Here is a 55304-nt window from a genome sequence, read left to right as displayed (position 1 = left end):
GCCCGCGGCGGGCGGTGTCGCCGATCGCCGCGGCCAGGGCCGCCAGGCCCGCACCGGAGTCCATCACCATCTTGCGCCCCAGCAGATCCAGGCCGTGGATGCCGTGGGCGCCCTCGTGGATCAGGTTCAGCCGGTTGTCGCGGTAGAACTGCTCCACATCGAACTCGCGGGTGTATCCGTAGCCGCCGTGCACCTGGATCGCCAGGCTGTTGGCCTCCAGGCACCACTGACTCGGCCAGCTCTTGGCGATCGGGGTGAGCACCTCCAGCAGCAGGTGGGCGTGGTCGCGGTCGGCCTGTTCGGGGGCGGTCAGCTCCTCGTCGACCAACCGGGAGGCGTACAGGCCCAGTGCCAGTGCGCCCTCGGCGTACGACTTCTGGGCCAGCAACATCCGCTTGACGTCGGCGTGCGCGATGATCGGCACCGGCGGGGTGTTCGGGTCCTTGCTGTCCACGGGCCGGCCCTGCTCGCGGGTCTTGGCGTACTCCACCGACTGCAGATAGCCCGCATAGCCCAGGGCGGTGGCCAGGAAGCCCACCCCGATGCGTGCCTCGTTCATCATGTTGAACATGTAGCGCAGCCCCTGGTGCTCCTGGCCGACCAGGTAGCCGACCGCGCCGGCCGGCCGATCCGGCACCGCGAAGGTGCCGTCGCCGAGGTTCAGCAGGGTGTTGGTGGTGCCGCGGTTGCCCATCTTGTGGTTGAGGCCCACCAGGGCGACGTCGTTGCGGGTGCCGTCGGGCAGCACCTTCGGGACGATGAACAAGGAGATACCCTTGACGCCCGGGCCGCCGCCGGGCACCTTCGCCAGCACCAGGTGCACGATGTTCTCGGTGATCTCGTGGTCGCCGGCCGAGATCCACATCTTGGTGCCGGTGATCGCATAGGTGCCGTCGCCGTTGTCGACCGCGCGCGTGGTGATATCGGCCAGGGACGAGCCGGCCTGCGGCTCCGACAGGCACATGGTGCCCGCGTAGCGCCCGGCCAGCATCGGCCGCACCCAGGTGTCGATCTGCTCGTCGGTGCCGTACTTGGCCAGCAGGTTCGCGTTGCCGACGGTCAGGAAGCCGTACGACGACGTCGCGGCGTTGGCGGCCTGGAAGTTGACCATGGAGGCGCGGGCGACGGTGTGGGGCAGCGCCATCCCGCCCAGTTCCTCATCGAAGGTGCCCGCATTGAGGCCGGCCTCGCCGAAGGCGCGCACGGCGGTGGTGATCGCCTCGAGCAGGACCACCTTGCCGTCGTCACCGATATACGGCTCGCTCTGGTCGGATTCCTTATTGTGCGGAGCGAAGAGCTTGGCCGCCATATCGTGGCTCAGGTCCAGAACCGAGTCGAAGGTCTCGCGGGAGTGCTCGGCGTACCGCGGCCGCTGGGTCAGCGCGGTGACGTCCAGCCAGTCGTGCAGCAGGAAGTCGAGGTCTTTGCGGGACATGAAATCGGCCATACCCCGAGCATAACCGAACGCTCACTCGGGAGTGTTAGATGCCGGAACGGCGGATCAGATCTCCGGCCAGCCGCGGGGAGAACTCGGCGATCGTGCGCAGCACCACCGCATACCGCGGATAGATCTCGGCCCGCCCGGTCTGCGCTGCGCGCACGATCCAGCTCGCGGCATCGCCGGGCGAGAGTGCGGGGGCATCGTCGTAGTCGGCCGTCGGGGCGATCATCGGGGTGCGCACCAGCGGGAAACCGATGTTGCTCACCGTGACGCCGGTGCCGCGGCATTCGTCGTCCAGACTCCGGCCGAAGGCGGCCAGGGCTGCCTTGGAAGCGTGATAGGCGCTGAACTTGGGCATCGATCCGGCCGCCACACCCCAGGTGACGACATTGACGATGCGACCGCTGCCGCGGGCGATCATCGCCGGCAGCAGCCCGGTGGTCAGGGCGACCGCCCCGAAGTAGTTCAGTGCCATCGTGCGCTCGAAGTCGTGGAAGCGGTCGACGGTGTCGAGGACCGAGCGGCGGATGGACCGGCCGGCGTTGTTCACCAGCACGTCCGGGGTGCCGAAATCGGCCAGGACGGTCTCGGCCAGCGCGGCGGCGGCGGAGGCATCGGACAGGTCGGCGGTCAGCGCGTGGGCCGTGCCGCCGTCCACGGCGATCGACTCGGCGACGGCGGTCAACCGCTCGAGATCGCGGGCGACCACGATCACGTGGGCACCGCGGGCGGCGAACATCTTCGCGGCGGTCTCGCCGATGCCGGAGGAGGCGCCGGTGACCACGATCAGGCTGCCGGTCAGGTCGTCGTGCTGGGACCCGAAGAACTCGGTCAGACCGGACAGGGTGCGTGCGGGTGCCAGCGCCAGCTGGGTCACCTTCCGGACGCCGGGGATCACTTGTACTTCTTGATGATCTTCATCGCCTCGTCGCCGTCGACGTTCTTGGCGACCAACTTTCCGTTCTTGACCTTCCGGATGGTGAAGAGCTTCGGTTTTTTGGCATCGGCGACATGAAGGCCCACGCCCTTGGCTTTCTTGTTCAGGTCTTCCAGCACGACTGGATGGTAACCCGTCAAGGTGAACGAAGAGCACGGGATGGGAGGTGCTGTGCGCCACGGCATCGTGGCGCCGGTGATCAGCAGATCTCCACGCCTACCGGGGTCGTATCGTCGAGCCGCCGGGCGTAGGTCTCACCGCCGATGCGGTTGCGGGTGGCGCAGGTCTGCGCCAGGTCGGCGCCCTCGTAGTACACGGCGTAGATCGGGTTGCCGTCGAGCGACTGACGCAGCGACTGGCAGGACTGATCGGTGCGCAGGTACGACGATCCCGGGTGCGCCGCCAGCGCCGCGGCGACCTCCTGCGCGTAGGCGCCCGGGGTGGTCGCGTTGTAGACGAAGGCGACGGTGCGGCCGTCACACGGGGGAGCCGAGATCGGCGTCGACAGGCCCAGATCGCCGGGCCCGCGCGTGGAGGCCGGCGGTGCGGAGGCGGCCGGCCGATCCGACGGTGTGAGCGGTGATTCGGCGGCGCCGGAGGAGTCGGCCCGGCTCGGCGGTGTTCCGCTCGAGCGTTCCTGCGCCGCCTCGGAGAGCGGGGCGGGATTCTGGGTGACGGTGGTGATCGCGGACTGCTGGGCGGTGGCGTCGTCGCCGGAGGTCTGCCAGAACACGACACCACCGATCACCGCCAGCAGCACGACGACCGCGGCCGCGGCGGCGATCAGAGGGGTATTGGACTTGTGCGGCGCCGGTGCACCCGCGCCGACCGGATACGGGCCCGACTGGGCGTACTGCGTCGGCGGGTACTGGGCCGGCGGCTGCTGGGCCGGCGGGTACCGGGTCGATTGGTGCGGGTCGTACATGCCGGCCGCGGCCACGCGGGTCGCGGCGCGGTCCTGCGGGGCGGCGGTGGCCGCAGCGGCCAGCTCACCGGCGGTCCGGAAGCGCTGGCCCGGATCCTTGGCGGTGGCGCGGGCGATGACGCCGTCGTACGCGGTCCCGGTGGGCGGCAGTGCCCGGTGCAGCTGACCGGCGATGATCTGCTCCATACTCGCCGTGCCGAACGGCCTGCTGCCGGTGAGCGACTCGTACAGAACGCAGCCCAGGGCGTAGATGTCGGTGGCCGGCCCGACCGGGGCGCCGGTGCCGAAACGTTCGGGCGCCATGTAGTTGAACGAGCCGATCGCCAGTCCCGTCGAGGTGAGGCCGGCCTGCCCGGCCGACTGCACCAGCCCGAAGTCGACCAGGTAGGCGAAACCCTTCCGGTCGATCAGGATGTTCTCCGGCTTCACATCGCGGTGCGTCAGGCCGGCCTGGTGGGCGGTGTCCAGGGCGCCGGCGATCTGGCCGACGATGTCCACGGCCTGTTCCGGTGTCAGCGTGCCCTGTTCGATCAGACTGCGCAGGTCCTGGCCGTCGACGATCCGCATGTCCAGGAACAGCTGGCCGTCGATCTCGCCGAAGTCGTGGATCGGGATCACGTGCGGATCGTTGAGTCTGGCGACGGTCTGCGACTCGTTGAGGAAACGGGTGCGGAAATCGTCGTCGTGCGCCAGGTTCTCCGGCAGCAGCTTCAGCGCGACGGTGCGGTCCTTGCGCGTATCGACGGCCTCGTACACCTCGCCCATCCCGCCGCGGCCCACGCGCCGGACCAGGCGGTACGGGCCGAGCTGAGTGCCTGAACGATCCCCGGGAGCAGTCATGGCCTGAGGTTACCCAAGAGTCGGGTGAGGAGTGATCCGCGCCGGTTCAACAGTCCTATGCTGTGAGATGGCTTACTGATAGCTGTCCGCTGTGAGGTGGGCGATCCGTGCTCGACCCGAGAGCCCTCGCCCCGAGAAACAAAGGTGAAACCCGATGAAGTTGAGAAGACTCGCGGTGGTCGCGGCGATCGCCGCGGTGACCGCCGGACTCGCGGTGGCGGTGCCCGCCCCGGCCCAGGCCGCAGTGATCAACGGTGTGGACTGGCTCTGTCACACCGAAATGAAGAACGATCCGTGCGATCTGAAGAACGATCGCACTGACATGCTGACCGGCAAGAAGACGCCGGCCACGCCGGTCGCCGACGCCGATAAGCAGATCGACTGCTTCTACCTGTATCCGACGGTGACCGACAACCTGGGTCTGCACGCACCGGGGCACCAGGTGCCGGCGACCGAGTCGATCGCCCGCTTCCAGGCGGCGCCGTTCAACGGCCAGTGCCGCGTCTTCGCCCCCAACTACCGGCAGATGACCCTGTTCGGTCTGACTCCGGCCGCGATCGCCGCGATGGTCGGCAACCATGATCTGCCGGCCGTCGCCTACGGCGATGTGCTGCGGGCCTGGAAGAGCTACCTGCGCAACGACAACCAGGGCCGCGGCGTGGTCATCATCGGTCACTCGCAGGGCACCATGATGGCGCGCAAGCTGATCCGCGAGCAGATCGACCCCGATCCGCAGCTGCGCAAGCGCTTCGTCGGCGGCATCCTGATGGGCGGCAACGTCACCACCCGGGAGGGCCGGACCACCGGCGGGGACTTCCGGAACATCCCGGTCTGCACCCAGCGCGGCCAGGCCGGCTGTGTCACCGCCTATTCGACCGAGCTGATCGGGCTGCCGTCGCTGTTCGGCAACAGCTGGCTCGATGCGCTCAGTATCGCGATGGGCCTGCCTATGGGCCCCGGCTTCCAGGTGGCCTGCACCGATCCGGCCAAGCTCAGCGGGATCACCCGTCCGGTCGGGGCCACGACCCCGTCCAAACCCTTCGCCGACGGCATCATCAGCCTGCTGATGGCCTACACCACCTTCCCGGAGGCACTGCCGTCGACGTCGTCGACCTGGACCACCGGTAAGGGCCGCTACACCAGCTCGTGCGTGAACACCGCCGGCTTCCACCGGCTGCGGGTGCATCCGGTGATTCCCCAGCAGGTCAACGAGATCCCGCTGTTCGACACCCACCTGCTCGACGTCAACTTCGGCGTCGAACGCCTGGTGAAGATCGTGGAATTGCAGAAGCAGACCCACCTGGCGACGGCCTGACCGCCGCTGACCACCGGATTCGCCGGTCACGGGGCCTGCCGCTCACTCGAGCGGCAGGCCCCGTTCCAGTAGGTCGATCGCCGCGAGCAACTCGTCGAGCGTCTCCTGATTCGGTACGGCGGCCCGCTCGGCGATGTGCATCATCACCCCCGACAGGGCAGCGGCGAAGACCCGCAGCGACAGAGCCTGCGGGTCCGTGCCGGTGTAGTCGGCGATGAACTCTATGCCCTCCTGGATCACCCGGTCGGCCTCGAGCTGATGCGCCATCCGCAGGACCGGCTCGGTCCGCACCAGGTGCAGCCGCTGCGGATCGGAGGTGAACGGGTCGTCGCGGGCCAGCGAGAAGATTCCGGTCACGATCCGCCGCGCCAGGTCGAAATGGTCCAGGCCCGGCGGGATCTGCTCGAGCATCGCCCGGCGGGCATCGTCGAGGCCGTCGCCGATCAGCACCTGCTCCTTGGACTGGAAGTACCGGAACAAGGTGGTGTGCGAGACGTGGGCGGCCTCGGCGATCTGCGCCACGGTGGTGGCGTGATAGCCCTGCCGGGAGATCAGATCCAGCGCGGCCTGCCGGATCGCCGCGCGGGTGCGCGCCTTGTGGGCGGCGCGGCGTCCGGGGCCGGTCACGGTGCCGACGTTCCCAGTTCCACCGGCTCCTCGGCGGTGGTGCTCACGCCCCGGTTGCGCACCGAGCTGCCCTCGACGTCGAAGTTGAGGACCAGCTTGTCCAGCCAGCGCGGCAGCCCCCAGGCCTTGTCGCCGAGCATCGAGATCACCGCCGGCACGACGATCATCCGGATGATGAAGGCGTCGAAGAACACCGCGACGGCCAGGGCGAAACCGAGCATCTTGTTGGTCGTCTCCGGCGACAGCATGAAGGCGGCGAAGACACTGATCATGATGACCGCCGCGGAGGTGACCACGCGGGAGCCGTGCCGGTAGCCGGCCACGATCGCATCCTTGGCCGACAGGCCGTGCAGGAACTCCTCGCGCATCCGGGTGACCAGGAAGACCTGGTAGTCCATCGCGAGGCCGAAGACCACGCCGACCAGGAAGATCGGCAGGAACGACAGGATCGGCTGGGTGTTGGAGATCAGACCGAGCCAGCCGTCGGTGAACACCAAGGTGGTGATACCGAAGGTCGCCAGCACCGAGAAGACGAAGCCGAGCGTGCCGATCAGCGGCACCCACAGCGACCGGAACACGCCGATCATGATCAGGAACGCCAGCCCGACGACGACGGCGATGTAGGGGATCAGGGCCTTGTCGAGTTTGACCGACAGATCGGACATGATCGCGGTCTGTCCGCCCACGTGGATCTCGGCGCCGACGGCCTCGACCTGTGGGGAGAGCGCGCGGATCGACTCCATCAGGTCATGGGTCTGGCTCGACGACGGTGCGCTGTTCGGGGTCACCACGATCAACGCGGTATCGGCGCCCGGATTCGGGTTGGCAGGATCGTCGCCGTTGCCCATCCAGACCACACTCTGCGGTTGGTAGACGTCGTCGAGTCCCTTGATACCGGCGACCGCGCGATCGGCGGCCGGAGCCACCTCACCGTCGTCACCGGCATGGACGACGACGAACAGCTGTCCGTTGATGCCCTCGCCGAAGCCCTCGGCAACCAGCTCCTGCGCGGCGATCTCGTCGTCGGCGGTCATGTCCAGGCCCAGTGCCATACCCCGGGCCGGGATCGCGGCGGCGACCAGGATCGCCAGTCCGACCACGATGAAGGGGATCGGCTTGGCCACGATCATCCGGCCGAACCGGGTGCCCAGGGTGTCGTGGTTCTCGTCGGCTTCGGCATGGCGGATCCACGGGATGCGCGGGGAGAACGCGAACCGGCCAAAGGCGCCCAGCAGCGCCGGGATCAGTGTCAGCGAGGCCAGCACCGCCACCGCCACGGCCAGCGCCGCACCCATACCCATCTGGGTGATCAGCGGGATCCCGATCACCATCAGGGCGACCACCGCCACGATGACGGTCAGACCGGCGAAGACCACTGCGGTCCCCGCGGTGCCGGTCGCCCGGCCGGCGGCGTCCGCGGGGTCGCCGCCGCGGCCGCGTTCGGTGCGATAGCGGGAGACGATGAACAGGGCGTAGTCGATGGACACCGCGATACCGAGCATCAGCACGATGCCGGTCGCGGTCTGGTTGACGGTCATGAACTCGGTGCTGACCATCAGCAGGAGCATCGTCATACCCACCCCGACGATGCCGGTGATCAACGGGATGAAGGCGGCGATCAGGGCGCCGAAGGCCACGATCATCACCACGAACGCCACACCCAGACCCAGCGCCTCGGCGGCACCGCCCTGGTCGCGGGCCTGCATGATGCCGCTGGTCGCGGCGATGTCCAGACCGTCTCCGCGATGCTCGTCGAGCACCTGGAGCAGCGCCTTCTTGCCGTCGAGCGGCAGGTCGAGCAGGTCCAGATCCTGGCTGACGGTGATCAGGCCGATCTTGCCGTCGTCGGAGAGGACCTGAGAGGCCAGCGCCGGCTCCGCGGCAGCCAGTGCCACCGGGTCGACGATCTTCTCCGGTTCGATCACATCGTCGAGCTTGGTCAGATCGGCGGCGAGCGCGGTGATCTGCTCGGTGTGCTTGTCCAGACCGTCCTGAGCGGAGACCACCACGGTGGTGTGCGGTTTGCGCTGCTGCTCGGACAGGGCCGGGAACTTCTCCCGCATCTGATCCATCGCGATCCCGGCGTCGGTGCCGGGCAACTCGAAATCGTCGGCGAACTTCGGGTTGAGGCCGACGACCAAGCCGATCAGCACGGCCAGTACCGCGGCCCAGGAGCCGAGGACCCACCATTTGTGGCGGAAGGAGAAGCGGCCGAGGTAGTAGAGAACCGAAGACATGCCAACAAGTGTTACTGACTAACACTTTGAACTGCAACGTGATTCTCCGTGAGCCGCCCCACAGGCCGCCGGAGCGCCGGACCTGCCGTGCCGTGCCTAGCCGGTCTTGGGGGTGAAGGGTTTGGATTCGACCGCGATGATCGGGGTGCCCACCGGGGAGAGTCCCTCGGCCACGCCGGTCACCGACAGGAACTTCTTGGTGTTCATCACCACCACCGGCGTCACCGGGGAGTAGCCGGCCGCCTCGATCTTCTCCCGATCGAAGGTCACCAGGGCGGTGCCGGCCCGCACCTTCTGTCCGGCTTCGACATGCACCGTGAAGCCCTCGCCGGCCATCTGCACCGTGTCGATACCGATGTGGATGAGCAGTTCGATACCGCCGTCGAGCACCATGCCGACCGCATGCCCGGTGGGCTGCATGGCCACCACGGTCGCGTTGGCGGGAGCGAAGACGGTGTCGCCGGTGGGATCGATCGCCACACCGTGCCCGACGCTGCCTGCGGCGAACGCCGGATCCGGGACCTCCTCCAACGGCAGCACGATGCCCGACACCGGCGAGCAGATCTCCGAGATCGGCCCGCGTGCGGGAGCTTCCACCTCGGCGACGGCCACCGCTCCGGCCGCGGCACCCGCACCGGGCTGGGCCGGTGCGGCAGCCACGGTCACCTCCGCGACCTCCTCGGCCGGTGCGGCGGCATCCGGAGCCTCCTCGGCCACCGCGGCGGCGGCCTCGTCGGCGGCGCGGATCGCCTCGAAATCGGCCTGCTGCTCGGGACTGCGGAAACCGGAGACGATGATCAGGAACATCGCGGTGAAGAACGCCGCGGCCACCGCGATCATGTACAGGTACATGTTGCTGAACGCGGGAATGGTCAGCAGCGAGGTGAATACGAAGGCGGTGGTCTTGACGCCGCCGCCGATACCGATGATCAGGCCGCCGACGAAACAGCCCACCAGCATCCGTGGATAGATCCGTTTGAAGCGCAGATGGATGCCGTACAGCGACGGCTCGGAGATGCCGCCGAGCAGACCGGCGGTCAGGGCACCGGTCGCCGTCTGGCGCATCTGGATGTCCCGTTGACGCCAGGCCAGGACCAGCACGCCGGCGGTGGCGCCGAAGCAGGCGAAGTTCCACGCGCCCATCGGTCCCTGGATGAAGTCGTAGCCCAGGGTCTTGATGTTGACCAGCATGATCGCGTTGATCGGCCAGTGCAGCCCCAGCGGCACCATGAACGGATACGCCAGCGGAATCACGATCGCGAAGATCAGCGGCGAGAAGTCGTTGATCGACTTGAGCGCACTGCCCAGTCCGGCACCGGCGTACACGCCGATCGGACCGATCAGGAAGGCGGTCAGCGGGATCATGATCAGCATCGCCAGGAACGGGACGAAGACCAGGTGCACGTTCGCCGGGATCAGCTTCTTGAGCAGCTTGTACAGCGGACCCAGCAGCGCCGCCATCAGCAGCGGCGGGAACACCTGTGAACCGTAGTCGTTAATTGTCAACGGCAGCCCGAACACGTCGATGGTCTTGATGTCGAAGCCGAACAGCGTCCGTTCGGTCGCCTCGTCGCCTAAGGCCATGTAACCGGGCAGCATCAACACCGCCATCACCGCGAAACCCACCCACGGATCGGCGCCGACCTTCTGCGCGGCGTTGTAGGCGATCATCAGCGGCAGGAAGACGAACACACACTGCCAGGCGAGGTTGACGAAGCTCCACGACGGCGACAGCGCCGGTGCGGTCGGATCATTCCAGGCGGGGATCACCTCCAGCGTCGCCATCAGCGCCATGAAGGTGATGAACAACGACGCACCCAGCAGGGCGCCGAGCACCGGCCGGAACGAATCGGAGAGGAACTCGAAGAGGCTGTCGATCCAGGCGACCTTGCCGCGCGGACCCTGCGCGCGGGCGGCGGCTTTGACCGCGTCCGCGTCGCTGCCGCCGGCGTCCTTCATCGCCGGCAACGCCATGATGTCGTTGAAGACATCCTGCACGCCGCCGCCGATGACCACCTGATAGTGCGTGGCGCCCTGCGGGACCGCGCCCAGGACCACTGGGATCGCCTCGACGGTGTCCTTGTCGATCCCGGCGGTGTCGTGCACTTCGAAACGCAGCCGCGTGGCGCAATGGGTCAGGTGGGTGATGTTGCCTGGTCCGCCGAGAGCATCGACGATCGCCTGTGCATCTTTCTCCGACATGGAGAAAGCCTAAGCCTCAAGTGAGGTTCGTCACAGCCGTTGCGGAAGAAAGGAATTCGCGGATCTTGCCGTGGTCCTTCACTCCGGGCGAGGATTCGACGCCGCTGGACACGTCCACACCCCACGGCCGCGCCTGCGCGATTGCGCGGGCGACGTTGTCCGGGCGCAGTCCGCCGGCCAGAATCCAGTCGCCCGACGGGGCCGTGTCGGCCAGGGCGCCCAGGTCCCACTGCCGGCCCGATCCGGGCTGCGGGGCATCCAGGAGCAGTACCTGCTCGCCGTAGGCGCCGACCGTCAGGTCCGGATCGTGCGCCAGCGAGGTGGCCCGCCACAGCCGCGGGAACAGCGCGCGGGCGGCAGCGAAGTCGGCGGCGGTGTAGGCGCCGTGCAGCTGCAGGACCGTCGCGCCGATCCGGCCGGCGAGCCGGGCCGCGTCCTCGGCGGGCATGTCGTTGACCACCAGCACCGTTTCGACTGCCCCGTCGGCCGCGGCGATGATCGACCGGGCCAGGTCCGGGGTCACCGCACGCGGGCTGGTGCGGTTGATCACTACGCCGATCGCGTCGGCGCCGGCCTCGACCGCCACGGCGACATCGTCGACCGTGGTCAGACCGCACACCTTGACGAACATGCCGCCGAGTCTAATCGGGCGACGGGGCCGGGCGGCCGGACGGGGCGCGACCGGGCGCCGGACCGGTGCGATTCGCGCTGGACACCGGCCCGTCGCCCGTGAACTCGTTCTCGCCCCCTCGGCTGAGGGCGCGAGAACGGACTGGGGGTGCCGGGCACCCCAAGTCAGGGTGCCCGAGCAGACCGGAGCGCCGGGCGGGCAAGGAGTCGAGATCCTAGGAGTCGCGATCCTAGGAGTCGAGGTCCGAGGAGGGGAGTGCCGAGGAAGAACGGTGCCGCAGGGCGAGCGCACGGCCCAAGGCCAGGGCCAGTGCCACGCACGCGGCCGCCACCGCGATCGTCGCGATCCAGGTGGCCTCGTCGTGGGAGAAGTCGTAGAGGGAGGCGACGCCGACACCGGCAGCGACGGCGACCAGGGCCCCGATCGGCAGCAGCCATGCCAGGACGACGACCGTGCGCCGGGCCAGCGAATCGTGCACGGCTCGCAGCACCACATAGACCGCGCCCAGCGACAGCCCGTACGAGAGCAACCCGCAGGCGGCGTAGATCGCCAGGATGCCGGCGACACCGGGGTCGGCGGACAGGCCGCCGAACGCCACACCGACTGCGATCGCCGGCCCGACGGCCGCGGCCAGCAGACCCGCCGAGATGGTCGGCACCATCCGGTTTCCGGCCGGTCCGGTCATCGTGAACCCGGCCGCCAGCGCCGCCGTCCCGATCACCGCACCGATCAGCAGTCCCGTCAGCGGCGCGACCACGAATGGATCGACGGTGTCGGCGGGACCGGAGGACAGGGTGGAGAACACCATCACCTGCTGTGAAGAACCGGCCTGCGTCAACGCAGTGGCCAACAGTGCCGTGAATGCTCCGACCAACGCGAATCCCAGAATCTGCCGCACCGGACCATTCTTGCTCATGGGCAGGTGCGCACCGGGCGTGCGGGCCGGTGCGCCGTACGGTGACAGCATGGAGATTCCGGCCGGGCTGGCGGCTCAGCGCAGACTGGGTCCGGACTGGGCGTCCTGGCTGGACCTGCTGCCGTCACGCTGCACCGCACTGCTGGTCGAATGGGAACTGGAACCCTCCGGAGAGCCGATGCACGGCCACTCCTCGCTGGTGCTCCCGGTGCACACCGCCGACGGCCGGCAGGCGGTGCTCAAGGTGGGTTTCGACGGCTCGGAGCAGACCGCCGACGAACATCTGGCACTGCAGGTCTGGGCCGGTGGCGGGGCGGTGCGGATGTTCCGGGCCGACCCGGTGCGCCGGGCTCTGCTGCTGGAGCGGCTGAGTACCCGGGATCTGTCCGGCGAATGGGATGTGCAAGCCTGCCAGGTCATCGCCGGATTGTATGAACGGCTGCATGTGCCGGCGTCGCCGCGCTTCGCCCGCCTGCCTCAGCTGCTCGAGGGCTGGCTGCAGGCGCTGGACGCCGACGCCCGCAACGTGCCGGTCCCACCGAGACTGATCGATCAGGCGCTGGTGCGCGGCCGCGAGTTCGTCGCCGACCCCGATTCGGCCGGGGTCCTGGTGCACGGCGACCTGCACTACGAGAACGTCCTGGCCGCCGACCGGGCGCCGTGGCTGGCGATCGATCCGCAGCCGATGTCGGGGGACCGGCATTACGAGGTGGCGCCGCTGCTGTGGAATCGCTGGGACGAGATGGCCGGCTATCTGCGCCCATCGATTCAGCAGCGCTTCTTCACCGTGGTGGAGGCTGCGGGCCTGGACGAGGACCGGGCTCGCGACTGGGTGCTGGTGCGCATGGTGCTCAACGCGCATTGGGCGGTGTCCGATGCGGTGCAGGCGGGCCGGGCGCTCGACGCCGCCGAACGAGACTGGATCACCCGCTGCATTGCGGTGGCCAAAGCGACACAGCCCTGACCGGTAACGCTGGTCCGACCGCAGGCACCCCTCCCGCCCCGTTCGGCGGGCCGCTCGCAACCAGATGCGGCCCGGCCAGAGGGAGGGAATCGCGCCTGCCCGGCTTTCCCCAAGCTGACCGCGTCGAGGTGCGGCACCGGGCGTTCGAGTTGCCCTGGGCATCGATTCGGGGCCGTTCTTCGTCGTCGACGGTCGCTATCGTCTCTCCGGGGTTCACAGGCCACCGAGCTGTTCTCCCGTGCGCAGCAGCAGGCCTGGCAGGACGGGTTAGGGTCGGAAGACCAGGCCCAATAGTTCGGGTCGGGCCCAGCAGAGGAGATTCATGTCGAACCCCGTGTCCCCGCAGGCGATCGAACTGCCGGTCCTCCGCGAACGCATCGAGATCCCAGGTTCGGCCGATACGCCGCTGGTCGCGCTGATCGACCGCCCCGATGGTCCGGTGCGCGGCCACGCCCTGCTGGCGCACTGTTTCACCTGCTCCAAGGACACGATCGCCGCGGCGCGGATCGCCCGGGCGCTGGCGGCAGCGCAGATCGCGGTGACGCGGGTCGACTTCACCGGACTGGGCGAGTCCGCCGGCGACTTCGCCGACACCACCTTCAGCTCCAATATTGAAGACCTGGTGCTCACCGCCGACGCGCTGAGGGAACGCGGAATGGCTCCGGAGCTGCTGGTCGGCCACTCCCTGGGCGGCGCCGCCGTGATGGCGGCCGCCGAGTTCATCCCCGAGGTCCGCGCGGTGGCCACGATCGCCGCACCCGAGGAACCGGTCGCGGTGGAACGGCACCTGGTCGAGGGCCTGGAGCAGATGGCGCGCGAGGGCGAGGCGGTGGTGATGCTGGCCGGACGGCCCATGCGGATCCGCCAGAGCTTCGTCGACGATCTCGCCGAGCACAGCCTCGCCGACCGGGTCGCCGCCCTCGGGGTGCCGCTGCTGCTGATGCATTCTCCCGACGACGAGCAGCTCGGGTTCGACGCCGCCGAGCGGCTGTATGCCCATGCGCGCCAACCCAAGTCGTTGATCGCCCTGGACGGCGCCGACCATCTGCTCACCGCCGACGGCGCCGCCGAACGAGCCGGCCGGCTGATCGCGACCTGGGCCGACCAGTACCTGCCGACAGCGCAGGAACCGTCGTCGTCGTTGCCGGCCGGGGCGGTGTCGGTGCGGCCGAACGGGCTGGGCGCCTTCGGTCAGGACATCGCGGCCGGGCGCCACCGCTGGCTCGCCGACGAGCCGACGACGGTGCGCGGCGCGCTCGACACCGGGCCCAATCCGTACGACATGCTGCTGGCGGCGTTGGGGGCGTGCACGTCGATGACGATGCGGATGTACGCCGACCACAAGGGATTCGAAGTCGACGATCTGCAGGTGGTGCTCTCGCAGGAGCGCGTGCACGCCGACGACTGTGCCGACTGCGAGACCTCGGACGGGCACGTGACCCGGATCGAGCGATCCATCTCGATCTCGGGCGATCTGACGCCGGAGCAGCGGGCCGGACTGATGCGGATCGCCGACAAGTGCCCGGTGCACCGGACCCTGAGGGAACCGATCGTCATCGTGACCCGCGAGGCCGACGCGGCGGAGTAGAGCGCCGCTCAGGGAGCTGCGGCTCAGTAGGTCGCGGCGTCCAGGGCATCGACGGCGAGCTGGCGGCCGGCGGAGATCACCTCTTCGGCGAGGTGGAAGTCACGGGTCCGGCACACGGTCCGGGGCACTTCGATCACCAGATCCGGTGGATAGGCGGCCAGGATGTGCCGGTCCAGTGCCGCCTGCGTGATGTCGATGCTGCGGTCCACCACGCGCAGCCCACTGAAGTCGGGCAGCGGATCGCCGGTGACCGGCTCCAGAGTGCTGAGACGGACTGCGATGGTGATATCGGCGTCGACCGAGGCCAGCGGCGCCATCGGCGTGGGATCCAGGATTCCGCCGTCGCCGAGGAGGCGCTCCTCGATCACGTGCGGGGTGATCAGACCGGGAATGGCGATCGAGGCGCGGATGGCGGCGGCGACCGGGCCGCGCTGCAGCCAGACCGAGGTGCCCGCGACCAGGTCGGTGGCCACCGCGGTGAAGGCCATCTCGAGGTCTTCGATGCAGACCGGGCCGAGGATCTCTTCGACCTGGTTCAGGATCTTCTCGGCGCGCAGCATCCCTGCGGCCCTGAGTGTGGGGTCGATCAGCCGCAGGATCGCCCGTTGATCCAGGCTCTGCGCCCACTCGCTGAACTCGGCGAGCTTCCCGGCGGCCAGCACCCCGCCGACCAGCGCACCCATCGACGATCCGGATACCCCGACGATCTGGTGTCCGCGGGACTCCAGCTCCTGGATCACCCCGATGTGGGCGTAGCCGCGTGCGCCGCCGCTCCCTAGCGCGAGTGCCACCTGCATGGCTTCGAGTATGGCAGTGCGCGGCGACGTCGTTCCGGCGGCAGCAGCGAAGGTGTCCCGTCGTGCCGGCGCCGGTGTTCTCTGGTGCCCCCAGTCGGGCTCGAACCGACACTGGGCGGATTTTAAGTCCGCTGCCTCTGCCAATTGGGCTATGGGGGCGGTGCGTCGATCTTGCCAGGTAGGCGGTCATGGTTCCATGGAGGGGTGACGCACACTCCGATGACCGTTGAGATCTGGTCCGATATCAACTGCCCGTTCTGCTACCTGGGCGTGCACCAGTTCCTGGAGGGACTGGGCGGCTTCGATCACCGAGACGATGTCGAGGTGATCCACCGTTCGTTCGAACTCGATCCGACGCAGATGCGCGGGGCCTCCGGCGACGTGGTGGCGCATCTGGCCGACAAATACGGTTTCACCCTCGAACAGGCCGCCGAGGGGGAGCGTCAGCTGGCGGAGAAGGCCGCCGAGTTCGGTCTGCCCTACATCAGTTCCGGACGCGACTACGGCGACTCCTTCGATATGCATCGCCTGGTGCACTTCGCCGCCGAGACCGGTCGATCCGAAGACATGCTGTTGGCGCTGCTGCACGCGAACTTCGGTGACGAGCGCCCCCTGTTCGGCAATCCCGAGCGGCTGGTGCAGGTCGCCGTCGACGAGGGCTTCGACGAGGCGGCCGTGCGCGAGGTCCTCGCCGACCCCGACCGCTATGCCGAGCAGGTCCGCACCGATGAGAACCTGGCCCGCGAGCTGAAGTGCCAGGGTGTGCCGTACTTCGTCCTGGACCGGCACTTCGTGATCTCTGGCGCCCAGCCGGCCGAGGTCTACGCCGATGCGCTGCGGCAGGGCTGGGAACACCACACCGGTACCGAGTCGGGCGACTGACGACTCTTCGGTCCACTCTTCCGCCACGGATCCGGCGGTGCTAACTTAACGGCGATAACTTAACCGTCGTCGAATGGATTCGCATGCTGGAACGGTTGACTCGCCGGGTGATCGCGGCACCCCGGGTGGTGCTGTCGGTGGCCGTAGTGCTGCTGGTGGCCTTGGGACTGTACGGCTTCGGCGCGGCCGGAAAGATGCTGGCCGGCGGCTACGAGGACCCGGGCAGCGAGTCCACCCGCGCCCAGCAGGCCGTCGACCGGGTCTTCGGGCAGGGCGGCGTCCAACTGGTCGTGAAGCTCGACGGGCCGGCCGGCACCGATATGGCGACCGACCCGGTGGCGCGCACCGTCGGCGACGAGGTGGTCGAACAACTCACCGCCACCGGCTATGTCCAGCAGCCGATCGCCACGGTCTGGAACTCCCCGCAGCTGGCCTCGGAACTGCTGAGCCGGGACAAGACCTCCACGCAGATCGTCGCCGGAATCGAGGGCGACGAGGCGCAGGCCGCCGATCGGGCCCGGGAACTCGAATCCCAGATCCCGGGGCTGCGGCAGGGCATCGAGATCAAGGTCGGCGGCCCGGCGCTGGTCTACACGCAGGTCAACGATCAGACGTCGAAGGATCTGCTGATCGCCGAGTCGATCGCCATCCCGATCAGCTTCCTGCTGCTGATCGTGATCTTCGGCGGCGCCGTGGCCGCCGCGCTGCCGGTGCTGGTGGGCATCGTCTCGATCATCGGTGCCATGGCGCTGTTGCGGCTGATCACCGAGTTCGCCGATGTGTCGATCTTCGCGCTGAACCTGGCCACGGCGATGGGCCTGGCCCTGGCGATCGACTACACGCTGCTGATCGTCACCCGCTACCGCGAGGAGGTCGAGCGCGGCAATCCGCGCCCCGAAGCGATCGTGACGACCATCAACACCGCCGGCCGCACGGTGATCTTCTCCGGGATCACCGTCGCCCTGTCGATGGCGGCGCTGGTGATCTTCCCGATGTACTTCCTGCGCTCGTTCGCCTACGCCGGCGTCGGGGTGGTGATCGTGGCAGTCCTGGCCGCCGTGGTGCTGACCCCGGCGCTGCTGGCGGTGCTTGGCGATCGCGTCGACGCGCTGGATCTGCGCAAGACGGCGCGGCGAGTCCTGCGCCGCCCGCCGCGGCAGCCCGTGCCGCTGGAGCAGAGCTTCTGGTACCGCAGCGCCCAATGGGTGCTGCGCCGGGCCGTGCCGGTGGCGGTGCTGATCACCGCGCTGCTGGTGGTGCTGGGGCTGCCGTTCACCGGCATCAAGTTCGGGTTCCCGGATGACCGGGTGCTGCCGACCTCGGCCAGCGCCCACGCGATCCAGCAGGAGATCCGCGACCAGTACGCCGAGAACCCGTCGTCGAACGTGACCGGGGTGATCGAGGGACTGGTCGGCAGTCCGGCGATGACCGCCTACGTCGAAGACCTCTCGCGGGTAGAGCACGTGAGCTTGGTCTCCAGTGCGGTCGGTGTCTTCCGGGACGGTCAGCCGATCGCACCCCCGCCGCCGGGCATGGTGGTCGGTGAGGTGGCGCTGCTGAGCATCACCGGCGACGTCGAACCGATGCAGTCCGACGGTCAGGAGCAGCTCGCGGCACTGCGTGCGGTGCCCGCCCCGCCGGGCGCGCGGGTCAGCTTCGCCGGACTGGCCGCGGCCAACGCCGACACCGTCGACGCGATCTACCGCTACCTGCCGTGGGTTCTGCTGATCATCGCCGTGGCCACCTATGTGCTGCTGTTCCTGTTCACCGGCAGCGTCGTCCTGCCGCTCAAGGCGCTGGTGATGAACGTGCTGTCGTTGACGGCGACCTTCGGGGCGATGGTGTGGATCTTCCAGGAGGGTCACCTGGGCGGTCTGGGCACCACTCCGATCGGTCTGCTGGTGGCGACCATGCCGGTGCTGATGTTCTGCATCGCCTTCGGCCTGTCGATGGACTACGAGGTGTTCCTGCTCGGACGGATCCGCGAGGAGTGGCTCAAATCGGGGCAGGGGCGCGACGACAACGATCGCGCGGTGGCCATCGGCCTGGCCCGCACCGGCCGCGTGGTGACCGCCGCCGCACTGCTGATGGCCATTGTTTTCGCCGGGATCGCCGCCTCGCAGGTGTCGTTCATGCGAATGTTCGGGGTAGGCCTGGCACTGGCGGTGCTGATGGATGCGACATTGATCCGGATGATGCTGGTACCGGCGTTCATGCGGTTGGCCGGACGCTGGAACTGGTGGGCGCCGGCACCGTTGCGCCGGCTGCACGACCGTATCGGGCTGACCGAAGAGTGATCCGATGACAGGGATCCGATGACCCGGAGGTGTCGAGTGCGCAAACGATCACCGCGCGGCTCGGGCGGCCTGCTGGGCGACGAGATCCTCGACGCGGCCACCGAACTGCTGATCGCCGGTGATGGCGGCGCCGGGGTCTCCATCCGGGCCGTGGCCGCCCGGGTCGGGGTCACGCCGCCGTCGATCTACCTGCACTTCGCCGACAAAGAGGAGTTGCTGGATGCGGTCTGTGCGCGGTTCTTCGAGCAGTTCGACGACGTCATGGTCGCTGCTGCCGACGGTATCGACGATCTGACCGAACGCGGTGTCGCCCAGGGACTGGCCTATGTGCGGTTCGCCATCGACAACCCGGTGATCTTCCGCGAGGCCTTCGCCCGTCCGACCACCGAACCCACCCAGACCGACCAGGTGCTCATGGCCTCGGCGTTCCAGCGCATGCGGGCCACGGTGGCCGAGGCGATGGAAGCGGGGGTGCTGCCGCGCGGTGAGGTGACCGCGATGGTGCTGCGACTGTGGTCGATCGCGCACGGCGTCGCCGACTTGATGACGGCCAAACCGGGGCTACCCTGGGGGCAGGATCTGACGCTGGCCGAAGATGTTCTTCGGGCCGCCTTGACGGGATTTGGTCAAGAATCGGTAAAGTCGGAACTACTGCGGCGCGATGAGCGTTGAACCGGTGAGAGTGCCGCCCATCCACCCTTGAAGGAGAACCCGAGTGCGCGATAGCAGCAACCCGGTCATGCGCGGAGTGGTCCGCGACAATCAGCCTGCCCCCTACGCAGGCTTCAACCAGGCCATTCCCGGCGCCCAGCAGGCAGCATGGCAGGCCGGGCAGCAGAACAATCCCTACCTGAGCGAGCAGGGCTTCGCCCCGGCACCGACCACCGGCCGGCAGATCACGGTCGACGACGTCGTCGTCAAGACCGGCATCACCCTGGGTGTGCTGATCGCTGTGGCGATCGCCACCTATGCCGCGATCGCGACCCGGGCGACCGAGGCCGCGCAGTCGTCGTTGGCCATGCCGCTGCTCGCGGTCGGTGCCATCGGCGGTCTGGTACTGGTGCTGGTCGCCAGCTTCGGCCGCAAGCAGGACAACCCCGCCATCGTGCTGAGCTACGCCGCCTTCGAGGGGCTGTTCGTCGGCGCGATCTCGTTCGTCTTCGCTAACTTCGTCGTCGCCGACGGGGTGACCGCCGGGGCCATGATCGGTCAGGCGGTGATCGGCACGCTCGGCGTCTTCGTCGGCATGCTCGTGGTCTACAAGGTCGGCGCGATCCGCGTCACCCCGCGCTTCACCCGCATGCTGATGGCCGGCCTGTTCGGTGTGCTGGGACTGATGCTGGTGAACCTGGTGCTGGGCCTGTTCGGTGTCGACACCGGCCTGCGCAGCGGCGGCCCGATCGCCATCATCTTCTCGCTGGTGTGCATCGCGCTGGCAGCGTTCAGCTTCCTGATCGACTTCGACGCCGCCGACAAGCTGGTCAAGGCCGGCGCACCGGAGAAGGCCGCCTGGGGCGTCGCCCTGGGGCTGACCGTCACCCTGGTCTGGCTGTACGTCGAAATTCTGCGCCTGCTGAGCTACCTCAACAGCGACTAGCAGCGGACCTGCACGACCGCCGAGGCCCCCGAGGTTCGCTTTCGAACCCGGGGGCCTCGTGCTGTCGTGGATTGTGCGGTCGCTGGGCGGGGCGGTCTTCCGAGGCGTGTGACCCCGGCGCGGTCACGAATCTCGGAGAACCAGCCGTCGGGCCAACAGCAGCTGGCTGGTGACTCAGTCAGCCGTCGAAGGCGTTGCGCAGCCGCAGCAGATCGGGTGACTGCATCTGGGTGCTCTTGACGAAGCCATCGAGGATGCCGGTCTGTTCGCGTTTACAGGACGGGTCGTTTCCTCCGGTGCGGCCGAGTGACCGGATCTCCTGATCGACCGCCTCCGGCTGGGTGAGCGCGAGCGGCTCGAGGACCACCGGATCGCCGGACTCCGGAATCAGCTTCAGCGATACGGCGACCACGATCGCCTTGCCGTTGCCGGACTCCTCGGGCCCGATGGTCACCACCATCCGATCGCCGGACTTCGGCTTCACGGTGAAGTCGACGTCGCTGGAGACGGTGTCGCTGGACAACTCCATCGTCCACGGGTTGTACGGAATCTTCACCGAATAGAACGCGGAGACGACCATGCCGCCGCCCTGGCGGTTGCAGCTGACGGTCTTGGCCTCGAGCACCGTGGTCTCGATGCGGACGATCTTGATCGGTGTATCACCGTTGTTCCGCAGGGTGATATCCACCGGGGTCGCCTGCGTGGTCATCGGCGACGTGCTCGTCTTGTCCGAGGTCATGAACGTGACCGCGTCGATCGATGACGGATCATCGAAACTCAGCTTCTCCACCTCCAGGGTCCTGGCGATCTGGGCCGAGCCTTGCGAACCGTTCGGCCAGAAGACGGTGAGCAGGACCGCGGCCACGGTCACCAGCGTGGCGACCGTGATCCAGATCGGGTGCATGAGCGCCTGGACGGTCGTCCCGAGAAACGACGACCCGCCGGCCGCCCGCGGTGCAGGTCGGGTCTGCTGAACACGCAGCTGCGGACGTGGGCCGAGTGGCGGCCGGGGTGCTGGAGCGGGCACATCGTCGACCCAGAGTCTCCACCCGCGGGGCGGTGGACCCCACCGTGGATCCGGTTGCCAGCCGGGCGGCGGCTGCCAGCCGGGATCGGGCGGCGGCGGCCAATTCGGGGGAGGGTTGTAGCGCATGGGCTGAGTGTAGGTAGCGACCACGGGGCGCGGAAGAATCCCTTCAGCCGAACTGTGCTGCCGTCGCGGCTACTGCTGTCCGGATCTTCCGAGGCCCGTGACGCGTATCGGGTCACGCGCCTCGGAGGACGGATCGTCGTGGCGTGAACGACGAGCAGGATGCGCGACGGGCGGCTCCGGAAGTGATCCGGAGCCGCCCGTCGTCGGTGGCGTCTGGCCTCGACTGAGGTCTAGCCGAAGCCGACCGTCAGCTGAGGCGCTCGATGATCATCGCCATGCCCTGGCCGCCGCCGACGCACATGGTCTCCAGACCGAAGGTCTTGTCGTGCGTCTGCAGGTTGTTCAGCAGGGTGGTGGTGATGCGAGCACCGGTCATACCGAACGGGTGGCCCAGGGCGATCGCGCCGCCGGAGACGTTCAGGCGATCGTGGTCCATACCCAGGACGTCGGCCGAGCCGAGCACTTGGACGGCGAAGGCCTCGTTGATCTCGTACAGATCGATGTCCGACAGTGACATGTCGGCCACGCGCAGCACCTTGCGGACCGCCTCGATCGGGCCCAGGCCCATGATCTCCGGCGACAGGCCGGTGGCGGCGGTGGCCACGACGCGTGCGAGCGGCGTCAGGCCCAGGGCCTTGGCCTTGGTGTCGCTCATGATCACCAGGGCGGCGGCGCCGTCGTTCAGCGGGCACGCGTTGCCGGCGGTGATGGTGCCGTCGGGGCGGAAGACCGGCTGCAGCTGGCTGATCTTCTCGTAGGTGGTGCCCGCGCGCGGGCCGTCGTCGGCGGTCACCTTGGTGCCGTCGGCCAGGGTGATCGGGTCGATCTCACGGGCGTAGAAGCCGTTGTTGATGGCCTCCTCGGCGCGGTTCTGGCTGCGCACGGCCCAGCGGTCCTGGTCCTCGCGGGAGATCCCGGTGTAGGTGGCGACGTTCTCGGCGGTCTGGCCCATCGGGATGTAGACGTCGGGGAGCAGGTCGTCCTCGCGGGGGTCGTGCCACTTGCCGGCACCGCCCTGAGCGGTGAGGACGGTCCGGGCCTCGGCCTCGTCGAACATCGGATTCTTGGAGTTGGGCAGACCGTCGGCCGCGCCGGAGGTGCCGAAGCTCGAGACGCTCTCGACGCCACCGGAGATGAAGACATCGCCCTCACCGGCCTTGATGGCGTGCAGCGCCATGCGGGTGGTCTGCAACGACGACGAGCAGTAGCGGTTGACGGTCACGCCCGGCACGTGGTCCAGGCCGAGTTCCACCGCCACCACGCGCGCGATGTTGTAGCCACCGGCGCCACCGGGCTGCCCGATGCCCAGGTGGATGTCTTCGATGTCGGCGACGTCGAGTTCGGGCACCTTGGCGATCGCCGTAGCGATCATCTGGCGAGCGAGTTCGTCGGGGCGGACGTCCTTGAGGGACCCCTTCCCGGCGCGGCCGATCGGGGAGCGGGCAGTGGCAACGATGACAGCTTCTGGCATGGGGCCAGCCTAACGCAGGCACGGTCGTGGGACTATGGACTCATGCGCATCGCCAATCACGTCGTCGACCTGGTCGGAAACACGCCGCTGGTCAAGCTCAACTCGGTGGTCAAGCCGGGCTCGGGTCTGGTCGCCGCGAAGATCGAATATCTGAATCCGGGTGGCAGTTCCAAGGACCGTATCGCCAGCCGCATGATCGACGCGGCCGAAGCCTCCGGTGAGCTGAAGCCGGGCGGCACCATCGTCGAACCGACCTCGGGTAACACCGGTGTGGGGCTGGCTCTGGTGGCTCAGCAGCGTGGCTACAAGTGCATCTTCGTGTGCCCGGACAAGGTGGCCAAGGATAAGCTCGACGTGCTGCGGGCCTACGGCGCGCAGGTCGTGGTGTGCCCGACCGCGGTGCCGCCGGAGCACCCGGACAGCTACTACAAGGTCTCTGATCGTCTGGTCAGCGAGATCGACGGCGCCTGGAAGCCGAACCAGTACCAGAACCAGGCCGGACCGCGGAGTCACTACGAGACTACCGGCCCGGAGATCTGGGCGGACACCGACGGCAAGGTGACACACTTCGTCGCCGGCGTCGGTACCGGCGGCACCATCACCGGAACCGGGCGCTACCTCAAGGAGGTCTCCGAGGGTCGGGTGAAGGTGGTCGGCGTGGACCCGGAGGGCTCGGTGTATTCCGGCGGCTCGGGTCGGCCGTACCTGGTCGAGGGTGTCGGCGAGGACTTCTGGCCGGGTGCCTACGACCCGACCGTGCCCGACGAGATCATCGCGGTCTCCGATGCGGACTCGTTCGAGATGACGCGCCGGCTGGCGCGCGAGGAAGGGCTGCTGGTCGGTGGCTCGTGCGGCATGGCCGTGGTGGCCGCGCTGCAGGTCGCCGAACGCGAGGGCCCGGACTCGCTGGTCGTCGTGCTGCTGCCCGACGGCGGCCGCGGTTACCTGTCGAAGATCTTCAACGACGAGTGGATGAGCAGCTACGGCTTCCTGCGGACTCCGCTGGAAGGCGAGCGCCCCGAGGCCACCGTCGGCGAGGTGCTGCGCGGTAAGACAGGTCTGCTGCCGGACCTGGTGCACACCCATCCGCAGGAGACGCTGCGCGATGCGATCGAGATCCTGCGCGAGTTCGGGGTCTCGCAGATGCCGGTGGTCGGGGCCGAACCGCCGGTGATGGCCGGCGAGGTCGCCGGTTCGGTGAACGAGCGCGACCTGCTCTCGGCGGTCTTCGAAGGCCGCGCCACCCTGGCAGATCCGGTGTCGGCGCACATGGGCCAGGCGTTCCCGCTGATCGGTGCCGGAGAGCCCGTATCGGCGGCGATGGAATTGTTGGGTGACACCGATGCGTTGATGGTGGTAGAGGACGGTAAGCCCGCCGGTGTGATCACCCGGCACGACCTCCTCGCCTATGCGAGCATTCATCCGCTCCCGACTCGTGAGGACAAGCAGTGACCGATCAGGGTTTCGCCGATTCAGGATTCTCCACCAAGGCCATCCATGCGGGCTATGAGCCGGATCCGCAGACCGGTGCGGTCAACGTGCCGATCTATGCCAGCTCCACCTTCGCGCAGGACGGCGTCGGCGGGATGCGTGACGGCTTCGAGTACGCACGCACCGGCAACCCGACGCGGCGGGTCCTGGAGGCCAATCTGGCTGCCATCGAGAACGGCACGTACGGCCGCGGATTCAGCTCCGGTATGGCTGCCACCGATGCGATTCTGCGCGCCGCGCTGCGCCCCGGCGACCATCTGGTGATTCCGAACGACGCCTACGGCGGCACCTTCCGGCTGATCGACAAGGTCTTCTCGCAGTGGGGGATCGAGTACTCGGTGGCTCCGGTGAACGACGTCGCCGCGATCGCGAACGCCATGACGCCCAAGACCAAGCTGGTCTGGACCGAGACTCCGACCAACCCGCTGCTCAATGTCGGCGACATCTCCGCGATCGCCGAAGTCGCCCACGATAACGGTGCGAAGCTGGTGGTGGACAACACCTTCGCCACCCCGTACCTGCAGCGGCCGCTGGACGCCGGCGCCGACATCGTCGTGCATTCGACCACCAAATACCTCGGCGGCCACTCCGACGTGGTCGGCGGCGCGATCATCACCAACGACGAGCAGTTCGACGCCGATATCGCGTTTCTGCAGAACGGTGCCGGTGCGGTGCCCGGACCGTTCGACGCCTATCTGACGATGCGCGGTATCAAGACGCTCGCTGTCCGGATGGACCGGCACTGCGACAACGCCGAGAGACTGGTCGAGGCGCTTTCGGCGCACCCGAAGATCACCCAGGTTCTGTACCCGGGCCTGGCCGATCATCCGGGTCACGAGGCCGCCGCGAAACAGATGAAGCGCTTCGGTGGAATGATCTCGGTGCGGGTCGCCGGCGGCGAAGCGGCCGCACAGGAGTTCTGCGCCCGGACGAAGGTGTTCACGCTCGCGGAGTCACTCGGCGGTGTGGAATCGCTGATCGAGCATCCCGGTGCGATGACGCACGCCTCCACTGCCGGTTCGTTGCTGGAGGTGCCGGCCGATCTGGTCCGGCTGTCCGTCGGGATCGAAGACGTTACCGACCTGATCGCCGACGTGGAGCAGGCACTCGGCTGATTCTTCGGGGGCGCGACCGGCTCCGTCACGCTCGTCGTGTCGTCCGAACGCGTGAATGAACGGTCGTATTTCGGATTTCCGGGAACCTTCCGCGGCTGAGGCGCGTCTAACTCTTACAACAGACGAATCTGCCGTCGGGGGGCGGCGGATGTCTGTTCAGGGGGACCGCGGGTGGAAGTCGGCAACTGGGGGAGCCGGCTTCCACCCGCCCTCGCCCAAGATCTCGTTCAAAGAATCTTTGAAAACGATGGAACCGGATCAGCATTCGGTGCGTCTAATTCATAGACGGTTGCATCCGCCACCCGGGGGATGGCGGATTCGACCGGACGAAGGGAAGTGTGGCGATAGCCGGCATCGGGGGAGTCGGCACTCACCACGCTTCGGGGGAACGGTGTTGGGTGCCGGTATCGGGGGAGCCGGCCCCAACACCACCTCGGAAACCCGAACCGAACGGACGACGCGGAGGTTCCTATGCCGGAAGTGATGTCGATCTCGACTGTGTGGCTGAATCGGGCTCGTGAGGCTGAGAACGCGGCGAGGGAGTTGGAGAGACTAGTTTCTTCCGCGGGAACAGTTTTGTCTCAAAACCGGTTTGGAGTCGACTGTGTTGAGGGGCGTGCGCTCTTTGTGAATCTCAACCATGCGGTTGAACTATGGAGATCTAGTATCTCAGCTATTGCCGAAGACTTGGCTACGACTGCTCTGCACTGTCGAACTGCTGCAGCCCATTATGAGTTGGTAGATAGTTTGTCAGCCAGTGAGATCGGCGACTGAAGTGCCTATGCCTGACCTGCTCGCCCCCGTACTGGGGTTTGTGGTGTTGATGTCCGCAGCGGCCTGCACGTCGGTAAATGAACAAGCAGCTGGCTCTAGACAGACTGCGATTCAAGGGACGCCCTCGACTGGACCGCAAGTCCCGGATGCGTCCTCGCTGCCTTTTGACTCGTTCTTTACTCGACGATGGAACACGGGTAACGATGGAACGACTTATGAACCGTGCCTAGCGATCAGAGGCTCAGCGCTGGAAGCGCTCGGAATCTCGGCCGGAACGGTGAGTGACGCTGCCGGTAGTGATGGGCAGACCGCGCGCGGCTGTTATTGGGAATATCATCCTACAGATGAGGGACTTTGGGCGGTTTCTCAAACAGTCGGGAATTCAGATAACCTCGTTGACTACAAGGACAAGTACCAAGACAGGTATTGGTTGGATGATATTCGCATCGACGGTCGCGTCGTTGGTATCTCGCAATCAAAGCACCTGATTGAATGTCTTACATACGTTCAATCAGGTCGAGCTGGAGTTACGACTACAGTCATCCATCATCGCTCCCCCCGCACGTCGATCACCGAAGTTTGTGATCGAGCGATCGCCTTCACCGAAGCCACCATCACCAAAATGCCCCGCTGACGCAGGCGAGTCGGCGTCAGCGGACGTCCGGCGCCCGGATGCTGTGCGCTGCAGCGGAGCCGGCAGGACGCCGTTGGCGCCCAGCCATGGATTCGAACATACGAACTTGTCGTACCCCGATGTCATCATAGTTGCACGGGCTCGGATGGCCGCCGGTGAGATGTATCGGCCATCGGCGGCGAGCCCGGAACGTGCCGGGCGCGGTGTTCGGTGGCGATGTGTTTTTTGAGAATTTCATATTGGGCCCGCGGGGTGCGCGGTGGTCAGGCGCTCAGTGATCGCAGCTGACGGCGTGGCATGGGCGCTTGGGCGAGGCGAGCTTCGCGGTGTCGGCATTGCCGAAATCCGTTGCGCGTCAACGGTTTAGAGTGCACAACATGGTGGGCAGACAATCTGGTGTGGATTGACCAGATTGGATGAGTGGCCGAAAGCGAGCGTGGATCCCTTGCTTGGGACACCTATGCGTACTCGTTCGCACACCGGTTGCTGATCATTCGGAAGAAGCGGGGCTACTCGCAGGAGGAGCTGGCAGAACGTTGCGGACTGCACCGCAACGCGGTCTCGAATCTGGAGCGTGCGACGAGTAACCGTCCGCCACATATCTCCGATCCTCAGCTGTCGACGGTGTATCGCCTGGCCCGGGCTCTCGAGGTACCGCCGGCTCTTCTGCTGCCGGAGGTTTCGGTGAAGCTGCCGAGTCGTTCGAAGGAGCAGGCAACGGTCAACGCTCTTTCCGCAGTCGAGACGGAACTGCACCGGCTCCTTGCCGACGATGTAGAAGCCTGACGGCGCAAGAGCGCCCAGGGGCCGGTGCTCGAAGTGCTCTATCGAGGCGCTGAAAGACGTAGACCGAGCCGCGGTCTGCGGCCCGGTCTACGGGAATCTGGGCGTGCGAGTGAATCAGTGCTGGTACGGCTCTGCGCTGACCAGAGTCACAGTCAGCTCGGCACCACTGGGTACCAGGTAACTGCGGCTCTCTCCGACCTTCGCATCGAGGATCGCGGCACCGATCGGCGAACTGGGGGAGAAGACCTCCAGGTCGGTAGCGACGCTCTCTTCGCGCGTTGCGATGAGGAAGGTCTTGGTGTTGGTCTTGTCGTCGCCGATATAGATCGTCACGACCGTGCCGGGCAGGGCGATACCCGACTGGGTCGGTGCCTCTCCGATCTGGGCGTCCTTCAGCAGCGCCTGCAGCTGACGGATGCGGGCCTCTTGCTGGCCCTGTTCCTCGCGGGCGGCGTGGTAGCCGCCGTTCTCCTTGAGGTCACCCTCTTCACGTCGCTCATTGATCTCGGCGGCAATCACCTCGCGGTTCGCGATCAGTGCATCGAGTTCATCTTTCAAGCGCTGCGCAGATTCAGGGGTCAACCAGGTCACATCGGCGTCGGTCATTGTCGATCTCCTTCTGCTGTCCGGCAGTGGACTGCGCGTAAACGTCGTGCCGTCGGAAAGCTCTCGGCTGAACTGGCCCCACGACACGCATGTGCTGATAATGCAGCAAGCACGGCTCCTCCCCGAAGCCGTGCGCTCCCTAGGATACCAGCCGGAGATGTGGCTCAGCGCACACGGTGTCAGCGGTCCGCGAGAGCTTCTCCGTACGACGGCTCCGCGCGTTTGAGGAATCCCACCAGAGCGTAAGTGCCGGGCATCACCACGATCTCGATCAGCGTTTTCCAGGTGAACCCGATCGCGACGAACGAGAGGAACTGTCCCCAGGTCGACACCCCGATCACCGGTGCCGCGATGGCGCAGAAGACGACGGTATCGAAGAACTCACCCACCACGGTCGAGGTGATCAATCGCGCCCAGAGACGTCGTTCACCAGTCCGTTCCTTCATCCGGACAAGGACCCACGAGTTGGTGAACTCGCCGATCAGATAGCCGGCCAGGCTCGCTGCCACCAGCTGAGGAACAGCGCCGGCCACCGCCTCGAGAGCCTGCTGATTCTCGTAACCCTCCAGCGGGGGCAGGGCGATGGTTGCGGTGAAGGCGAGGGAGGCGAGCAGCAGAATCGCAAAGCCGGTCCAGATGGTGCGCCGCATCGCGCGGAATCCGTACACCTCGCTGATCACGTCGCCGAGCACATAGCTGAGCGGGAACAGGAAGAATGCCCCGTCGGTGACGAGCCAGCCGCCGAACAGTCCGACGCCCTTCGTGGCGGCGATGTTGCTGATCAGCATGATGCCGACGAACAGCGCCATCAGCACCGGATAGTAGGGCGAAGAGACGGTGGCGAATGCCGCTTGCCTCGGGGCCTTGGTGGGGGTGTCCGCCGGGCGCGTGGCGTCCGGCCGTCCAGAGTCTGCGGGATCGTCCTCGGTCACCGGTGCGTCCTCATTCCTCGGCTTGCAGGTACGACGGCACCGACGTGGTGCAGCCGAAGACCTCGCCGATCACCGCGGGGCGAGAGGTCTGCACGACGGTCCGGGCACCGATCTGCACCTCGTCGCCGGCCGGAATCAGCACTTCGCGGCGCCCGACCTCGGCGCCGTCCTGGGCCCGGCCGCGGACCACGCAGGCGACGGCCTCGTCCGGATTCTTCCGGTTGACGGTGTAGAGAACGGCGACCGAATTGGAGCTGAGCACATCGTGCCCGGTCGCCGAACCGGAGACCTCCGGGTCAGCGAACTGCTTCCATCCGATGAACGCGATGATCACTCCGAGAACGACGACCGTGGTCGAGCTGATCAGGAACCATCGACGCCGACTCTGCGGGGACTGCTCCGTCGGGTACGTCGCACGCGGACCGCTCTGCGGTTTTGGCCGGTCGCCGACCCGATCTGAACTGCTCACTCGTCAATACCTACCATGTAGGGCAGGACCGAGCGAAGGTGAGGAAGCGTGACCGAGAGCACGGGGCGCCTGCGACTCATGGCTGTGCATGCACATCCTGACGACGAGTCGAGCAAGGCGGCCGCGACATTGGCCAAATACGCGGCGGCCGGACACGAAGTCCTGGTCGTGACACTGACCGGCGGTGAGCGCGGAGACATCCTCAATCCAGCCATGGACCGACCAGGAATTCTGGAGAATCTTCCCGAGGTGCGCAAGGACGAGATGGCCGCCGCTGCCGCAGCGCTCGGCGTCGACCAGATGTGGCTGGGCTTCGTCGACTCGGGTCTGCCGCAGGGCGATCCGCCGCCTCCGCTGCCGGACGGTTGCTTCGCCCTGGTGCCGGTCGAGGAAGCCACCGAGGCCCTGGTCAGGGTCGTCCGTGAGTTCAAGCCGCACGTGATGATCACGTACGACGAGAACGGCGGCTATCCGCACCCCGACCACATCATGTGTCACAAGGTTTCGGTCGCCGCCTTCGAAACGGCCGGCGACCCGGAGGCATTCCCCGAGGCGGGACCGCCGTGGACCCCGCTGAAGCTCTACTACACGCACGGCTTCATCCGCGACCGCATCTACGCCTTCTCTGAAGAACTGGAGAAGGCCGGCATGGAGAACCCGTTCCGCGAGTGGCTGTCCAAGTGGAAGCGCGAGCAGGGTGACATCATGGCTCGCGTCACCACGCAGGTCTCCTGCGCCGACTACTTCCCGCAGCGCGACGATGCCCTGCGTGCGCACGCCACACAGATCGACCCGAACGGCTTCTTCTTCGCAGTTCCGCTCGAGTGGCAGCAGCGGCTGTGGCCCACCGAAGAATTCGAGCTCGCCCAGACCCGGGTGCAGACCGCTATCCCGGAGAACGACCTGTTCGCCGGAATCGAGGAGACGTGAACACCGTGCTGACGCTGGCGAACGAAGCCGCGTTCCTGCTCGCCGACAAGCCACCGGCCAAAGGTCCCGAGTTCGGTAAGGCTTCGCCGATCGGATTGCTGGTGATCGTGCTGCTGCTGGTGGCTACGTTCCTGTTGATCCGCTCAATGAACAAGCAGCTCCGCAAGCTGCCGGAGACCTTCGACGCCGACAACCCCGAGCCGGACCAGGCCTTCGACGACGGCACTGTCGCAGAAGATGTCCCCGACCCCGATGCCGTCGCCGACGCTGCCGGAGCACAGACACCGGGGTCCGCTGAGACGCGTGGGGCCGCCGAACAGGTCGATGAGCCCGGCTCCAGTCCCGACCGGGGCTGAGGCCGCGCAGTAACGGTCCGCCGGCATTGTCGCACCTGCCGGGCGGACCGTCGGCGAATAGACTGGACCCGTGACCAATCGTCTCGCGAGTTCGTCCAGTCCGTACCTGCGCCAGCATGCGGAGAACCCCGTTCATTGGCGCGAATGGTCCGACGATGCCTTCGCAGAAGCGCGCGAACGGGACGTCCCGGTGCTGCTGTCGATCGGGTACGCGGCCTGCCACTGGTGTCACGTGATGGCGCACGAGTCCTTCGAGGATCCGGAACTGGCTGCACAGATGAACGACGGATTCGTCTGCATCAAGGTCGACCGTGAGGAACGCCCCGACCTGGATGCGATCTACATGGCCGCCACCGTCGCGATGACCGGCCAGGGCGGCTGGCCGATGACCTGCTTCCTGACCCCCGACGGCGAACCGTTCTACTGCGGCACCTACTACCCACCGGTGCCGCGCGGCGGGATGCCCGGTTTCGGGCAGATCCTCGCTGCGATCTCCGGTACCTGGACGCAGCGCCGGGACGAGGTCTTCGAGGCGTCGGCGAGCATCACCGAACATCTGCGTGCCAACACCGGTCCGCTCCCACCCGGCCCGGTGCTCGACGACGAGCTCACCGCCGCGGCCGTCACCACGGTCTTGAGCGAGGAGGACCCGCGGGCCGCCGGTTTCGGCGGTGCCCCGAAGTTTCCGCCGTCGGCGCTGCTGGAAGGGCTGCTTCGGGCGGCAGAACTGGGTGGTCCGGCCACGGCAGAGCTGGCGCCATCGACCCTGGGCGCTGTCGAACGCGCCTGCGTGGCGATGGCGCGCGGCGGCATCTACGATCAGCTCGCCGGCGGTTTCGCGCGCTACGCGGTCGACCCCGACTGGGTGATTCCGCACTTCGAGAAGATGCTGTACGACAACGCTCTGCTGCTGCGCGTCTACGCCCACCTGGCCCGGCGTACCGGCGATCCGCTGGCGACGCGCATCACCGCCGAGACCGTCGAGTTCCTCGATGCGGCGCTGTGGACCGGCCAAGGCTACGCATCCTCGCTCGACGCCGACACCGACGGCGTCGAGGGCCTCACCTACGTGTGGACCCCTGCGCAGTTGCGCGAGGTGCTTGGCGACGAGGACGGCGCCTGGGCGGCAGAGCTGTTCACCGTCACCGAGCCCGGCACCTTCGAGAACGGCACGTCGACGCTGCAACTGCTCGCCGACCCGGACGACCCGCAGCGATTCGACGCCGTCCGCACCCGGCTTTTGCAGGCCCGGGGCGCCCGGCCGCAACCGGACCGCGACGACAAGGTGGTGCTGAGCTGGAATGCGCTCACGATCACCGCACTGGCCGAGGCCGGCTCCACGCTCGACCGCCCCGAGTGGGTCGAGCGGGCGGCCGAAACCGCGGCGGCACTGTGGGATCTGCATCAGGTCGACGGCCAGTGGCGCCGGGTGTCCCTCGGCGGCCGGGTGGGTGAGCCGTTGGCGGCCCTCGACGATCACGCCGCCTTCGCCACGGCCCTGCTCACCCTGCATCAGGTGACCGGTGAGCAGCTCTGGTGCGAGCGCGCACTGACGATTCTGGACCGGGCCGTCGAGGACTTCACCGACCCGCAGGCCCCCGGTGCCTGGTACGACGCTCCGCCGGGTGCGCTCATCACCAGACCGCGAGATCCCGTCGACGGAGCCACCCCGGCCGGTGCGTCGCTGCTGGCCGAGGCGCTGCTGCTGGCCGGTAGTCTCGCGCCCGAAGCCGCAGCGGCCCGCTACGCCGACCTCGCCGATCAGACGCTGGCTCGTGCCGGGCTGGTCCTGCAGAAGATGCCGCGTTCGGCCGGGCACTGGCTGGCAGTGGCTCTGACCCGGCTGGCCGGTCCGCTGCAGGTGGCTGTCGCCCAGGACCACTCCGGGGACGGTTCGCTGGCGACGCAGGTGCGCCGCGCGGCACCGGGCGGCACCGTCGTCGTCGCCGGTGAACGCGATTCGCTGCCGCTCTTAGCCGACCGCGGTCAGATCGACGGCGCCGATGCGGCGTACCTGTGCCGCGGCCACACCTGCGATCTTCCGGTCACCACGGTGACGGCGCTGCCTTTCGGCTGACCGGCCCAAACCGGACCGGACCAGACCCCGACCGGGTCCGGTCGCCCGGCTGCGCCACAGCGGGTTCGCGTCGATTGGTGTAGTGTTCAGGACGTGAAAACCACTGTGCGCGGCTATTGGCGCTTTATCGAGGCTCCGGGTGAGCCTGCGATGAAGCGCTGAACTGCGCACAAAAAGCGAACCCGGAGCCGAAGCAGTGACCAGCAGGTCGCTGCTTTCGTCGTTTCCGGGCCACAGGTCACTTCCAGTGCTTCGGGAACACGGACCGACTTCGACTCGAACGCCCACCCGAAAGGCAACTGACATGACCCTCGCCCCTGGTACCAGTGCGGCCGCCACGCAATCGACTCCGTCGACCTCCGACCGTCGCGTCACGGCCTTCTCGCCGATTCCGTCGCCCAACAGCCTGCTCGGTGAGTTGCCGCTGACCGCGCGCCGCGCCGAGATCGTCGCTCGCGACCGCGAAGAGATCGCCGCGATCCTCGCCGGTCGCGACGACCGGCTGATCGTCGTCGTGGGCCCGTGCTCGGTGCACGACCCCGTCGCGGCCCTGGACTACGCGCGTCGGCTGGCACCGCTGGCCGCCGAATACGCTGACAGCCTCAAGATCGTCATGCGCGTCTACTTCGAGAAGCCGCGGACCACGGTCGGCTGGAAGGGCCTGATCAACGATCCGGACATGGACGAGTCCTTCAACGTCGAAAAAGGACTGCGCATGGCGCGCAAACTGTTGCTCGACGTGATCGACCTGGGGCTGCCGGTCGGTTGCGAGTTCCTGGAGCCGACCAGCCCGCAGTACATCGCCGATGCGGTGGCCTGGGGCGCCATCGGAGCACGCACCACCGAATCCCAGGTGCACCGACAGCTGGCCTCCGGGCTGTCCATGCCCGTCGGGTTCAAGAACGGCACCGACGGCAACATCCAGGTCGCCACCGACGGCGCCAAGGCCGCCGCCAGCAGGCACGTCTTCTTCGGAATCGACGACTTCGGCCGCGGGGCCGTGGTTCAGACCGCCGGGAACGAGGACTGCCATGTGATTCTGCGCGGCGGAACGCGGGGCCCGAACTACGACGAGGTTTCGGTCGACGAGGCGGTGGCGTCGCTGCGTGCGGCCGGTATGTCGCCGAAGGTGATGCTCGACTGTTCCCACGCCAACTCCGGCAAGGACCACGTGCGCCAGGCCGAGGTGGCCGTCGAGATCGCTGAGCGGGTCGCGCAGGGGCGTCGCGCGGGCTCCGAGCAGGTGATCAGTGGTCTCATGCTGGAGAGTTTCCTGGTACCGGGTGCGCAGTCGGTGGACGCCCCGGAGCTGGTCTACGGACAGTCGGTCACCGACAAGTGCATGGGGTGGGACGTCAGCGCGCAGGTGCTCGCCGAACTGGCGGCCGCCAACCGGTGAGGCGGCTCCCGTCGGCCCCGGGGCCGATAGCGCCGGTAGGGTGACGGCCACCGACGAACGAAGGGAAGCGTCATGTCTGCCAGCGGAGGCACCGGTCCGAAGCATCCGAACGTTTTTCCGCCGTGGCTCGACCGGCTTCAGCACAAGTACATGAACCCGCTGGTGAAGCCGATCGCCCACCGGCTGCCGGGGACGTCGTTGGTCAAGCATCGCGGACGCAAGTCGGGTAAGCCCTATTCGACGGTGGTCACCTCCTACCGCAAGGGAGGCACCCTGGCGGTGGCTCTCGGGCACGGCGAAACCGACTGGGTGCGCAATGTGATGGCTGCGGGCGAGGCCGAGTTCGAGCGGTTCGGCAAGACGGTGCGCGTGGTCAACCCCCGGATCCTCGCGGCCGGCGGCGATATGACGGGTCTGCCCTGGCGGGTCCGTATACAAGGCCGACAGGTGGCGATTCTGGTCACCGACATCGTCTGAAGATCCTGGCAGACTGAAGGTATGAGCCGGATCGACGACGCTTTCGCCGCAGCCCCGCGAGCCGATTTCCTGCCGCCGGACCAGCGGCACCTGGCCGGCGAGGACCGGCCACTGCCGATCGGCTACGGGGTCACCAACTCGCAGCCGTGGACCGTCGATTACATGCTCACCCACCTCGATGTGCAGCCCGGTGACCGGGTACTCGACGTGGGCAGCGGTTCAGGCTGGACCACCGCGCTGCTGGCGGAATTGACCGGCCCCGACGGCACCGTGACCGGTGTGGAGATCGTGCCGCAATTGGTCACCTTCGGCAGCGGCAACCTCGGCGACCGGTACCCGAATGCGCGCATCGTGGACGCGATCCCCGGTGTCATGGGCCTGCCCGAGGCCGGACCGTTCGACCGGATTCTGGTCTCCGCCGACGCTGGCAGCATTCCGGAAGAGCTCGAAGACCAACTCGCCCGCGGCGGCCGCATGGTGCTGCCCGCCGCGGGCGAGATGACGATCGTCGAGCGGTCAGCGACCGGGGAGATCTCGCGTCGGCAGACCGGTACGCGGTTCAGCTTCGTGCCGCTGCACTGAGCCCGGCGAGCCCGCGCGGTTCGGTGCCCCGGCTCTGCGTCGGCCGAGCCCGGCGACGCCGAGGTCGAGCAGCAGGAACGCCAGCAGCGGCCATCCGAGCAGTGGCATGAACCAGCCCGTCGCCGCGGCCGTCACCAGCACCGCTGCATTCGCCGGCCACGGCAGACCGGCGAGTGCGCCCCGGGTCGGAGCGCGTCCGGGCCGGCGGGCCCCGCGGGGGCGGCGTTGCCACCACATCCGGTAGCCCAGCACGATGATCGCGGTCAACGCCACCGCCACCAGCAGGAGCGCGAGCTGATTGATCGGTCCGAACAGGATCCCCATGTGCAGTGCGATCCCCAGGTTGGCGAGCCGAGCCGCCACGGGCCAGTCGGCGAACCGGTCGACGCTGATCACGCGATCGTGGGCGGGGTCGACCACGGCGGTGTCCGGGGAGAACTGCCAGGGCGCCCGCACCTCGGTGACGGTGAACGCGGTGTTCGGCGTGCCGGGAATCGTGATCTGCACGGCCTCGCCGATCCCCACGCCCGCCGACCGGGCCAGCGCCAGCGCGGTATCGGTGTAGCCGGCACCGTCCGCGGCCACCGCCCGATCGTCGTCGGCGGCCGGCGGCGAGCCGTGCCCGTGATGTCCGGCGCCTCCGTCGGCAGCCGGCTGACCGGTCAGCGACGTCGACACCGTCGGCTGCGTCCAGTTCAGTGCTGCCCGCAGTTCAGCCACGTTCTCCCCGGCGAAGCGCGACCAGGTCAGTCCCGTCGCCGACAGGAACAGCAGGGCGACGACGATCCACAGCCCGGTCATCGTGTGCCAGCGGCGGGTCCGGGTCCGGGCGTTGGGCCGGCGGGGTGCGGGCTTCCGGCGTCCGAACCACCACAAGAAGAGACCGGCCAGGGCGATCACCCACAGCCAGGAGGCGGCCAGTTCGCTGTACAGACGCCCGGGTTCGCCCAGGTGCAGATCGCGGTGCAGACGGTCGATCCAGGTGCGCACCGGCAGTGCGCCGCCGCTGCCGTAGGTCGCGAGTTCACCGCGGACCTGCACGGTCACCGGATCGACGAAGACCGCCAGCTGAGTCGACTCCGGGAGCGAGGGGTCGGCGAACAGCACCCGGGTGGTGTCCCCGGGGCGCGGCGCCGGACGCACTGCGGTCACCGTCAGATCGGGGCGTGCCGACATCGCGGCATCGACTTGTGCGGCGATCGAGGCCGGCTGACCGACCGAGTCGGTGTGCAGTTGGGTGCGATAGATCAGCTGCTCGGCCGACGGCGCCAGCGCATACAGGCCGCCGCTGACGGCGGCGATGAGCAGGAACGGGCCGACCAGGATGCCGGCGTAGAAGTGCAGCCGGCGCAGCAGTCGCTGCACGATCACCGAGGTGGTCGGATCGGGTGGACCGGGATCGCGAGGGCTCGCACCGACTCGGGCCCGATCGGGTCGGTGCGGCTGAGACGGGACGGAATCGGACGGAGCCCTTTCGGGCAGGACGGAACCAGACATGGGCGAAGTCGCCTCTCGAAGTAGGAGACGGGCACGACGCACCGCCGACGCGGCGGCGCCGGACCCGAAGGGGGTTCAGAAGGAGTTCGAGAGGACGGGCGGGCCGCGGGTTCCGACGGTGCCCAGATGGCGCAGCCGCTGGCACTGCGGCACTGCGAACGCGGGGACCAGCACACCGCTGGGCTGCTCGATCGGGGTACTGCCGACCAAGACCAGCACCCGCAGGGCCAGTCCGGCGACCGTCCGCACCAGCTGCTCGGCGCCGAGTACCAGCGCCCAGGCCGCCAGCGTTCCGAGACCGTGCACCAGCGCCATGGGCGCGGTGATCAGCTGGTGGTGCTGGCCGGTCAGTGCGATCAGCAGCAGGTGGACCAGCAGCTGACCCCCGGCGAGCAGGGGCAGCAGCCGCGCGGTGTGCCGGGCCGCTAGGCCCAGCCCGAGCCCGGCCACGGCCACGATCAGCAGACCGCCGACCCCCGGCAGCCCACCGTGCCCCTGCGTGTGGGCGAGCACGCCGGTGCCTGCGCCGACGACGCCGACGCAGCCCGCGCGCAGGCGGGGCAGCGGTACGGCGTCACGGGCGGGCACCCGCTGAGTGTACGAAGCTTCCGCGCGCAGCGGGCCACACAGGTGCCGGAGTGTCCCAGAAACCAGAGTGTCCAGAACTCGCGGCTCAGGGCTGCAGAACCAGCAGCCACACGGCGATGTAGTGCAGTACCGCCGCAATGGCGGTGCAGGTGTGGAAGACCTCGTGGTGGCCGAAGATCCCCGGCCACGGCTCGGGCCAGCGCAGTGCGAACAGCACGCCGCCCAGGCTGTAGAAGACGCCACCGACCACCAGCAGCACGAAGACCGCGACACCGGCGTTGTGCAGCAGATCAGGGGCCACCACCACGACCGCCCAGCCCAGCAGGATGTAGAGGATCACCCCGAGCCCGCGGGGGGAGCCGGGCCAGAACAGCTTGAGCAGCACCCCGCCGGCGGCCCCGGCCCAGACGATGCCGAAGATCCACCAGCGCTGCGGGCTGTGCAGACCCATCATGCAGAACGGGGTGTAGCTGGCGGCGATGAACACGAAGATCATCGAGTGGTCGGCGCGTTTCATCGCGACCCGGCGCCGTGGCGAGCGCCAGTCGACGCGGTGGTACACGGTGCTGGTGGTGAACAGTGCGGTGATACCGACCACATAAATGCACACCGCCACCACGTTCAGCGCACCGTGCCGCATAGCGGTACCGACGATCAGGATGATGCCCACCGCACCGGCGATGAACGCGGAGTACTTGTGGATCACCCCGCGCAGAGTGGGCTTGGGCAGGCCCTCTTCGTCGAGCATCCGGATCAGCTGTGTCACAAAACCTACGGTACCGTAAGTTTCTGACGGGTAACCCGTTCCGGGCGTAAGATCTTGCGTGTGAAACTGATCCCAGAGGGCGTGCGCGGTGCGCTGTATCGCGTCTACGAGGGCCGGCTCGTCCAGCTGATGGAGGGCGACCGGATCCCCCAACATGTGGCGATCATCTGCGACGGCAACCGTCGCTGGGCGCGGGAAGCCGGTTTCGAGGACGTCGCGCACGGACACCGGGTCGGTGCCAAGCGGATCGCCGATATGGTCGGCTGGTGCTCGGAGCTGGACATCGGCACCATGACGGTCTACCTGCTGTCCACCGAGAACCTGGCGCGAGCCTCCGACGAGCTCGACGCGCTGATGGAGATCGTGCCCGACATCGTCGACGAGATCGCCGATGCGCCCGGCGGGGACTGGCGAGTGAATCTGGTGGGCAATCTCGACGTCCTGCCCGAACCTGTCGCAGCGCGGCTGCGGCGCGCCGCCGAGCGCACCGCCGACCGCGATGCGATGACCGTCAATGTGGCCGTGGGCTACGGCGGACGGCAGGAGATCGCCGATGCGACGCAGACCTTGCTGCGGGAGAAGCTGGCGAAGGGCGCCAGCCCGGAGGAGATGATCGACGCGGTCTCGGTGGAAGGGATCAGCGACAATCTCTATACCAGCGGACAGCCCGATCCCGATCTGGTGATCCGCACCTCCGGCGAGCAGCGGCTCAGCGGCTTCCTGCTGTGGCAGAGCGCCTACTCGGAGATGTGGTTCACCGACGCGTACTGGCCGGACTTCCGCCGGGTCGACTTCCTGCGCGCGCTGCGCGACTTCTCGGCACGCAACCGCCGCTACGGGAAGTAGACGGCGAACCGGTGGCGGCCACCCCGGCGATCGCGGCACTGGACGGCGCGGGCATCGACCACGCCGTCCACGAATACCGGCATGAGCGCCGCAGCACCGATTACGGGGCCGAAGCCGTCGAAACATTGACGACCCGCCTGGGCATCAGTGCCGGCCAGATCTTCAAGACGCTCGTGCTCGATCTGGGGGAGCGGCGGCTGGGGGTAGCGGTGTTACCGGTGCCCCGGCAGCTCTCGCTGAAGGCGGCCGCCAGGGCCTTCGGCGTACCCAAGGCGCGGCTGGCGCAGGCTGCCGCGGTCACCCGGACCACCGGCTACGTCCTGGGCGGGGTGTCGCCGGTGGGGCAGAAGACCGTGTTGCCCACCGTCGTCGATTCTTCGGTCTTGCAGTGGGACCGGATCTTCACCAGCGCCGGCAAACGCGGACTGCAGATCGAACTGAGTCCGGCCGACCTGATCGCGGCCACCTCGGCGAGTGTCGCCGATATCGTGGCCTGATGAGAGATTCCGCGCCGTGCTGATCGGCGGGCAGCACCGCCCCGCACCTGGGCTGATACGCGCGCGACGTCAGGGCCTGTTCTGCATCAACCAATCCCGCACGGAGCCTCTCTCGCCGGGTTCAGAGTTTCCGCAGCCGGACGCGGTTGATGGAGTGGTCGCGATCCTTCCGCAGCACCAGGGTGGCGCGCGGGCGGGTGGGCAGGATGTTCTCGATCAGGTTCGGCCGGTTGATCGACGTCCAGATGTCGCGGGCGGCGATGGTGGCCTGCTCGTCGGTCAGCGACGAGTAGTAGTGGAAATGCGATTCGGGGTTGGCGAACGAGGTGGTCCGCATCTGCAGGAACCGGGAGATGTACCAGGCCTCGATATCGGCCAGGTTCGCATCGACGTAGATCGAGAAGTCGAACAGATCCGAGACGGTCAGCGTCGGAGCGGTCTGCAGGACGTTGAGGCCCTCCAGGATCAGGATGTCCGGCTGGTTCACCTCGTGGTATTCGCCGGGCACGATGTCGTAGGAGACGTGCGAGTAGACCGGAGCCCGAACCGATTCGGCACCGGATTTCACATCGGTGACGAACCGCAGCAGCGCGCGGCGGTCGTACGATTCGGGAAAGCCCTTGCGGTGCATGATCCCGCGGCGCTGCAGCTCGGCGGTGGGGTAGAGGAAGCCGTCGGTGGTCACCAGATCCACCTTCGGATGCGACTCCCAGCGGGACAGCAGTTTGGCCAGCACGCGCGCGGTGGTCGACTTGCCGACGGCGACGCTGCCGGCGATACCGATCACGAACGGGACCTGCCGATTGCGTTGCCGGCCGCCCAGGAAGGTCGAGGTGGCCGCGAACAGGCGCTGACGCGCTTCGACCTGCAGGTGGATCAACCGGGACAGAGGCAGGTAGACCTCGGCGACCTCGTTCAGGTCGATCTGCTCGCCCAGACCGACGAGCTGTTCGAGTTCGTCCTGTGTCAGCACCATCGGCATCGATTGACGCAGGTCGCGCCATTCCCGACGGTCCAGTTCGAGGTACAGGCCGGGATCGCGGTCGCTGGATGGGCGCGCCATGGCACGCAGAATACCCGGTCGGTAGCGTAAGTCCGCATGAGTGCCGATGCCGCGGGGGAACTGGTCGACGACTACCTGCGGCTGGGGCTGGCCTTCGACCGGCTGGAGCCGGGCTTCGTCGACGCCTACACCGGTGATCCGGCGCTGCGCGCGCAGGTGGAGAACGCACCGGCGCCGGCTCCGGCCGAACTGGTGCGCCGTGCCCGCGAGCTGGCCGACCGGCTGCCCGCGGGACTGCCCGCCCAGCGCGCGGAGTTCCTCACCGCACACCTGCGGGCGCTGGAATGTTCGGCGCGTAAATTCGCCGGCGAACAGATCGGCTTCGTCGACGAGGTGAAGGCCTACTTCGACGTCGATATCGCTCCGGCCGACCAGGGCCGCTACGCACAGGCGCATGCGCAGATCGCCGCGGCGCTGGGCGTGCCGGGGGCGACCGGAACCCGGTTGCGCGAGGCCTATGCCGCCTACCGTCGCAGCGAGGAGATCCCGCCCGAACTGGTGCGACCGCTGGTGGCCGAACTCAGCGGTGCGCTCCGGGAGATCGTCCGCAGCCGGTTCGGGCTGCCGGAGACGGAGGTGATCGAGTTCGAGATCGTCTCCGACAAACCGTGGTCCGGTTTCAACTACTACCTGGGCCATTACCGCTCTCGCGTGGCGATCAACACCGATCTGCCGCAGTATCTGTCGGGACTGCCCGCACTGGTGGCCCACGAGGCCTATCCGGGCCACCACACCGAACACTGCCGCAAGGAGCAGTTGCTGGTCGGCGACGGCCAGCGCGAACAGTCCATCTTCCTGGTCAACACCCCGCAGTGCCTGATGGCCGAGGGCCTGGCCGACCACGCGCTGGCCGCTGCCGCCGGCCCCGACTGGCAGCCCTGGGCCGCGCAGATCTACGCCGACTTCGGACTCCGGTTCGACGTCGAACGGTCGCGCGCGCTGGCCCGGGCGACCGCCGAGCTGTTGCCCGTGCGCCAGGACGCGGCGCTGGCGCTGCACGACGGGCACCGCGACGCCGACGAGGTGACCGAATTCCTGCAGCGCTGGTTGCTGGCGCCGCCCGAACGGGCCCGGCAGATGCTGCGTTTCCTCACCTCGCCGCTGTGGCGCGCCTACATCTCCACCTATGTGGAAGGGTACGAACTGCTCGGCGATTGGCTCTCGAAGTCGACCGAGGGGCCGGCGCGGCTCGACCGTTTCCGGCGGTTGCTCGACGAGCCGCTGACCCCGGCCCGATTGCGCGCAGAGCTGGCCGCCTAAACTGGCGCGCATGAGCCTCTTTACGCAGTCCCTGGCCGAGCTCGATCCCGACCTCGCCGCAGCCATGAACGGTGAGCTGAACCGCCAGCGCGACACCCTGGAGATGATCGCGTCGGAGAACTTCGTCCCGCGGTCGGTACTGCAGGCCCAGGGCAGCGTGCTGACCAACAAATACGCCGAGGGCTATCCGGGGCGGCGCTACTACGGCGGCTGCGAGTACGTCGACGTGGTCGAGGACATCGCCCGTGACCGCGCCAAGGAACTGTTCGGCGCCGAGTTCGCCAACGTCCAGCCGCATTCGGGGGCGCAGGCCAACGCCGCGGTCCTAATGGCGCTGATGGAGCCCGGCGAGAAGCTGCTGGGCCTGGACCTGGCGCACGGCGGCCATCTGACCCACGGCATGCGGCTGAACTTCTCGGGCAAGCTGTACGACAACCACTTCTACGGCGTGAGTAAAGAGGACTTCCGCGTCGATATGGACGAGGTGCGCAAGATCGCCCTCGACACCCAGCCCAAGGTGATCGTCGCCGGCTGGTCGGCCTACCCGCGCACCCTCGACTTCGCGGCCTTCCGGGAGATCGCCGACGAGGTCGGCGCCAAGCTGTGGGTCGATATGGCGCACTTCGCCGGACTGGTCGCCGCCGGGCTGCACCCCAATCCGGTGCCCTACGCCGACGTCGTCTCCACCACGGTCCACAAGACCCTCGGCGGCCCGCGGTCGGGTCTGATCCTGGCCAAGCAGGAGTACGCCAAGAAGCTCAACTCGGCGGTCTTCCCCGGTCAGCAGGGCGGTCCGCTGATGCACGTGATCGCCGCCAAAGCCGCCGCGCTGAAGATCGCCGCCTCCGAGGAGTTCGCCGAGCGGCAGCGTCGAACCGTCTCCGGCGCCCAGATCCTGGCTGAACGCCTGATGCGCGACGATGTGGCGCAGGCCGGCATCACCGTCCTGACCGGCGGCACCGATGTGCACCTGGCGCTGGTGGATCTGCGTGACTCCGAACTGGACGGCCAGCAGGGCGAGGATCTGCTGCACGAGGTCGGGATCACCGTCAACCGCAACGCCGTACCGTTCGATCCGCGTCCGCCGATGGTCACTTCGGGTCTGCGCATCGGTACTCCGGCGCTGGCCACCCGCGGCTTCGGCGACGCCGAGTTCACCGAGGTCGCCGACATCATCGGCACCGCGCTGGCCGCGGGCAAGGACGCCGATATTCCGGCTCTGCGCGCGCGCGTCTCGGCCCTGGCTCTGGCCACTCCGCTGTACGAGGGGCTGGAGAACTGGGGAATGATGAGCACCCGCTAGACGTCGACTAGGATGTGACCTGTGGCTGTACTGGATGAAGACGAACTGATCACCGCCCTGGAGAAGGCTCTTCCCGAGATCGCCGAAGAGCACCAGATCGGTGCGCAGGCGTGGGAACCTCACGACTGGGTGCCGTGGAGCAAGGGCCGGAACTTCCGCTTCCTCGGTGGCGAAGACTTCGAACCGGGCCAGGAGACGCAGCCGGCCGAGGTGGCCGCACCGCTGCTGGCGCTGCTGCTGACCAAGGACAACCTGCCGTCGTACCACCGGGTGCTGGCGATCCACTTCCCGGCCTTCTCCGACTGGCGGCAGTTGGTCGGCGTGTGGACCGCCGAGGACAACCGGCATGCGATCGCGCTGCGCGACTACCTGGTCGTGACCCGGGCGATGGATCCGGTGGACGCGGAGAACCGTCGCCGTATCCACGTGATCGCCGGCTGGAAGCAGCGCCCCGATCTGGTCGCCGGCATCGGGCCGATGGATGCACTGGCGCTGCTGGCCGTGCACGAGAACCAGTGCGTGCAGTTCATCGAACGGCTGCAGGAGCGCAACACCGATTCCGAGCTGGCCACGATCCTGGACAAGATCAAGGTCGACGACGCCGTGCAGGCCGCCACCTTCCAGGCGTTCCTGATGGCCGGTATGGTCGCCGACCAGGAGGCCACGGTGCTGGCGGTGGACAAGGCGCTGGCGCAGATCGAGCACATCGGTGACGATTGCGCCGACTTCGACGCTCAGCGGGCACTGTTCGCCGACTTCGAGAACCAGACCACCGATGCGGCGATCGCCGCCAAGCTGGTCCAGGAACTCAAACTCGACAGCGTGCAGGAACTGAGCGACGACGCCGAGGCGGCCCGTCAGCGCATCCTGGCGCTGGCGACCGGCGCCTGACCCGCACCCGACACGCGCCCCCGTACGGGCGGCGTTTCGCCGCTGATTTCGTTCTGGCCCCCTCTGCAGAGGGGGCCAGAACGCATCGAGGGTGCCGGGCACCCTTATTCAGGGGGCGGCATCCAAGGGGGGGCGGCATCCAGGGGGCGGTGGTACGTCCGCGCGCGGCGGTAGGCGGGGAACGACGGCCCGTGCGGCGGCCACGGGCCCCGAGTCACCGGGTGTTCACCGACACGCGGCCCGGCGTTCCCGCTGTGGGCTGGCGCACACGCGTAGCGTCGGCATCGACGGACCGCGGGGAAGCGGCTCGTCCGGGAGGTCCGATACGTGTACGCGATAACCGTCACGGGAGGGCCGGCCCCGGTCCTCATCGGACCCGCCGGCCACTAGATCTCGCCCGCGCGGGTGCCGCTCGGGTCTCAGGAGCCAGCCGTGACCGCACGCACCTACGTCCTCGACACCTCCGTCCTGCTCTCCGACCCGTGGGCGCCGGCCCGCTTCGACGAACATCACGTGGTCTTGCCGCTGGTGGTGATCGGCGAACTCGAGGGCAAGCGCCACCACAGTGAGCTGGGCTGGTTCGCCCGCACCGCGCTGCGACTGCTCGACGATCTGCGCATCGAACACGGCCGGCTGGATGTGCCGCTCCCGATCGGCACGGCCGGCGGCACCGTGCAGGTCGAGCTGAACCACACCGATCCGGCGCTGCTGCCGGCCGGTTTCCGCAACGACTCCAACGATTCCCGGATCCTGGCCTGCGCCCTGAACCTGCGCGCCGAGGGTCGGGCGGTCACCCTGGTCACCAAGGACACTCCGCTGCGGGTCAAGGCCGGTGCGGTGGGGCTGGCCGCAGACGAGTATCACGCCCAGGACGTCGTCGTCTCCGGCTGGACCGGAATGGACGAGCTCGAGGTGGCCCCGGCGACGATCGACGAGCTGTTTTCCGACGGGATCGCCGACCTGGATGCCGCTCGCGATCTGCCGTGCCACACCGGGGTGCGGCTGCTCGGCGGTGGCTCCTCGGCGCTGGGCCGGGTCACCGAGACCAAGCAGGTGCAGCTGGTGCGCGGAGACCGGGAGGCGTTCGGATTGCGGGGCAGATCCGCCGAACAGCGGGTCGCCCTGGATCTGCTGCTCGACGAGTCGGTGGGCATCGTCTCCCTCGGCGGCAAGGCCGGCACCGGCAAGTCGGCGCTGGCGCTGTGCGCCGGGCTGGAAGCGGTACTGGAACGACGGACCCAGCGCAAGGTGGTGGTCTTCCGGCCGCTGTACGCCGTGGGTGGCCAGCAACTGGGGTACCTGCCCGGCGGCGCCGACGAGAAGATGGGCCCGTGGGCTCAGGCCGTCTTCGACACTCTCGAGGGACTGGTATCGACGGAGGTGATCGACGAGGTTCTCGACCGCGGGATGCTCGAGGTGCTGCCGCTGACCCACATCCGCGGCCGATCCCTGCACGATTCGTTCGTCATCGTCGACGAGGCGCAGTCGCTCGAACGCAATGTGCTGCTCACGGTCCTCTCGCGATTGGGTGCCGGTTCGAGGGTGGTCCTGACGCACGACGTCGCTCAGCGCGACAATCTGCGGGTGGGCCGGCACGACGGAGTGGCCGCAGTGATCGAGAAGCTCAAAGGGCATCCGCTGTTCGCGCACATCACCCTGCACCGCAGCGAACGCTCGCCGATCGCCGCGCTGGTCACCGATCTGCTCGAGGAGTTCGCGCCGGGCCAGGGCTGAGCGGCGCTCAGGCCTTCCGCAGGACCGAGACGGCCCAGTCCGACTGCGGGGTCCACGGCCGGATGTCCCAGGTGCCCAGTCGCAGGTCCACGCGCAGACCGGCCTGGGCGACGGCCTGATCGAAGTCGTCCAGGCTCAGGTGCCGATCGGTGTGGAAGCCGATCACCAGGGGAGCGTCGTCCTTGAGGTGCGCGGCCAACCGGGACAGCACCCGCGCTTCGGTCTCGGGGGCGACGAAGACCAGCACATTGCCGGCGCAGACGATCGCGTCGAACTGCCCGTCGACGCCCCGGGCGGGCAGGTCGAGTTCGGACAGATCGTCGACGAGCCAGCGCGGCCCGGGATGGTCCTGTTCGGCGGCCTCGATCAGCGCGGGGTCCACATCGACACCGACCACGTCGTGCCCGACCGAATGCAGGTAGGCGCCGACGCGGCCCGGTCCGCAGCCGGCGTCGAGGATCCGGGACCCGGGGCGGACCATCGCATCGATGAAGCGCCCCTCACCGGCCAGATCGTCGCCCTCGGCGGCCATCTCCCGGAAGCGCTCGATGTACCACTGACTGTGGCCCGGTTGGGTGTCGGTGATCCAGCGGGGCCGCGGAGTGGATTGTCCGTGTGTCATGGCCTTGAGGTTACTGATCCGCCGAAGTGTTGCGGTCCGGTGACAATCTCCGAGGCAAGTGGCACGCATGTAATTTCGCTGCCAGACTGGGGTGGTGCTGAAGTTACTGATGAGTCGTATGTGGCAAGTGTGCCTGATGGTGATTGCGGTGATCGTCGCCGTCGCCGCAGTTCCCGGCACTGCAGCCGCCGAACCGACCGCCCCGACATCGCCGGCCGTCGATGTGCAGACGATGATCGAGAACCTGCTGCGCGGACTGTCGATCCCGGGGGTGCCCACACCGGGGAACCCGGCCGGTGACACCAGCCAGATGATCGTGGTCTCCGTGCCCGAGGCCTCCGCGGTCAAAGGCACGCTGACCGCCTTCGAAAAGGACGAGAACGGGCAGTGGAAGCCGGTCATCGGACCGGTTCCCGCCTACGTAGGCGACAAGGGCATCGGTAAGCCCGAAGACAACGTGCACCGTGCCCCGGAAGGGACCTTCGCTCTCGGCAAGGCCTTCGGGCGCGAGTCCAACCCGGGCACCAAGATGCCCTACACCAAGGTGGACAATCAGGACTGGTGGGACGGCAACATGAAGTCGCCCACCTACAACCGGATGGTCCGGCAGCCGAACTCGCCCGGCGAAGGCAGCGAGAACCTGTACGACATGGGTCCGGCCTACGACTACGCGGTCCAGGTCGACCACAACCCGACCAACACCCCGGGAAACGCCTCGGCCATCTTCCTGCACATCGGCAGCGAGCCGACCTGGGGCTGCGTGGCGATCCCGCGCGAGGCCATGGTCCAGGTCCTCAAGTGGCTCGATCCGGCTAGGAACCCGAAGATCAGCATCGGGGTCAACGTGAACACGCCGACCGATATCAAGGACGCGCCCTCGACGGTCGACCCGAACGGAGCACCGCTGGGCGACGACGCCCTCACCGCGATCCTGGGCCAGTTCACCAGTGTGATCCCCCAACTCCTGGAGTCGGTGGTCGGGAGCTCCTAGACGACACCGCCTCACCCCGCCCGGGGCCGTGTGCAGCTGAGCCTGCGTGCGGCCCCGGTGTGCATCGCCCGGCGGGGCACTGCGGCCCTACCATTCGTGCGACGAGTGGTGGGAGTCGGTCAACGGAAGATCGAAGGCGCGCCGCATATTGCACGGGTCGCAGGGATTGCGATCGAGCCGCTGTCCGGTCCACCGGAATACCCGATAGCCCAGATCCTGCAGTCGAGTGTCGATCGCGGTGCGTTCGGCGCATTCGCGATCGGGAGCCGGTGGCAGGTAGTCCCGGCTGTCGCGCCACTCGTGGCGATCACCCTCCTCGCCGCGGCGATCGAAGTCGCAGAAGCGGTCTACTTCTTCGCAGAAGCCGATGACCCGCTGCTCGGACCAGACGAACGGCGGTGTGGCGACGACGGTGCCGTCGTCGTCGACGATATCGACGAACATCTCCGGTGCCGGCAGACCCAGACGTGCCAGCACCCGGCGGCTTCGGCTCTGGGCTTCGGTGCGGGCACGGCCGTCGAGCCGAGCGAGCATCCCGTGCATTCGCGCCGACTCCTGTGCCGACAGCAGGTCCGCTTCGGCCGCGAGTTCCTCGGCGGTGGCCAGTCGCTGGTTGAGGATCTGATCGCCGATGGCGACGAGAGCATCGTCGTCGTGGTGCCACCTGGGTCCGCGCAGATCGATCAGCGTGCGCGCGATGCCGGTGACCTCGATGCCGTCGACCATCACGGTCGAACGCGGCCGGGTGTCGACGGTGTTGTCGGCCGCCTTGCGGTGAAACGCCTTGGCGTCGGGGCGGTAGTCGCGGAACTCGATCGGTTCCCGGTGGGGGCGCGGGTAGTAGCCGACGAGTTCGGGTACCGGCAGCCGGTGGAGGCGAGCAGCCGTCCTCCCGCCGACCACCAGGCCGGGGTTCGCCTCGAGCTGCGCCCCGATCGCGGCCAGCAGCTGCGTGCGCGCATCGGCGTGGGCGATCTCCGGCGGTCCGAAGTACTCATCGCCGAACTGGGCGAGATATCCGGCGCGCTCGGCTGCCCGCAGCTGGGCGAGGCTGTAGCCGGCCTTCCGGAGGTCGTTGCGGTGCATGGCGTGGTCGAGGCGGGCGAGGGCTTCGGGAATAGCGCTGTGTGCTGTGCTCATGCGTCCACGGTCGTCCTTGGCCCGGTCCGGTGGAAGGACGTGCCCGCCGGTCTGTGGACAACCTGCGTGTGGTCGGACCGGTGTGGACGACGACGTTGACCCCGCGTGCGAGAGGCGCATGAGGATCGCGTCGTTCGGTGTCGCCACCAGCGAGTCTCTGGCCGGGCCTCGTAGGTCGAGCGGTTCGATCGGCAGAGGGGGTGGTCAGGACAGTGGCCCCGACTGCAGGGCGACGACGACGGCGGTGATCGCGACCGCGAGCTGGACGGCCAGTCCGACCACCGGTAGCGGCCTCAGGCGCCGTCCGCGGCGCAACCGCACGAGTACCCACCCCAGAGTGCCCAGCACGACGAGCCCACCGCCGATGATGGCGATACCGACGCCGACCTCGATGTAGACGGGGTTTCCGCACGGGGTCAGTCCGTCGCCGGGACGGGTGCTGCAATTGGCGGTGTTCATCGCCGAGAGTGCAGCGCCCAGGAATCCCAGATAACCGATGGCAAGCTGGAGCGCCAGGCCCGCGGCGGCACCGATCACCTGCAGAGGCGTGACGGCCTGATCAGCGGAAGTCCCATCGGACGATGAAGAGGGAGACATGCTCTTCATCGTCGGACCTTTTCGCCGTCCGCCGGATGCGCAGAAGTACTCAGACCGCGGTACTCAGCCGGCCGCCACGCGGGAGCCGGTGGCTACCGTCCGCGCACGAGGGTGAAGCCGGAGGCGTGTGCGGCGGGGAAGCCCTCGATCGGGCTCGTCGACATCTCCACCTGTGCCCGGGCCTGGTCGACGACGGGCGTCTGCGGATCCAGGACCGCCAGATAGACGTCGTGCTCGGCCAGCGAGGCGACGGCCGGCTCGATGTAGCCGTCCACATCGACGGCGTGCGTGGAGCCGGGACCGTTGACGAACAGGGCGCGCGGCGGATCGGTCAGCGCATCGAAGGCGTCGACGACGGCAGCGGCGAACTCCATGTGGTCGCGCTGATTCGGCCGGCCCGGAGCCAACTCGGGGCCGCCGTACAGCGACAGCACGATGTCCGGGTTCACCCGCACGATGGTCTCGGCGATCTTGTCGCGCAGCGCTGCGGTGTTGAACAACTCGCTGTCCTCGAATCCCCAGAACTCGACCTCGTCGACGCCGACGACGGCGGCCGACGCGCGCTGTTCGTCCTCCCGCAACGGGCCCGCCTCGGCCGGGTCCATCCCTTCGATACCCGCCTCGCCGCTGGTGGCCAGCCCATAGGTGACGAGTTTGCCCTCGGCCGTCCAGCGCGCGACCGCGGCGGCCATACCGTATTCGGGGTCGTCGGGATGGGCGACGAGCACCAGGGCGCTGGACCAGTCGGACGGAAACTCTGCGATCGTCATACCTGCAGAGACTACGCTGAGACCATGGCGAGGTTCAGCCCCCTCGAGTGGCCGGTGATCCGGCAGTTGCGTACCGGCGACCGGTTCGGCCGGGGTCCGGCGGTGGAATCTCCTCGCTCCAAAGCGCTCGAATCGCGGCTGGCGACGGCCGATCGCATGGTGCAGAGCGTATGCCCGTTCTGCGCCGTCGGCTGCGGACAGCAGGTGTACGTCAAGGACGAGCGCGTCATCGCGATCGAGGGCGATCCGGATTCGCCGATCTCCCGCGGGCGGCTGTGCCCCAAGGGGGCCTCCAGCGAACAGCTCGTGAACAACCCGTCCCGGCAGACCACCGTCCGCTACCGCGCCCCGTACGCCACGGACTGGCAGGACCTGGATCGCGACACCGCGATCGATATGATCGCCGACCGCTTTGTGCAGGCACGACGCGACCACTGGCGCGAGACCGATGCGCACGGCCGCCCGCTGCGGCACACCCTGGGCATCGCCTCCCTGGGCGGGGCGACGCTGGACAACGAAGAGAACTACCTGATCAAGAAACTCTTCACCGCCGCCGGGGCCATCGCGATCGAGAATCAGGCCCGCATATGACACTCGGCCACGGTTCCCAGTCTGGGAGCCTCGTTCGGCCGCGGTGGTGCCACCCAGTCCCTGCAGGACATGGCCAATGCGGACTGCATTGTGCTCATGGGCGGCAACATGGCCGAGGCGCACCCCGTCGGATTCCAGTGGGTCGCTGAAGCCAAGGCCCGCGGCGCGCGCGTGATCCACGTCGATCCGCGTTTCACCCGTACCTCGGCGGTGGTCGACCGGCACATCCCCATGCGGGCCGGCTCGGACATCGTGCTGCTCGGCGGCCTGATCAACCACGTCATCAGCCGCGGGGAATACTTCCACGACTATGTGGTCGCCTACACCAATGCGGCCGCGCTGGTCGACGACTACTTCGTCGACACCGAAGACCTGGACGGGCTGTTCTCCGGATTCGACGAGGAGTCCGGCACCTACGACAACGCCTCGTGGCAGTACGCGCAGGGCCGCGATGAGACCCTGCGCGATCGGCGGACCGTCTTCCAGATCCTGGCCCGCCACTACGCCCGGTACACCCCGGAGATGGTCGAGCAGATGTGCGGTGTCTCCGTCGCCGACTTCGACTACCTGGCCCGCGCCCTGACCGAGAACTCCGGGCCCGAGCGCACCGGGTGCTTCGGCTATGCCACCGGCTGGACCCAGCACACGATGGGCGCCCAGGTGATCCGCACCGCGGCGGTCCTGCAGCTGCTGCTGGGCAATGTCGGACGACCCGGCAGCGGGATCATGGCCCTGCGCGGGCACGCCAGCATCCAGGGGTCCACCGATATTCCGACGCTGTTCAACCTGCTGCCGGGGTATCTGCCGATGCCGTCGGTGGGTAAGCACGACACCTTCGAGGACTACATCGGGGCGGTGACCCCGGCCTCGGGCAAGGGCTACTGGGCGTACGCGCGGGCATACACGGTCAGCCTGCTCAAGGCGTGGTGGGGCGATGCGGCTACCGCCGAGAACGACTGGGCCTACGACTATCTACCGCGGCTGGACGGGCCGGCCGGAACCTATCAGACGGTCGTCGACATGCTCGAAGGGAAGGTCGACGGCTACTTCGTGGTCGGCCAGAACCCGGCGGTCGGTTCGGCCAACGCCCGCCAGCAGCGCATGGCGATGGCCAAACTCAAGTGGCTCGTCGTCCGTGATCTGAACATGATCGAGAGCGCCACCTGGTGGAAGGACGGTCCGGAGATCTCCTCCGGGGAGCTCAAGACCGAGCAGATCGCCACGGAGGTCTTCTTCCTGCCGGCGGCCACGCATGTGGAGAAGGCCGGCAGCTTCACCCAGACCCAGCGCCTGGTGCAGTGGCGTCATCAGGCGCTCAAGCCACCGGGGCAGGCTCAGAGCGAGCTGGACTTCTACTACGACCTGGGGCTGCGGATCCGGCAGCGGCTGGCCGGTTCCGACGATCCGCGCGACCGTCCGCTACTGGACCTGACCTGGGACTATCCCCGTAATGAGCACGGTGACGTCGACCCCGAGGCGGTGCTGGCCGAGATCAACGGCCGCTATGTGTCCGGACCGCAGGCCGGTGCACCCCTGGACACCTATACGCAGCTGCGCGACGACGGTTCGACGATCTCCGGCTGCTGGATCTACACCGGTGTCGCCGCCGGCGGACAGAACCAGGCCGCCCGCCGCGTCCCGCAGGGCGGACCGGAGGTCAGCCAATCGCAGTGGGGCTGGGCCTGGCCGGCCGACCGCCGGATCCTGTACAACCGGGCCTCGGCCGATCTGCAGGGCCGCCCGTGGAGCGAACGCAAGAAGTACGTGTGGTGGGACGCGCAGTCCGGCCGGTGGACCGGCGAGGACGTCCCCGACTTCCCGGTCGACCGTGCGCCGGGGACGGTGCCCGAATCCGGGGCCGTCGGCGCCGACGCGATCGGCGGCGACGATCCGTTCATCATGCAGTCCGACGGCAAGGGCTGGCTGTTCGCCCCGAGCGGGCTGGTCGACGGTCCGCTGCCCACCCACTACGAGGCGCAGGAGTCGCCGGTGCGCAATGCGCTGTACGGGCAGCAGCAGGCCCCGGCCCGGGTCACCATGCCGCGGCCGGACAACCTGGATGCGCCCAGCGCCGGGCAGCCGGGCGTCGAGGTGTATCCCTATGTGTTCACCACCTACCGGCTCACCGAACACCACACCGCCGGCGGCATGAGCCGCTGGTCGCCGTATCTGGCCGAACTGCAGCCGGAGATGTTCTGCGAGGTCTCCCCGGAACTGGCCGAACAGACCGGTCTGGTCAACGAGGGCTGGGCGACGATCATCTCGCCGCGCGGGGTGATCGAGGCCCGGGTGCTGGTGACCGAACGGCTGCGGCCGCTGGAGATCAACGGCCGTCAGGTGCACCAGGTCGGCCTGCCGTACCACTGGGGCGCCGGCACCGACGCGGTGGTGACCGGCGACTCCACCAACGACCTGATCGGTGTCACGATGGACCCCAACGCGTTCATCCAGGAGTCGAAGGTCGGCTCCTGCGCGGTGATCGCCGGCCGCCGCCCGCAGGGTGCGGCCGCACGCGACCTGGTGGCCGAATATCAGCGCCGCGCCGGGGTCACCACCGCGACCGACAACGTGCGGCTGACGAGGGAGGAGACGGACTGATGGGCCAGTTGACCGGACCGACCGATCCCGCCGCCGATGCCCACTGGCCGGGGCACGAGCCGCGGCGCGGATTCTTCACCGACACCTCGATCTGCATCGGCTGCAAGGCCTGCGAGGTGGCCTGTAAGGAGTGGAACCACAATCCGCGCGACGGCGACCTGGAGTTCACCGGAATGTCGTACGACAACTCGGTGTCCCTGGGCGCGAGCACCTGGCGGCACGTGGCCTTCATCGAGCAGGACGCCGACCGCATCGCCGCCGCCCGCGCCTCGGGAGCCGAACTGGTGGGCCTGGGCATGCCCGCACTGGGAAAACCCGACAGGACTCGGCCGGACACCACTCGGCCGGACACCACTCCGCCGGACACCCCCGAGTTCCGGTGGCTGATGTCCTCGGACGTGTGCAAACACTGCACCCACGCCGGCTGCCTGGACGTGTGCCCCACCGGCGCGCTGATGCGCACCGAATTCGGGACGGTGGTGGTGCAGGACGACATCTGCAACGGCTGCGGCACCTGCGTGGCCGGCTGCCCGTTCGGGGTCATCGAACGCCGCAGCGACGGCACCGCCGCCCCGACCACCCGGGCCGGCGAACGCAAAGGCGAGCAGCCGGAGGTCCCGAACAAGGGCATCGCGCAGAAGTGCACCCTGTGTTACGACCGGCTGCGCGACGGCCAGACGCCCGCCTGCGCCAAGACCTGTCCGACGACGTCGATCTCGTTCGGAGAACACGACGATATGGTCACTCGGGCCCACGAGCGACTGGCCCGGTTGCACGCCGAGGGCCTGACCGAGGCCCGCCTGTACGGCGCCAACCCGAACGATGGCGTCGGCGGCACCGGGTCGGTGTTCCTGCTGCTCGACGAACCCGAGGTGTACGGGCTGCCGCCGGACCCGCGGGTGCCCACCGCCGATCTACCCCAGATGTACCGACGCGCCGGCCTGGCGGTGGCCGGGATGGCCGCGGCCGCCGTCGTCTCGTTCCTGGGTTCGTGGAAGCAGCAGGACCGATGACCAGTTCCGAATACGACCAGTTCCGGCCGCCACCCCCGGAGCGCAAGGGGCCGCGGAAAGGTCAGGGCCGCAAGGGCGGCGGCAAGGGCCGCGGCGGCGACCTCATGGTGCCGCAGGCGCGGATCGAACACCTCGACGACAGCGGCTACTACGGGCATCCGGTGGTCAAACCGCCACCGTGGGAGTGGCCGGTCGGGGCCTATCTGTTCCTCGGTGGTGTGGCCGGCGGTTCGGCCCTGCTCGGGGCCGGTGCCCAGCTGACGGACCGGCCAGCGCTGCGGCGCAACACCCGGCTGGCCGGACTGGGCGCCGCCGGTCTGGGCGCGGTGGCGCTGGTGGCCGACCTGGGCCGGCCCGAGCGGGCGCTACACATGATGCGCACCTTCAAGGTGACCTCGCCGATGAGTGTGGGCTCGTGGATCCTGAGCGGTTACAGCCTGCTGATCGGAGTGGCCGCGGCCGACGAGGTGGACCGGATGACCGGGGACAGGCTGCCGCTGGGGCCGCTGCGACCGGTGCTGCGCGCCTCGCAGACCTCGGCCGGCTTGGGCGCGGGGCTGCTGGGCGCGCCGCTGGCCACCTACACCGCAGTCCTGCTCGGCGATACCGCGATGCCCACCTGGAACGCCATGCACCGGGATCTGCCGTTCGTGTTCGCCGGGTCGGCCGCGCTGGCCGCCGGCGGTCTGGCGATGGTCACCACCCCCGTCGGGCAGGCCGGTCCGGCCCGCACCCTGGCGGTCCTCGGGGTGGCCGGCGAGGTGACCGCCACCCGGTGGATGCAGCAGCGGATGGACCCGGTCGCCGCCGAACCGCTGCACGCGGGGACACCGGGCAGACTGCTGCGAATCGCCGAGGTACTGGCCGTGGCCGGCGGGGCGGGGGCGCTGGCCGCCACGGCCGTGGCCGCCAAGGACGGGGCTCGGCGCGGCGGCTGGAAGGCGCGGGCCCTCTCCGCGGTTGCGGGCACCGCACTGCTGGCGGCCTCGGCGTGCACCCGGTTCGGGATTTTTCAGGCCGGCCTGGATTCGGCCGCCGATCCGCGCTACACCATCGAACCGCAGCGGCGCCGGCTGGCGGCGCGGCGGG

50 protein-coding genes and 1 tRNA gene are annotated in these 55304 nt (G+C 68.1%); 27 read left to right on the top strand and 24 right to left on the bottom strand.

What is annotated here, in order from left to right:
* The 4 genes from GOHSU_RS12170 to GOHSU_RS12160 all read right to left on the bottom strand — a co-directional run.
* A partial coding sequence (locus tag GOHSU_RS12170; RefSeq protein ID WP_005942101.1) for an acyl-CoA dehydrogenase family protein occupies positions 1–1447 on the bottom strand: 1447 nt, incomplete at its 3' end.
* Between the two features lie 34 nt (positions 1448–1481).
* On the bottom strand, positions 1482–2339 hold the full coding sequence (locus GOHSU_RS12165) for an SDR family NAD(P)-dependent oxidoreductase (protein ID WP_005942099.1): 858 nt from the start codon (positions 2337–2339) through the stop codon (positions 1482–1484).
* On the bottom strand, positions 2336–2497 hold the full coding sequence (locus GOHSU_RS17045) for a hypothetical protein (protein WP_005942097.1): 162 nt from the start codon (positions 2495–2497) through the stop codon (positions 2336–2338). The genes GOHSU_RS12165 and GOHSU_RS17045 overlap by 4 nt, the downstream gene beginning before the upstream one ends.
* Before the next feature lie 80 nt (positions 2498–2577).
* The gene (locus tag GOHSU_RS12160) at positions 2578–4143 is read right to left on the bottom strand and encodes a serine/threonine-protein kinase (protein ID WP_005942095.1); all 1566 of its coding nucleotides are present in this window, start codon (positions 4141–4143) and stop codon (positions 2578–2580) included.
* Positions 4144–4297: 154 nt separating this feature from the next.
* On the opposite strand from GOHSU_RS12160, the gene GOHSU_RS12155 reads away from it, so the two are divergent.
* Positions 4298–5458 carry a DUF3089 domain-containing protein gene (locus GOHSU_RS12155; RefSeq protein ID WP_005942087.1) on the top strand — a complete coding sequence of 387 codons (1161 nt, stop codon included), beginning with the start codon at positions 4298–4300 and terminating at the stop codon, positions 5456–5458.
* A gap of 42 nt (positions 5459–5500) precedes the next feature.
* On the opposite strand, the gene GOHSU_RS12150 is transcribed toward GOHSU_RS12155, so the two are convergent.
* The 5 genes from GOHSU_RS12150 to GOHSU_RS16345 all read right to left on the bottom strand — a co-directional run bounded on the left by GOHSU_RS12150 (position 5501) and on the right by GOHSU_RS16345 (position 12071).
* Positions 5501–6085, bottom strand: coding sequence for a TetR/AcrR family transcriptional regulator (locus GOHSU_RS12150; protein ID WP_005942085.1), 585 nt, complete (start codon positions 6083–6085; stop codon positions 5501–5503).
* A complete protein-coding gene (locus tag GOHSU_RS12145; protein ID WP_005942083.1) occupies positions 6082–8322 on the bottom strand; it encodes an MMPL family transporter in 2241 nt (746 codons plus the stop codon). The genes GOHSU_RS12150 and GOHSU_RS12145 overlap by 4 nt, the downstream gene beginning before the upstream one ends.
* 96 nt (positions 8323–8418) lie before the next feature.
* Positions 8419–10524, bottom strand: a complete 2106-nt coding sequence (locus GOHSU_RS12140; protein ID WP_005942081.1) for a glucose PTS transporter subunit IIA — start codon at positions 10522–10524, stop codon at positions 8419–8421.
* A 16-nt stretch (positions 10525–10540) separates the two neighbouring features.
* Positions 10541–11155, bottom strand: a complete 615-nt coding sequence (locus tag GOHSU_RS12135; protein WP_005942080.1) for a phosphoribosylanthranilate isomerase — start codon at positions 11153–11155, stop codon at positions 10541–10543.
* Positions 11156–11384: 229 nt separating this feature from the next.
* Complete coding sequence (locus GOHSU_RS16345; RefSeq protein ID WP_155821215.1) at positions 11385–12071, bottom strand: hypothetical protein; 687 nt, start codon at positions 12069–12071, stop codon at positions 11385–11387.
* A gap of 49 nt (positions 12072–12120) precedes the next feature.
* On the opposite strand from GOHSU_RS16345, the gene GOHSU_RS12125 reads away from it, so the two are divergent.
* Positions 12121–13035 carry an aminoglycoside phosphotransferase family protein gene (locus GOHSU_RS12125; RefSeq protein ID WP_005942077.1) on the top strand — a complete coding sequence of 305 codons (915 nt, stop codon included), beginning with the start codon at positions 12121–12123 and terminating at the stop codon, positions 13033–13035.
* Positions 13036–13357: 322 nt separating this feature from the next.
* Positions 13358–14623, top strand: coding sequence for a bifunctional alpha/beta hydrolase/OsmC family protein (locus tag GOHSU_RS12120; protein WP_005942075.1), 1266 nt, complete (start codon positions 13358–13360; stop codon positions 14621–14623).
* A gap of 23 nt (positions 14624–14646) precedes the next feature.
* On the opposite strand, the gene GOHSU_RS12115 is transcribed toward GOHSU_RS12120, so the two are convergent.
* Positions 14647–15420 (bottom strand): patatin-like phospholipase family protein, encoded by a 774-nt coding sequence (locus GOHSU_RS12115; RefSeq protein ID WP_005942074.1) that lies wholly within the window; start codon positions 15418–15420, stop codon positions 14647–14649.
* Between the two features lie 82 nt (positions 15421–15502).
* Positions 15503–15579: transfer RNA gene (locus GOHSU_RS12110), tRNA-Leu, on the bottom strand.
* 60 nt (positions 15580–15639) lie between these two features.
* On the opposite strand from GOHSU_RS12110, the gene GOHSU_RS12105 reads away from it, so the two are divergent.
* The 4 genes from GOHSU_RS12105 (at position 15640) to GOHSU_RS12090 (ending at position 20196) form a co-directional block, all read left to right on the top strand.
* Positions 15640–16302 carry a DsbA family oxidoreductase gene (locus tag GOHSU_RS12105; RefSeq protein ID WP_024332592.1) on the top strand — a complete coding sequence of 221 codons (663 nt, stop codon included), beginning with the start codon at positions 15640–15642 and terminating at the stop codon, positions 16300–16302.
* 83 nt (positions 16303–16385) lie between these two features.
* The gene (locus tag GOHSU_RS12100) at positions 16386–18599 is read left to right on the top strand and encodes an MMPL family transporter (protein WP_005942070.1); all 2214 of its coding nucleotides are present in this window, start codon (positions 16386–16388) and stop codon (positions 18597–18599) included.
* A gap of 36 nt (positions 18600–18635) precedes the next feature.
* A complete protein-coding gene (locus tag GOHSU_RS12095) occupies positions 18636–19271 on the top strand; it encodes a TetR/AcrR family transcriptional regulator (RefSeq protein WP_005942069.1) in 636 nt (211 codons plus the stop codon).
* 43 nt (positions 19272–19314) lie between these two features.
* Entirely contained in the window at positions 19315–20196 is an 882-nt protein-coding gene (locus GOHSU_RS12090) for a Bax inhibitor-1/YccA family protein (protein ID WP_005942067.1), read from the top strand.
* Between the two features lie 178 nt (positions 20197–20374).
* Here GOHSU_RS12090 and GOHSU_RS12085 read toward each other — a convergent pair whose 3' ends face one another.
* Positions 20375–21100 (bottom strand): hypothetical protein, encoded by a 726-nt coding sequence (locus tag GOHSU_RS12085; protein ID WP_024332590.1) that lies wholly within the window; start codon positions 21098–21100, stop codon positions 20375–20377.
* 496 nt (positions 21101–21596) lie between these two features.
* Positions 21597–22820 carry an acetyl-CoA C-acetyltransferase gene (locus GOHSU_RS12080; protein ID WP_005942063.1) on the bottom strand — a complete coding sequence of 408 codons (1224 nt, stop codon included), beginning with the start codon at positions 22818–22820 and terminating at the stop codon, positions 21597–21599.
* A 42-nt stretch (positions 22821–22862) separates the two neighbouring features.
* On the opposite strand from GOHSU_RS12080, the gene GOHSU_RS12075 reads away from it, so the two are divergent.
* From GOHSU_RS12075 to GOHSU_RS12065, 4 genes are all read left to right on the top strand, one after another.
* On the top strand, positions 22863–24272 hold the full coding sequence (locus GOHSU_RS12075) for a cystathionine beta-synthase (protein ID WP_005942061.1): 1410 nt from the start codon (positions 22863–22865) through the stop codon (positions 24270–24272).
* Positions 24269–25426: a cystathionine gamma-synthase gene (locus GOHSU_RS12070; protein WP_005942059.1), complete on the top strand. Its 1158-nt coding sequence runs from the start codon at positions 24269–24271 to the stop codon at positions 25424–25426. The genes GOHSU_RS12075 and GOHSU_RS12070 overlap by 4 nt, the downstream gene beginning before the upstream one ends.
* 781 nt (positions 25427–26207) lie before the next feature.
* On the top strand, positions 26208–26834 hold the full coding sequence (locus GOHSU_RS16620) for a DUF3558 family protein (protein WP_005942055.1): 627 nt from the start codon (positions 26208–26210) through the stop codon (positions 26832–26834).
* A gap of 420 nt (positions 26835–27254) precedes the next feature.
* Positions 27255–27620, top strand: coding sequence for a helix-turn-helix domain-containing protein (locus tag GOHSU_RS12065; protein WP_005942053.1), 366 nt, complete (start codon positions 27255–27257; stop codon positions 27618–27620).
* Between the two features lie 114 nt (positions 27621–27734).
* Here GOHSU_RS12065 and greA read toward each other — a convergent pair whose 3' ends face one another.
* From greA to GOHSU_RS12050, 3 genes are all read right to left on the bottom strand, one after another.
* A complete protein-coding gene (gene greA, locus GOHSU_RS12060; RefSeq protein ID WP_005942051.1) occupies positions 27735–28226 on the bottom strand; it encodes a transcription elongation factor GreA in 492 nt (163 codons plus the stop codon).
* A 179-nt stretch (positions 28227–28405) separates the two neighbouring features.
* Entirely contained in the window at positions 28406–29158 is a 753-nt protein-coding gene (locus tag GOHSU_RS12055; RefSeq protein WP_005942049.1) for a queuosine precursor transporter, read from the bottom strand.
* Between the two features lie 10 nt (positions 29159–29168).
* A complete protein-coding gene (locus GOHSU_RS12050) occupies positions 29169–29627 on the bottom strand; it encodes a DUF4307 domain-containing protein (RefSeq protein WP_024332589.1) in 459 nt (152 codons plus the stop codon).
* 78 nt (positions 29628–29705) lie between these two features.
* Between GOHSU_RS12050 and mca the strand changes: the two genes are divergently transcribed.
* The 6 genes from mca (at position 29706) to GOHSU_RS12020 (ending at position 35448) form a co-directional block, all read left to right on the top strand.
* Positions 29706–30557, top strand: a complete 852-nt coding sequence (gene mca, locus GOHSU_RS12045; RefSeq protein ID WP_155821222.1) for a mycothiol conjugate amidase Mca — start codon at positions 29706–29708, stop codon at positions 30555–30557.
* A 14-nt stretch (positions 30558–30571) separates the two neighbouring features.
* Positions 30572–30913 (top strand): hypothetical protein, encoded by a 342-nt coding sequence (locus GOHSU_RS12040; protein ID WP_051139473.1) that lies wholly within the window; start codon positions 30572–30574, stop codon positions 30911–30913.
* Positions 30914–30983: 70 nt separating this feature from the next.
* A complete protein-coding gene (locus GOHSU_RS12035) occupies positions 30984–32990 on the top strand; it encodes a thioredoxin domain-containing protein (protein ID WP_005942041.1) in 2007 nt (668 codons plus the stop codon).
* 304 nt (positions 32991–33294) lie between these two features.
* Positions 33295–34389, top strand: a complete 1095-nt coding sequence (locus tag GOHSU_RS12030; RefSeq protein WP_005942039.1) for a 3-deoxy-7-phosphoheptulonate synthase — start codon at positions 33295–33297, stop codon at positions 34387–34389.
* Positions 34390–34461: 72 nt separating this feature from the next.
* Positions 34462–34866, top strand: a complete 405-nt coding sequence (locus tag GOHSU_RS12025) for a nitroreductase family deazaflavin-dependent oxidoreductase (RefSeq protein ID WP_005942038.1) — start codon at positions 34462–34464, stop codon at positions 34864–34866.
* 21 nt (positions 34867–34887) lie between these two features.
* Positions 34888–35448 (top strand): protein-L-isoaspartate O-methyltransferase family protein, encoded by a 561-nt coding sequence (locus GOHSU_RS12020; RefSeq protein WP_005942036.1) that lies wholly within the window; start codon positions 34888–34890, stop codon positions 35446–35448.
* Here the strand turns inward: GOHSU_RS12020 and GOHSU_RS12015 are convergent.
* The 3 genes from GOHSU_RS12015 to trhA all read right to left on the bottom strand — a co-directional run bounded on the left by GOHSU_RS12015 (position 35383) and on the right by trhA (position 38281).
* Positions 35383–36819: a PepSY-associated TM helix domain-containing protein gene (locus GOHSU_RS12015; RefSeq protein WP_005942034.1), complete on the bottom strand. Its 1437-nt coding sequence runs from the start codon at positions 36817–36819 to the stop codon at positions 35383–35385. The two genes, GOHSU_RS12020 and GOHSU_RS12015, sit on opposite strands and share 66 nt — an antisense overlap.
* Before the next feature lie 201 nt (positions 36820–37020).
* Positions 37021–37533, bottom strand: coding sequence for a hypothetical protein (locus tag GOHSU_RS12010; protein ID WP_005942032.1), 513 nt, complete (start codon positions 37531–37533; stop codon positions 37021–37023).
* Between the two features lie 85 nt (positions 37534–37618).
* On the bottom strand, positions 37619–38281 hold the full coding sequence (gene trhA / locus GOHSU_RS12005; protein ID WP_029759808.1) for a PAQR family membrane homeostasis protein TrhA: 663 nt from the start codon (positions 38279–38281) through the stop codon (positions 37619–37621).
* A 78-nt stretch (positions 38282–38359) separates the two neighbouring features.
* Here trhA and GOHSU_RS12000 point away from each other — a divergent pair, with 78 nt between their 5' ends.
* A complete protein-coding gene (locus GOHSU_RS12000) occupies positions 38360–39145 on the top strand; it encodes an isoprenyl transferase (protein WP_005942028.1) in 786 nt (261 codons plus the stop codon).
* 11 nt (positions 39146–39156) lie between these two features.
* Positions 39157–39642 carry an aminoacyl-tRNA deacylase gene (locus GOHSU_RS11995; protein WP_005942025.1) on the top strand — a complete coding sequence of 162 codons (486 nt, stop codon included), beginning with the start codon at positions 39157–39159 and terminating at the stop codon, positions 39640–39642.
* Positions 39643–39763: 121 nt separating this feature from the next.
* Here the strand turns inward: GOHSU_RS11995 and coaA are convergent, their stop codons facing one another.
* Positions 39764–40705 (bottom strand): type I pantothenate kinase, encoded by a 942-nt coding sequence (coaA, locus tag GOHSU_RS11990; RefSeq protein WP_024332587.1) that lies wholly within the window; start codon positions 40703–40705, stop codon positions 39764–39766.
* Positions 40706–40741: 36 nt separating this feature from the next.
* Between coaA and GOHSU_RS11985 the strand changes: the two genes are divergently transcribed.
* From GOHSU_RS11985 to phoH2, 4 genes are all read left to right on the top strand, one after another.
* Positions 40742–41965: a hypothetical protein gene (locus GOHSU_RS11985; RefSeq protein ID WP_005942021.1), complete on the top strand. Its 1224-nt coding sequence runs from the start codon at positions 40742–40744 to the stop codon at positions 41963–41965.
* 10 nt (positions 41966–41975) lie between these two features.
* Complete coding sequence (glyA, locus tag GOHSU_RS11980; protein ID WP_005942019.1) at positions 41976–43268, top strand: serine hydroxymethyltransferase; 1293 nt, start codon at positions 41976–41978, stop codon at positions 43266–43268.
* Positions 43269–43289: 21 nt separating this feature from the next.
* The gene (locus tag GOHSU_RS11975; protein WP_005942017.1) at positions 43290–44159 is read left to right on the top strand and encodes an acyl-ACP desaturase; all 870 of its coding nucleotides are present in this window, start codon (positions 43290–43292) and stop codon (positions 44157–44159) included.
* A 432-nt stretch (positions 44160–44591) separates the two neighbouring features.
* Complete coding sequence (gene phoH2 / locus GOHSU_RS11970; protein WP_005942015.1) at positions 44592–45893, top strand: RNA 5'-3' helicase PhoH2; 1302 nt, start codon at positions 44592–44594, stop codon at positions 45891–45893.
* 7 nt (positions 45894–45900) lie between these two features.
* On the opposite strand, the gene GOHSU_RS11965 is transcribed toward phoH2, so the two are convergent.
* A complete protein-coding gene (locus GOHSU_RS11965; RefSeq protein ID WP_005942012.1) occupies positions 45901–46515 on the bottom strand; it encodes a class I SAM-dependent methyltransferase in 615 nt (204 codons plus the stop codon).
* Between the two features lie 118 nt (positions 46516–46633).
* On the opposite strand from GOHSU_RS11965, the gene GOHSU_RS11960 reads away from it, so the two are divergent.
* Entirely contained in the window at positions 46634–47506 is an 873-nt protein-coding gene (locus GOHSU_RS11960) for a L,D-transpeptidase family protein (RefSeq protein WP_005942010.1), read from the top strand.
* Between the two features lie 87 nt (positions 47507–47593).
* Here GOHSU_RS11960 and GOHSU_RS11955 read toward each other — a convergent pair whose 3' ends face one another.
* The 3 genes from GOHSU_RS11955 to GOHSU_RS11945 form a co-directional block, all read right to left on the bottom strand.
* Positions 47594–48646 carry a hypothetical protein gene (locus tag GOHSU_RS11955; protein WP_005942007.1) on the bottom strand — a complete coding sequence of 351 codons (1053 nt, stop codon included), beginning with the start codon at positions 48644–48646 and terminating at the stop codon, positions 47594–47596.
* 204 nt (positions 48647–48850) lie between these two features.
* Entirely contained in the window at positions 48851–49243 is a 393-nt protein-coding gene (locus GOHSU_RS11950; protein ID WP_155821209.1) for a hypothetical protein, read from the bottom strand.
* A gap of 92 nt (positions 49244–49335) precedes the next feature.
* Positions 49336–50013, bottom strand: a complete 678-nt coding sequence (locus GOHSU_RS11945; protein WP_005941998.1) for a PIG-L deacetylase family protein — start codon at positions 50011–50013, stop codon at positions 49336–49338.
* A 24-nt stretch (positions 50014–50037) separates the two neighbouring features.
* Between GOHSU_RS11945 and fdnG the strand changes: the two genes are divergently transcribed.
* From fdnG to nrfD, 3 genes are all read left to right on the top strand, one after another.
* Complete coding sequence (fdnG, locus tag GOHSU_RS11935) at positions 50038–53202, top strand: formate dehydrogenase-N subunit alpha (protein WP_005941995.1); 3165 nt, start codon at positions 50038–50040, stop codon at positions 53200–53202.
* A complete protein-coding gene (locus tag GOHSU_RS11930; RefSeq protein ID WP_005941992.1) occupies positions 53202–54215 on the top strand; it encodes a 4Fe-4S dicluster domain-containing protein in 1014 nt (337 codons plus the stop codon). The genes fdnG and GOHSU_RS11930 overlap by 1 nt, the downstream gene beginning before the upstream one ends.
* Positions 54212–55304, top strand: a 1093-nt coding sequence (nrfD, locus tag GOHSU_RS11925) for an NrfD/PsrC family molybdoenzyme membrane anchor subunit (RefSeq protein WP_005941990.1), incomplete at its 3' end; no start/stop codon positions are given. The genes GOHSU_RS11930 and nrfD, both read left to right, overlap by 4 nt.

Source organism: Gordonia hirsuta DSM 44140 = NBRC 16056 (assembly GCF_000333015.1).
Taxonomy (GTDB): domain Bacteria; phylum Actinomycetota; class Actinomycetes; order Mycobacteriales; family Mycobacteriaceae; genus Gordonia; species Gordonia hirsuta.
Note: the sequence above shows the minus strand (reverse complement) of the source record. Positions and strands in the feature narration are given on the sequence as shown.

Coding starts and splice junctions, on each gene's coding strand:
- GOHSU_RS12160 (WP_005942095.1), bottom strand. CDS start 4,143: ATGACTGCTCCCGGGGATCGTTCAGGCACTCAGCTCGGCCCGTACCGC.
- GOHSU_RS12155 (WP_005942087.1), top strand. CDS start 4,298: ATGAAGTTGAGAAGACTCGCGGTGGTCGCGGCGATCGCCGCGGTGACC.
- GOHSU_RS12145 (WP_005942083.1), bottom strand. CDS start 8,322: ATGTCTTCGGTTCTCTACTACCTCGGCCGCTTCTCCTTCCGCCACAAA.
- GOHSU_RS12140 (WP_005942081.1), bottom strand. CDS start 10,524: ATGTCGGAGAAAGATGCACAGGCGATCGTCGATGCTCTCGGCGGACCA.
- GOHSU_RS12135 (WP_005942080.1), bottom strand. CDS start 11,155: ATGTTCGTCAAGGTGTGCGGTCTGACCACGGTCGACGATGTCGCCGTG.
- GOHSU_RS16345 (WP_155821215.1), bottom strand. CDS start 12,071: ATGAGCAAGAATGGTCCGGTGCGGCAGATTCTGGGATTCGCGTTGGTC.
- GOHSU_RS12125 (WP_005942077.1), top strand. CDS start 12,121: ATGGAGATTCCGGCCGGGCTGGCGGCTCAGCGCAGACTGGGTCCGGAC.
- GOHSU_RS12120 (WP_005942075.1), top strand. CDS start 13,358: ATGTCGAACCCCGTGTCCCCGCAGGCGATCGAACTGCCGGTCCTCCGC.
- GOHSU_RS12115 (WP_005942074.1), bottom strand. CDS start 15,420: ATGCAGGTGGCACTCGCGCTAGGGAGCGGCGGCGCACGCGGCTACGCC.
- GOHSU_RS12105 (WP_024332592.1), top strand. CDS start 15,640: ATGACCGTTGAGATCTGGTCCGATATCAACTGCCCGTTCTGCTACCTG.
- GOHSU_RS12100 (WP_005942070.1), top strand. CDS start 16,386: ATGCTGGAACGGTTGACTCGCCGGGTGATCGCGGCACCCCGGGTGGTG.
- GOHSU_RS12085 (WP_024332590.1), bottom strand. CDS start 21,100: ATGCACCCGATCTGGATCACGGTCGCCACGCTGGTGACCGTGGCCGCG.
- GOHSU_RS12080 (WP_005942063.1), bottom strand. CDS start 22,820: ATGCCAGAAGCTGTCATCGTTGCCACTGCCCGCTCCCCGATCGGCCGC.
- GOHSU_RS12075 (WP_005942061.1), top strand. CDS start 22,863: ATGCGCATCGCCAATCACGTCGTCGACCTGGTCGGAAACACGCCGCTG.
- GOHSU_RS16620 (WP_005942055.1), top strand. CDS start 26,208: ATGCCTGACCTGCTCGCCCCCGTACTGGGGTTTGTGGTGTTGATGTCC.
- greA (WP_005942051.1), bottom strand. CDS start 28,226: ATGACCGACGCCGATGTGACCTGGTTGACCCCTGAATCTGCGCAGCGC.
- mca (WP_155821222.1), top strand. CDS start 29,706: ATGGCTGTGCATGCACATCCTGACGACGAGTCGAGCAAGGCGGCCGCG.
- GOHSU_RS12030 (WP_005942039.1), top strand. CDS start 33,295: ATGACCCTCGCCCCTGGTACCAGTGCGGCCGCCACGCAATCGACTCCG.
- GOHSU_RS12025 (WP_005942038.1), top strand. CDS start 34,462: ATGTCTGCCAGCGGAGGCACCGGTCCGAAGCATCCGAACGTTTTTCCG.
- GOHSU_RS12020 (WP_005942036.1), top strand. CDS start 34,888: ATGAGCCGGATCGACGACGCTTTCGCCGCAGCCCCGCGAGCCGATTTC.
- trhA (WP_029759808.1), bottom strand. CDS start 38,281: ATGCTCGACGAAGAGGGCCTGCCCAAGCCCACTCTGCGCGGGGTGATC.
- coaA (WP_024332587.1), bottom strand. CDS start 40,705: ATGGCGCGCCCATCCAGCGACCGCGATCCCGGCCTGTACCTCGAACTG.
- GOHSU_RS11985 (WP_005942021.1), top strand. CDS start 40,742: ATGAGTGCCGATGCCGCGGGGGAACTGGTCGACGACTACCTGCGGCTG.
- glyA (WP_005942019.1), top strand. CDS start 41,976: ATGAGCCTCTTTACGCAGTCCCTGGCCGAGCTCGATCCCGACCTCGCC.
- GOHSU_RS11965 (WP_005942012.1), bottom strand. CDS start 46,515: ATGACACACGGACAATCCACTCCGCGGCCCCGCTGGATCACCGACACC.
- GOHSU_RS11960 (WP_005942010.1), top strand. CDS start 46,634: ATGTGGCAAGTGTGCCTGATGGTGATTGCGGTGATCGTCGCCGTCGCC.
- GOHSU_RS11955 (WP_005942007.1), bottom strand. CDS start 48,646: ATGAGCACAGCACACAGCGCTATTCCCGAAGCCCTCGCCCGCCTCGAC.
- GOHSU_RS11950 (WP_155821209.1), bottom strand. CDS start 49,243: ATGTCTCCCTCTTCATCGTCCGATGGGACTTCCGCTGATCAGGCCGTC.
- GOHSU_RS11945 (WP_005941998.1), bottom strand. CDS start 50,013: ATGACGATCGCAGAGTTTCCGTCCGACTGGTCCAGCGCCCTGGTGCTC.
- GOHSU_RS11930 (WP_005941992.1), top strand. CDS start 53,202: ATGGGCCAGTTGACCGGACCGACCGATCCCGCCGCCGATGCCCACTGG.